The organism is Frankia sp. AvcI1 (genome assembly GCF_001420875.1).
Taxonomy (GTDB): domain Bacteria; phylum Actinomycetota; class Actinomycetes; order Frankiales; family Frankiaceae; genus Frankia; species Frankia alni.
Genome location: NZ_LJFZ01000038.1, coordinates 17,620 through 71,280 on the forward strand (window position 1 = coordinate 17,620; position 53,661 = coordinate 71,280).

A 53,661-nucleotide genomic window follows, 5' to 3' on the forward strand; every position below is an offset into this window, starting at 1 on the left:
CACGGGCACGGCCCGACCATGCGGCCACGGCCGGACCAACGAACCGGCGGTGCCGCGCAACCGCCGGACGGTGGCCGGTCAGTCGCGGCGCAGTGCGGCGATCACCGGGGCGAACGCCTCCAGCGCGGGCTGCAGGACGGTGACGTAGGTGATGCCGAACCGTTCACGCAGGCCGCGCACCTGGTCGGCGATCTCGTCGACGGTGCCGACCAGCAGCGCCGGGACCGTGGGGATCTCCTCGGCACTCAGGTACGGCAGCCGGGACGCCCAGGCGGCCAGTGCCGCCTCCCGGTCGTCGGTGACGGCGACATCCTGGACGAGCAGGTTGCGCTCCACCTCGCCGGCCCGGTCGCCGGCGACCTTCTCGAAGAACGCGATCCGCTCGGCGAACGCGGGGCCGGACAGCAGCCGCAGGTTCGCCGGGTTCGCCGGGTCGGCGGCGCCGCCGGTGAACGCGGCGACGTTCGCCCGACGCGCCGCCAGGGTGAGCATCCGGTCCCCGTTGCAGCCGACGACCAGCGGCACCGGCCGCTGCACCGGCTGCGGCGCATGGGCGGGGTCGCCCAGCGCGCCGTACACCGCGTCGATGACCCGCTCGAGGGTGTCGACGCGGTCCCGCGCGGTGCCGAACGGGATGCCGGCGGCGGCGAACTCCTCGGCGACGTAACCCGTGCCGACGCCGAGCTCCAGGCGCCCCGCCGTCAACACGTCGGTGGTCGCCACCTCGCGGGCCAGCAGCACCGGACTGTAGAAGGCCGCGTTGAGGACGAAGGTGCCCAGCCGCAGGCCGGTGGCGGCCCCGGCCGCAACCAGCGCGGGGAACGGTGCGGGCAACCCGAGGTGGTCGGGGATGAGCAGCACGTCGTAGCCCAGCTCCTCGGCCCGGCGGGCAGCCGTCGACCACTCCCCCGGCGCCGAGACCGCGAGCATGTTCACCCCGAACCGGAACGGCCGCACGGTCGACTCCCCCTCTGGCGAGCCTGCCGTCGTCGCGCCGGTTCCCAGGGCTCCCCGCCTGCGCATCCACACCGATCGGCAGCGTCACGATCATCCTACTGCCACCCTACTGCGCCGACGACCGCAGCATGATCGTCTCCTGTCGTGGCCCGACAGGAGCGCTCACCGCATCACGTCCGAAAAAGACCGAGAGCGGCCAGGCGCGGTGTTCTATGGAGTCGTGACAGCGACCCGGCCCGCCCGCACGCGGCCGTGGGTACGGCGGCTTCGCGCCGTCGCCGCCGTCGCCGGTGTGGCGGCCGCCCCGGTCGCCGTCGCCGAGGCGCTGCACTGGCGGGCGTCGCGCCAGCTCCGCGGCCGTGGGCGCGGTCTGCCCGCGAGACGGGGCGCTCAGGCGGTCGTCGTCCTCGGTTTCCCGTCGACCCGTGCGGGCACTCTGCATCCGCTCCAACGCTGGCGCACCGAGATCGGGGTGCGTTCGCTCGCTCCGGACGCGGGCAGCCGGCTGATCTTCACCGGCGGCGGGCCGCCCGGCGCGGTGACCGAGGCGGAGGCCATGGCCGGGTACGCCCGCGATGCGCTCGGCGTGCCCGCGGAGAAGATCCGGCTGGAGACCTCGGCCCGCAACACCTGGGAGAACATCACGTTCGCACTGCCGTTCGTCGAGTCCGCGGACACGGTCGCGATCGCCTCGGATCCGCTGCACGCGGCGCGCGGACGCCGGTATCTGCGCCGGCTGCGGCCCGAGCTCGCCGCCCGGGTCGTCGCCACCGACGACTACCGGTTCCTCGACCACTGGTGGCTCAAACTGCCCATCGCCGGCTACGAGATCGCCCGGGCCGCGGTGCGCGTGGCCCAGCGCCTCGCACCGGCGCGGGCGGCCTGACGTCACCCGGGTTCGTAGAGTCGCGCCATGACACCGCCGGAGGACTCGGTCCGGGCCGATACGTGGATCTGGTGCGTGCGGCTTGTCAAGACGCGCTCGCAGGCGACGGAGGCCTGCCGGGCCGGGCACGTCCGGCTCAACGGCGAGCGGATCAAACCCGCGCACCTGGTCCGTGCGGGCGATGAGATCCGGTTCCGGCTGGCCGGTCGGGAGCGGATCGTCATCATCACGAAGGTGCTGCGCAAGCGGGTCGGGGCGCCGGTCGCGGCCGAGTGCTTCGTCGACCACAGCCCCCCGGTGCCGCGCGACCCGACTCCAGCGGTGGCCGTGCGCGACCGGGGCGCCGGCCGACCGACCAAGCGCGACCGCCGGGTGCTCGAACGGCTGCGCGACCAGCCCCGCCCGCCGGGGCCGCTCTGACCGTCCGGCGGCCCCGACCGTCCGGACGATCGGCGGCCCCGGACGATCGGCGGCCCTGGCAGGTAGGCGGGCCCGGCAGGTCGAGGTCAGGCGTCCCGGCAGGCGGCGGGCTCGGCCGCGGGGTTCGTCGTGGCGAGCTCGCCGGCCACCGCCTTGATGTTCGCCCGCTGGAGATCCGGCAGCGTGGCGACGGGCGGGTAGCCGGGATGGTTCCGCTCGATCACGGCGATGATCGAGTCCTGTTCGGCCGGGGTGACGGTCGCGCCGCCGGGTGAGGCCGGGGCGATCGCCGCCCGGACCAGCTCACGGAACTGGTGCAGGTAGGACCGCTGCCGGGCGATGAGGTCGGCCGGGCGCCCGGGCCCACCGTGACCGGGGTGAAGGGTCACCGCCTGCGGGAATCGGGCCTGCACCTGGTCGAGTTCGCCGAGCCAGCCGCAGGTGTGGCCCTCGATGAGGGCCGGGGTGGCGCCGTTGGAGACGAGGTCACCGACGAACAGGTCGCCGGTGGCCGGGACGTAGTAGACGGTCGCGTCGCTCGACTCGCCGGCGCCGAACTCGGCGGTGGGCACCTGGGTGCCGCCCACGTCGACCGTCGCACCCGGCGCGACGACGTGGTCGGGCAGGGTCAGCCGAGCCGCATAGTCCGAGTGGGGCAGGGCCCGGGTCTGGTCGTAGAAGCCGAGGGGATCGGTGCGCATGACGGCCACGGTGGCCTGGGAGGCGTAGACCGGCGCCGTCGGGAAGGCCTGGTGCAGCACGCNGATCCCGCCCACGTGGTCGGGGTGCGGATGGGTGATCAGGATCGCGGCCACCGGCTGGCCCGTGCGGCGGATGGCGGCCACGGCCTGCCGCGCGTCGGTGAGGGATCGCCCGGTGTCCACGACGAGCAGGCCGGCCGAGGTCCGCAGCCAGAGCGTGTTGACGGACCCCGGGTTCGGCGAGGCGTACCGCCCGACCTGAGCCGCTCCTGCCGCCGAACCCGCTCCCACCGCACCTGCTCCCGCCGATCTGGCCGGGGCCGCCGGCGTCGCCCGGGCCGGACCGTCCGCGCTCGCGCAGCCCGCGGCCAGCGCGACGGCGCAGCCCAACGCCACCGCACCGGCGGACCAGCGGGACCGGCCGCGGCCGGCACGACGGCGTCCGCGCAGACCGGGCACCCGCCGCCACCAGGAGTGCTCCACCGGCTGCGCGGTAAGCCCCACCAGCCATGCGGTAAGCCCCACCGGCCGCGCGGCGTGCCCCGCGGGGCGCCGGGTGTGTCCCGCGGGGCACTGGGTGTGTCCCGCGGGGCACCGCCCGGTGTCACCAGGGGGCGGCCCGGTGTGCTCCGTCTGCGTCCGCGGCCGGCGCCCTCGTCGTCCTGTGTCGATCGCCATCGTCGTCCCGTCGAGGTCGGGCGGCCGCTCCGACCAGGCCGGAGGGACCGCAGGCGGCTCCGATGCGATAGGGAACGATCCCTAACATCGACGCGATACCCAGATACCGCGGGACGAATCACCTCTCGGCGGGCAGGCCGGCCCGTCCCACCGATGGGATCAGAACGACCGCGGTCATCTATGACTTTTCCGTGACCGGGCATACGGGAAGTGCCAACCTCACCTACGCCGGCCCACCTCCGCCGACCCACCTCCGCCGACCCACCTCCGCGGCCCTGCCACCGCCGCACCCGGTCCAGTCACCTCGGGCCGTCGCGAAACGTCGGAGCAATGCCGCCCGCGGCACAAGGATGTTCCAGGCCTCAAGGAGAACCATGGATCGGAAGTGGTGGACGCTGCTGGTNGTCTGCGGCGCCACGTTCATGCTGCTGCTCGACGTGACGATCGTGATCGTCGCGCTGCCCGAGATCCAGAGCGGTCTGGACGCCGGCTTCGCCGACGTCCAGTGGGTCATCGACGCCTACGCCCTGACCCTGGCGGCGCTGCTGCTGACGGCCGGCTCGCTCGCCGACCTCTACGGGCGGCGCCTGCTGTTCGGCATCGGCTTCACGATCTTCACGGCGGGGTCGCTGCTGTGCGGGCTCTCGCAGTCGGCGCTCATGCTGATCATCTCTCGGGGCGTGCAGGGCGTGGGCGGCGCCGTGCTGTTCGCGACGTCGCTGGCGCTGCTCGCCCACAGCTTCCGCGGCCGCGACCGGGGGATCGCCTTCGGGGTGTGGGGCGCGGTCACCGGCATCGCCACGTCGCTGGGGCCCATCCTCGGCGGCCTGATCACCAGCGGGATCAGTTGGCGGGGCATCTTCCTGGTCAACGTGCCGATCGGGATCGTCGCGGTCGCGCTGACGGTGTGNAAGGTCGAGGAGTCGCGGCCGCCGGCGGCGCACCGGCCCGACTGGCCCGGCTTCGCGGTGCTCACCGCGGGGCTGGTCGGCGTGGTCTACGGCCTGATCCGAGCGGGCGAGACGGCCTGGTCGGACACGGGCGTGGTGGTCAGTCTGGCCCTGGGCATCGCGTTCCTCGTCGCGTTCGTCGCCGTGGAGACCAGGGTCGCAAACCCGATGTTCGACCTGTCGCTGCTGCGCACCCCGACGTTCCTCGGCGGGTNGCTGGCCGCGGTCGCGATGAACGGCTCGCTGTTCGCGATGTTCGTCTATCTGGTCCTCTATCTGCAGAACGACCTGGGCTACTCCGCGCTCGGGTCGGGCGTGCGGCTGCTGATCGTGAGTGCGGGCAGCTTCGTCGCCGNGACGGCGGCCGGACGGCTGAGCAGCGTGGTGCCGGCGCGTTGGCTCATCGGCCCCGGCCTGGCGCTGGTCGGCGTCGGCCTGCTGCTCATGGCGGGCCTGGACGCGGGCAGCTCCTGGACGCATCTGATCCCGGGCTTCGTCCTGGCGGGCATCGGCAGCGGGATGGTGAACCCGCCGCTGGCCTCGACGGCCGTCGGGGTGGTGCCGCCGGCGCGCTCCGGCATGGCCTCGGGCGCGAACACCACGTTCCGCCAGATCGGCATGGCGATCAGCATCGCGGCCCTTGGCTCGATCTTCGCGGCTCGGTTGGAAAGCGGCATCAACGGTGCGCTGCGGGGGGTCCCGGCGCTGCGCGGGCAGGGTGGGCAGATCGCCGACACGCTGCGCCGCGGCGACGCCGACCAGCTCTTCGCCGCCACCCCACCGAGCGCCCGCGGCCCGCTGGCCGGCGCGGTCAAGGCCGGCTTCGCGGGTGCGATCAACGACCTGCTCATCGTCACCGGGGTCGTCGCGCTCGTGGGCGCGGTCTGCGCGCTCCTCCTCATCCGCCGCAAGGACTTCGTCGCCCAGGGCCCCGTCGATCCCACTCCGGCCGGCGGCAGCTCGGCCGGCAGCAGCTCGGCCGGCGGTGCCAGCACGGACTCCCGGGCTCCCTCGGCCGTCGGCTCGCAGCCGCGACCGGGCGACTGACCGCTGCGGCGTTGCCCGTCGTCCGGCCGGATGACGGGCCCGATCAGCGGATGGGGTCGGGGATGACCGCGACCGGGCAGCGCGCATGGTGCACGCACTGGTGGGCGACCGAGCCCAGCAGCAGGCCGGCGAAGCCGCCGTGACCACGGCTGCCGAGCACGAGCAGCCGGGCGTCGACGGCCTCGGCGAGCAGGCTCTGCGCCGGCCCGCCAAGCGCCAGCCGGGTGTCGAGGGTGACGGCCGCCGGCCCCTCGTCCGCCGGTGCCCTGGCGGCCAGAGCCCGGGCCGGCATGGCCCGGGCGGGCAGCCCCCGGTCGGGCAGTCCGCTGGTGACACAGTCGTCGAGGACGGCGTGCGCGGCCTGTTCGAGCGCCGCCCGGTCGCGGGCGGCGCGGTGACCGGGTGGCAGCAGCGGGGTGGGCTGCCAGGCGTGGACGACCCGCAGCGGTGCCGCGTGCAGCGCCGCCTGCCCGGCGGCCCAGCGCAACGCGGCCAGCGACGCCGCCGACCCGTCCACGCCGACGAGCACGGGCCGGTCGTCGTCGTCCTCGGCGGCCCGGCCGTCCGCCCGGACGACGACGACCGGCCTGGTCGCCTGGTGCAGGCAGGCCGCGGCGACCGACCCGACGAGGTAGCGGCGCAGCCGACTGGTCCCCCGGTAGCCGACGACGATCATGTCCGCGCCGGCGCCGGCCGACAGCAACGCCTCGACCGGGTCGGCGTAGACGGCCCGCTCGGTGACGGGCACCGGGCGACGCGGATCCCGAGTCCGCTGGACGCATTCCCGCAGCAGCGCCAGGGCGGTCCCCTCGACCGTGTGGGGACCCGGCGCGTAGGCGCGGTCGAGCACCTCGCGCGGGCAGTCGTCCGCCGTCCAGGCGAGGATCGCCTCGAGACGGTCCCCACGCAGCCACGCCTCCCCGGCGGCCCAGCGCAGAGCCGCGTCGGCGTCCCTGGATCCGTCCACTCCCACCACGACGCACCCTGACACGGAAACTCCAGATCCCCGGTAGCCGGCTCCGGTGTTCTCTCCTCCAGGGTGCCCGCCGCGGCCCGGGTCGGCGAGTGCGCCCCGGCCCCCGCGGGGGATCCGAACGGCCCGCCGTCGTCGGTGCGTTCGGCCGCCGAGTCCTCCCCGTCCGGGGGATACCGCGCCGCCGGCGGACAGCCGCGGCTGGCCCGATCGGGGCAGGCCGTCCACCACCCGCCCCGATCGGGTGGGGCAGCGGTCCGCTCGGGGGCGTGGTTCGGCGACGCGGCCGGTGACGCCGGTGTTCACGACGGACGCCCTGGCAGCAGGGGGTGGCGCGCCGCCGGGGACCGATCCGCGGCCGGCACGGTGCGGATCGCACGGGAGGAAGTGCTCCACGATGCGCGCCCAAGGTCCCTGTGCGCCGGGGCGCGGCGAGGCCGACCATGGCAGGTGACGTGACGACCCAGGAGGCTGCCCGATGAGGGTGCGCGAAGTGAGGACGACGCGGGTGCACGTCGTCGAGGCTGTGGGTCGAACCGGGCAGGCCGGGCGGGCGCGAGCCGCCGCGGAACCGTCCGCGCCGACTCCGCAATCCCGATGACGTGGCGCCCACCACGGACGGATGGCCCCCGCCGGGACCCGCGACCCGTCCTCACCGGGAACGCCTCGGCCGCGATCCGGATGTTGACCGCCGCCCGTCGCGGATCGGTTATCGTCCTGGAAGCATGGAGTCCGAACGGGACCTCGCGCCGGCCGGCGCAGGGACCTCCGGGGCGGCCTGCGGGCAGAGCTCCCCGCCCGGGTCGTCGGGAGACCTGATCTTCCCCGCTGTCGCTCGGCTCGAACTGGACGAGCTTCTCTCCCAGCTGGTGGAGCGGGCCCAGGATGTGCTGGCCACCCAGGGCCGGCTGCGCGGTCTGCTGCGGGCCAACCGCATGGTCACCGCCGACCTCAGCCTCNACGTGGTGCTGCGCCGCATCGTCGAGTCCGCCTGCGAGCTGGTCGACGCCCGCTACGGCGCGCTCGGCGTCATCGCCCGCGACGGTCACCTCGAACAGTTCATCCATGTCGGGATGGATCCGGGCCGCGTCGAGGCGATCGGCCGGACCCCTCGCGGCGACGGGGTGCTCGGCCTGCTCGTCGCCGAGCCGGGGCCGGTGCGCCTCGACGACATCGCCGATCATCCTCGCGCCGTCGGCTTCCCCGCCGGGCACCCGCCGATGCGGGCCTTCCTCGGCGTGCCGATCAGGGTCCGCAACGAGGTCTTCGGCAACCTCTACCTGACCGAGAAGCGCGGCGGGCGGATCTTCACGGCCGAGGACGAGGAGCTCGTGCTGGCGCTGGCCGCCAACGCCGGCGTGGCGATCGACAACGCCCGCCTGTTCGGCGAGGCCCAGCACCGTCAGCAGTGGTCGCAGGCCTCGGCGGACATCACCCGCCACCTGCTGGCCGACGGCGACGACCCGTTGGAGCTGATCGTCCAGCGAGCCCGCGACGTCGCCCGGGCGGACACGACGGCGCTGGCCCTGTGCGACCCGACGGCGCGGGAGCTGTCCTTCGACGTCGCCGAGGGCAACGACGCCGACCTGCTGCGCGGCCTGCGGGTCCCGCTGGAGACGTCGCTGGCCGGCCGGGCGGTGCACGACCGGGCCCCGCTCGTCGTCGCCGATGTGCGCACGCTGGGCGGCTCCGAGATCGACAAGCTCGACGTCGGCCCCATCATGATCGTGCCGCTGATCGCCTCGCAGGTCACCTCCGGGGCGTTGATCCTCGGCCGGCGCCGCGGCGGCGTCCTGTTCAGCGACGAGGACCTCGAACTCGCCGCCGCGTTCGCCGCCCACGTCGCCCTTGCCCTGGAACTGGCCCGCTCACGGGCGGCCCGGGGCCGGCTGTCCCTGTTGGAGGACCGCGACCGGATCGCCCGCGACCTGCACGACCACGTGATGCAGCGCCTGTTCGCGGTGGCGATGGGCCTGCAGGGGCTGGCCGCCAGCGAGGAGNGGGCGGCGCGCGCGGAGCGGATGAGCACCTACGTCGAGGACCTCGACGAGACGGTGCGGGAGATCCGCCAGACGATCTTCGAGCTGCGCGGGCGGGCCACCCCGGCCACGGGCAGCGGGCTGCGGGCGCAGATCCTGGGGATCATCGACGACATGGCCGGGGCCTTCGGCTTCACCCCGCGGCTGCACCTCGACGGCCCCGTCGACACGGCGATCGACGCCGCCGTCGGCGACCATCTCATCGCCGTGGTGCGCGAGACCCTGTCGAACGCCGCCCGCCACGCCCACGCCCGCGCCGTCGAGGTGACGGTGGCCGTCGCGGACGGCCGGGTGAGCGTGGACGTGGTGGACGACGGGGTCGGCATGGGACCGACGACGCGGCGCAGCGGACTGGCGAACCTGCGCGGGCGGGCCGAGACCCTCGGCGGAACCTTCGCCGTGGAGCCCGGCCCGGCCGGCGGCACCCGGGTGCGCTGGTCGGCGCCCCTCGGCTGAACCGGCGCCACTCGGCTGAACCGGCGCCACTCGGCTGAACCGGCGCGCCGCGTCCGGTCAGGCGCTGCCGCTGCCCGCCGCCGCGCCGGAGACGGCGGCCGCGTCGGACTCGACCTCCTCGTCGGCGAACTCGTTGTCACGGAACTCGCCGTCCCGCCGCAGGCCCGCGTCCGTGGTGGCGCCGCGGGCGGGGGCGTCGCTCGTGGTGGTGTGGTGCGGGCGGGTGCCGGCGGCGGCCTCGGCCTGCTCGGCCTGGCGGGCCGCCATCGCCGCGCCCTGCGCGGCCAGCATCATCGACACCGGCTTGCCGCGCTCGGCCCGCAGCCGGTTGCGGCGGTTGAAGAACGGCCGACCGACCGCGGTGAGCACGATGCCGACCGCCGCGTAGACGCCGATCACCGTCGCGCCGTGGCCGATCCCCGGCCCGGCGTCGTAGACGACACCGCGCAGCACGTCGAGCACACCGGTGCCGAACACGTACGGGTGCAGCCACTTGAAGGGCTCCGGCACGAACGCGGCCGGGAACGCCCCGCCCGACGACGGGATGTTGAGGAACACGAACAGGATGAGCGCCGCGCCGGTGACGAACCGGCCGATGAAGTAGGACAGGCCGTTGACGACCAGGCCGACCGCGATCGCCGTCGTCCAGCCGAGCAGCCACAGCGACAGGAAGTGGCCGTGCACGGCGCCCACCACCGGACCGGCGAACAGCGTGCCGAGCAGCGAGAACACGAACCCGGAGCCGACGATCAGGCCGAGGCGGACGTGGTGCTTGAGCGTCTGGCCCATCATCCCGATGAACATGCCGACCATGTAGCCGGCGATGGTCCAGACCAGCGCGAGGTAGAAGCCCGAGGTGCCGTAGGAGTCGTGCTTGGGCAGCGGGGCGAGGTCGTCGACGGCGAGGGTGGTGCCCTCGGCCGCCGCCACCGGGGCGAACGTCTGCTGGACGACCTCGGCGAGCTGGAACTGGGCGCCGCTGGCGATGAGCAGCCGGGCCGGCTGGTTCGCCGCGCCGGGGGTGAAGGCCGCCGCCAGGTCGCCGTCGCGCACGTCACCGCGGGCGGCGTCGACCGAGCCCACCGTCGACACCGACAGCATGCCGTCGCTGGTGCCCGCCAGCCGCTCGGCGAGGGTCGCCGCCGCCGGGCCGGTCCCAACCACCGCGACCTTGACGTCCTTCGGCGCCGGCTGGTGGAAGGCGTTGATGTAGCACAGGCAGAAGGCGATGACGAAGACCAGCGGCAGCCACAGCTGCAGGCCGATCATCTGCACCGGCGGCGAGAGCCGGGAGTACTGGCGCCGGAAGCGCATCCACGGGCCGAGCCCGGTCGAGGGCGCCCCGCTGGACGCCGATGTCTCCGCTGTCATTGGTCACTTTCCCGCGCGTGAAAGTCCGATGGGGGTGCAGGACCAGCAGGCCGGCCGCTGTGCCCGGGAGGACGCCGGGGGTCGGTTCGCTGGGGGAGGTTCGACTGGTGGTCGCGGTGAAACTTTAGCCCAAATATGAGACTGAGTCCAACATCTGAGTCGAGATGCCAGATCTGGTATCCTCGACCCGTGGTGAAGAACCCCGCGGCAGTCCCCGCCGACGCCGCAACCCCCTCGCGGGGCACCGATCTGCGCAGCAGGACGAGGCGGGCGTTGCAGGCGGAGATCACGGCCGTCGCCTTCGACCTGTTCGACCGGCAGGGCTTCGAAGCGACGACGATCAACCAGATCGCCGCCGAGGCAGGCCTGTCGCGCAGCAGCTTCTTCCGCTACTTCGCCACCAAGGAGGACGTCGTCCTGCTCGGGGTGGAGGAACGCGGCCTGGTCCTGCGCGACGCGCTCGCCGGCCGCCCCGCGGACGAGACGCCGTGGCAGGCGCTGCGCCAGGCGCTCAACGCGATCATCGGCGTCAACGCCGAGAACCCCGAACGGGCCCTGCGGCTGTCCCGGATGATGGTCGATACGCCGTCGCTCCAGGGCCGCCAGCTGCAGCGGCAGAACAGCTGGCAGCGGCTGCTGGCCCCCGAGCTCGCCCGGCGCCTCGCCATCGCGCCGACGGACACGGCCGACCCGCGCCCCCGCGCGCTGGCCTCGGCCGCGCTCGGCTGCTACGACGCCGCCCTGACGGTCTGGCGCGACTCCGACGGGACGGCCGATCTCGCCGCCCTGCTCGACCGGGCGATGTCCGTCCTGACCGGCTGACCCCGCCCGCCGAGCCGACGGGGCTCAGGCAGGAAGCGCGCCGGGGTCGTAGTCGTGGAGCCAGGACGTCGCACTCTCGTAGACGCGGGGAAAGACGACGGGCATGATCACGTTACGCATCCGTCGGGCGATCGGTCCGGCGGTCTTGACGTCTCGGTTGCGGGTCGCCTCCTTCGCCATCCTGTCGACCCTGGCCCGCCGCTGACGCTCGTAGCCGTCGAGCGCCCGTCCGCCGGCGCCCTCGGCGTGCAGGTGCTGGGCCAGGGCGACGGCGTCCTCGAGCGCCATCGACGCCCCCTGCCCGGCGCCGACCGGGTGAGCGGCGTCACCGACGAGCACGAGTCGGTCGCCATGGTGGCGCGGCACCCGCGCGAGCACGTGGTGCAGCGTGGCGCCGTGGATCTGCCGGGTGGCGCGCAGGATCTCCACCGCCCGCGGCTCGGTGCGGTAGGTGTCGAGGAGGTCGCCGAGGCCGATGGCGTGCACGTCCGCCGGGCGCGGGCCGCTGACCTGCGCCGACCACCAGACCGACCCGTCCGGAGCGCCCAGATGGAGGAAGACGCCACGGCGAGCGAAGATCATGTTGAAGGTGNCGGTGTCGACACGCAGGTCGTCCGCGCGGGAGACGCCGCTGACGCTGAACATCGCACCGTAGACCGGCCGCGGGGCGTGCGGGTCGAGCACTTCCCNCACGCCGGACCAGATCCCGTCCGCGCCGACGACCAGGTCGACGCCGCCGTCGAGGCAGGCCCGCACGCGGGCGGCGTCGAACGGGCTGCCGGTCACGATCCGGGCGCCGAGCCGCGCCGCCTCGGCCCGCAGCGCGGCGACCAGGTCGGCCCGCATCAGCGTGACGCTGACCAGGTCGTCCCCGCGGGCCCGGCCCCGCGCCACCTCGCCGAGCGACCTGCCGGCCGACGACCACATCCGCTGCCACGGCACCGCGAACCCGGCCGCGCGCACCTGGGGCAGGCAGCCCAGCACGGCCACGGCGCGCAGGCCGTTCGCCGCCAGGCTCACGAACGACCCGACCGGCCCGGCCGGCTCCTCGTGGGCCTCGTGGACTGTCACCTCAGCGCCGATCCGCCGCAGCGCGATCGCGCTCGCCGCCCCGGCCACTCCCCCGCCGACCACCACGACCCTCATGCCGCCCCTCCCACTGAATCGAGTTTCACCGAATAGAAATTCGGTGAACTGGCGCTCAGTATGATCAGGCGCGAACGGGAACGTCAAACGAGGAGGTCGCGGTGGGCGTGCGCAGGGCGAGGGCGGCCGAGACCGAGCTCGCGCTCAAGGAGGCGGCGCGTCGGCTGTTCGTGGAGCGCGGCTACCTCAACACGAAGATCAGCGACATCACGGCCGCGGCCGGGCGCGCCACCGGCTCGTTCTACGACCACTTCGCCGGCAAGGAAGAGCTGCTCGCGGCGCTGCTGGCGGACCTGCGCGGAGCGGCGTCCGCGGAGATGCGGCGCTCGGAACACCCCCGCGACCATGACCTGACCGACCGGGACCAGCTCCACGACCATCTCGCCGTGGCCTGGCGGGTCATGCGGGAGAACCTGCCGGTCGTCGTCGCGCTGCACGAGGCGTCGTTGACCGGCGGGCACGCCCCGGACCAGGCCTGGCGCAGCCTCGTCACCGAGACGGACATGCTGCGCGACCATCTGGAGTACCTGCGCGAGAGCGGGCACGAGCTACCCGGCGATCCCATCCTGCTCGCCGCGGCGATGGGCGGCCTGCTGTCCACGCTGGCGCTCGCCCTGCTGCGCTCGCCGACCCCGGCTTACTCCGACGCCGAGGTGCTGGACACCCTGACGACCCTGCTGCTCAACGGCCTACGCGGCGCGCCGACCGATCCGCCGTCGGACGCCTGACCGACGCCGGCCCGCCTGCGCGGGAGGCGGTTGCGGTGCGTTGTGCACCGTCCGCAGGCTCAGACCGCGCACAACGCACCGCACGGCGCGGTCCGCCCCGCGCGGAGCTGGTCAGGGGTGCGTGGGCACGCCGTCGACGGACACCGTCACGCGCTCGTCGTAGAAGCAGACCAGGCCGGTGATCCGGGCGCTCTCCGGCAGCGGGGTGNGGTAGGTCCACACGACGTCGTCATGGCGCCGGCCGTCGACCTCCACCGAGAAGTACTCGGCGCTGCCCTTGTACGGGCAGTGCGTGCGGGTGTCCGAGGGANGCAGCAGCTCCTGGCGGACGTCGACCAGGGGCAGGTAGTAGCGCGGCACCAGGCCGGTCTCGAACAGGACGACCGGACGGTGGGACTCGGCGACGACCACCCCGTCGATCTCGACCCGGACGTGCCGGGAGCTGGGCAGCGCGTCGATGCGGGTGTAGGGGCTGCGCNGATGGACGTAGACGGGCTCGTCCTCCTCCAACCAGCGGTCCATCGCCTCCCAGTCGAGGCGGACCAGGTCCCGCAGTCCCTCCAGTGGGGACTGCGGGTACGCCCAGGCCGCCGCCGGCGCGGTCCGCCCCTCGACGACCACGTCGTAGTAGACGGCCTCGCCGCGGCTCGGGGAGTGCTCCGTGCGGGCGGTGGGGACCAGCTCGGCGACGACGTCGGCCCGCGGCAGGTAGTAGGCGGGATAGTGCGGGTTCTCCCAGACCAGCGCCGGGCTGGTGGTGTCGACGACCAGCCGCCCGGCGAGGTAGGCCCGGACCCGCTTGCGCCCCTGCTCCAGCCGGACCCGGCCCCGCGCCTGCTGCGTCGTCATCGGACAGCCTCCCGTCTGTTCGGCGCTCCCGCGCCGGCCCCCGGCGAGCCCGTCGCCGCCGCGGCTCCGGGCGTCATCGGCGCCGTTGAGGAGCAACCGGCGACGGGTCGGGAGCCTTCCCGCGCCCCGGTCGGCGCCCGCCAGGGCGCGCCGGCGCCGTGAACGGCGGCCTCCCGGGCGGGCTGGTCCGCGGCCGGGGTCGTGGCCCGTGTGGGCGGGGCGAACTCGGCGGCCAGCAGGGCGACGTCGTCGCTCAGCGTCGCCTCGGTCCAGCGCCCCAGGGCCGCGACGAGGTCGGCCAGTCCCGCGTCGAGCCGGCGCGCCGGCCCGAGGGCGGCCTGGGCGGCGGGCAGCACCGGGAAGAACTCCCGGGTGTGGGGACGGCGGGCCTCGGCCAGGCCGTCGGTGTAGAACAGGATCCGGTCGCCCGCGACGAGGTGGCTGCGCACGACGGTGGTGCCGGTCGCGCCGAGGCCGAGCGGGGTGCGTCGGCCGGTGGCGGCGAGCAGCCGGGGCGCGCCCCGGCGCAGCAGCACCGGGTCGGGATGGCCCGCGTTGACCAGCTCCAGGCGGACGCCGTCGATCTGCGCGAACACGGCGGTGACGAAGTCCTCCGGCCCGCCCGAGCGGACCACCTCGGCGTCGAGGGCGGCCACGATCTCCTCCGGGTCGGCCAGGTGACGGGCGAGGACCCGGAAGGTGGCCGTCACCCGGCTGGCGAGCCGGACGGCGTCGAGGCCCTTGCCCCGGGCGTCACCGACGAGGATCCGCACCCCCCAGCGGGTCTGCGTCACCTCGTAGAGGTCCCCGCCCACTCGGGCCTGCGCGGCGGCGCTGTCGTAGTTCACGGCCAGGCGCAGATCGCCCAGGCGGGCGGGGACGACGCCGAGGATGGCCCGCTGCGCCACGTCGGCGACCCGGGTGACGTCGCGCAGCCGCACCTCGCGCCGCTGCCGGTCCCGGCTGGCGGCGACCGCGATGGCGCCGCCCGTCGCGATCACCGCCAGCCGGATGATCTGGGCGACGAGGCTGTCGTGGCCGACCCCGGTGTAGTAGCCCAGCGGAATGGCCTGCAGCGCGCCGAACACCAGCGCCGCGGCGAGCAGCGGGCTGATCACCAGACTGGTGATGATCACATAGCGCCGGTCGCCGGTGAGGTCCATGACGACCACGGCGAGCAGGACGACCAGGGGGATGAGCGACCGCCCCCAGCTCGCCTCGGACGCGGGCAGCGGCCGCCGCACGGCGCCACGACGGTTCACTGACTTTCGGTCACGAATCACTACGACGAGTATGCGCGCCTGCGCCGCGGCGAGCACGCCCGAACAAGGGCGAGGTTGCGCCAAGTGACACGTCGACGGACGAAAATCCGCAATGGTCATCGGCCCCCGGATGCGCGAGTCTGGCGGGACGGTAGCCGGCGTGGCGCCGGGCTGTCGGCGTCACCGCACGTCGGGGCCCAGCGACTTCCGCCCGAGCGATCAGCGCCTCGACCGTCCCCTGGAGGGCACCACCATGCAGATCACCGCCGCCGTCGCGCACGCCAGTGGTGGCCCGCTGGGGATCGAGACGCTGGAGCTGGACGACCCCCGCCCGGACGAGATCCTGGTCCGGCTGGACGCGACCGGGTTGTGCCACACCGACCTCGCGATCCTGGACCAGGTGCCGCTGCGCTGGCCGGCCGTGCTGGGCCATGAGGGGGCCGGCGTCGTGGTGCGGGTAGGCGCGTCCGTGCGGGCTCTGGNGCCCGGCGACCACGTCGTTCTGGTCGCCGCCTCCTGCGGGGACTGCGCGAGCTGCCGAGGCGGCCAGCCGTCCTACTGCCTGTGCTACCAGAGCCTCAACCTGGGCGGCGGGCGTCGACCGGACGGATCCTGGACCCATCGCCAGCACGGCAGGCCCGCCTTCGGCANCTTCTTCGGCCAGTCCTCGTTCGCGACGTACGCGCTGGCCACCGAGCGCAACGCGGTCCGCGTCGACGCCGACCTTCCCCTTCAGCTGATGGCCACGCTCGGCTGCGGGGTCCTCACCGGAGCGGGCGCGGTCCTGAACACGCTGCGGGTCCGGCCGGCGTCGAGCGTGGCGGTGTTCGGGGCCGGGGCCGTGGGGCTGGCGGCCGTCATGGCGGCGCGCATCGCGGGCTGCGCGTCGATCACGGCCGTCGACACCCGGCCGCAGCGGCTGCGCCTGGCCGCCGAGCTCGGCGCGGACCGGACCATCGACGCCGGCGACACCGACGCCGTCGCCGTCCTCGAGAAGTCCGGCGGTGTGGACTACGCCGTCGAGGCCGCCGGCCACGTCGCCGTCATGCAGCAGGCCGTCGCCGCACTGGCCCCGGGCGGTGAGGCGGCGCTCGTCGGCGTGACCCTCGNCCAGTCGGTCCGCCTCGATCCGACCCTGCTGCAAAGCCGCGGGCTGACGGTCCGTGGCACGCTGGCGGCCGGCCGGGGGTCGCCCGCGGACCTCGTCGGGCGGCTCGCCGGCCACTGGCGCGAGGGCCGGCTGCCGATCGAACGGCTCGTGACGGTCTTCGACTTCGCCGATATCGGCACCGTCGTCGAGCGGGCGCGGGTGGGCAGCGTCCTCAAGGCGGTGCTGNGCATGCCGCACCTCGAGTGACGGTCCCTCGTACCGGTTCCGGAGCAGAGAGCCCCCGATGAGGAGAGCCATGACCACTGAGACCGAGAAGACGCCTGACATCACCGACCGCACCGACCGCACCGACCGCACCGACCTCAGCGACCTCAGCGACCTCAGCGACCTCAGCGGGATTTTCGAGGCGCAGCGCCGGCATCGCTGGGTCACGAAGACGTCGACCGTCGAGGAACGCACCGGGCATCTCACCCGCCTGCGGGCGGCGATCACCGAACATCTCGACGAGATCCGGGCCGCGCTGCACGCCGACCTGCTGNGCCCCCCGCNCCCCCGGGTCCCGACCGAGGTGGCGGCGGTGCTCGCCGACATCGACGACGCCGTCGCCCACCTCGCCTCGTGGACGGCACCGACCCCGCTGACCCCGCCGCCGTACCTCGGCGAAGGGGCCGCGGAGTTCGTGCAGTACGAGGCCCGCGGGGTCTGCCTGCTGTTCGCGCCGTGGAACTTTCCGTTCGGCCTGCTGTTCCAGCCCCTGGTGCCGATCATCGCCGCCGGCAACACCGCCATCGTCAAGCCGAACGAGCTCGCCCCGGCCACCTCCGCCATCAGCGCGCGGATCATCCGGGAGGTCTTCTCCCCCGAGCACGTCGCCGTGTTCACCGGCGGGGTCGAGCTGGCGAACGCACTGCTGGAGCTGCCCGTCGACCACATCTTCTTCACCGGCAGCCCCGCGGTCGGGCGGGTGGTGATGGCCGGCGCCGCCCGCCATCTCGCCTCGGTCACCCTCGAACTTGGCGGGAAGTGCCCGGCGATCGTCGACGGAACCACCGACGTCGCGACGGCCGCCGTCCAGATCGCCCAGGCCAAGCACAGCAACGCCGGGCAGATCTGCCTGTCGCCGGACCACCTGTGGGTGCGCCCGGAGGTCCGCGACGAGTTCCTGGAGCACTACCAGCGGTGGGTCGAGAAGAACCTCTACCGCGAGGGCGGCCTCGTGCCCGAGGCCCTGGGTCGGATCGTGAACCAGCGCAACGTGGACCGGCTGACCGGCTACCTCGACGACGCGGTCACCCGGGGCGCAACGCTGGTCGGCGGCGGGACGCCCGATCCCGCCGGGACCGTCCTGCCGCCCGCGGTCCTGCTCGACGTGACCCCCGACATGAAGATCATGGGCGAGGAGATCTTCGGGCCGATCCTGCCCGTGCTGACCTTCACCGACCCGGCCCAGGTCGTCGAGCACGTCCGCGCCGGCGGCAAGCCGCTGGCGATGTACGTCTACAGCAATGACCGAGCCCTGGTCGACGCGGTGCTCGCCGGCACGTCCTCCGGCGGGGTCACCGTCAACGGNTGGGCGCTGCACTTCGTCGACAGCCAGCTCCCCTTCGGCGGCGTCGGCACCAGCGGGATGGGCCGCTACCACGGCGTACACGGCTTCCGGGAGCTGTCCCATGCCCGCTCGGTCTTCGTCGCCGTCGGCGAGCCCGCGCCGCCGCCGACGGCATGAGGGCATGGCGCGACCATTCGCCATCCCGTTCCGAATCGACGCGAAGTGACACTCACTGTGCAAGCAGGACGTCAGGAGCGGCCGTGCGAGTCCTGGTCACCGGATCCCGAGGCAAGATCGGCTCCCGCGTGGTGGCGCGGCTGGGGGCCGACGGCCACCAGGTCACCGGGACGGACATCGTCGCCGCCCACTACGGCCCGCCGTTCGACCCCTACCTGCGCGCCGACCTCACCGACTACGGGCAGGCCGTCGCCGTCGTCCTGCGCACCCGCCCCGACGTCGTCATCCACACCGCCGGCATCCCCGAACCCTCGCACGACCCCGGGCACGTCATCTTCGCCACCAACACGCAGTCGACGTACAACATCGCCGAGGCGGTCGCCCGGACCCGCGTGCCCCGCCTGATCTACACCTCCAGCGAGACCGCGCCCGGTTTCGTCACCGCCGAACGGCCGTTCCTGCCCGACTACCTGCCCGTCGACGAGGACCACCCGCTGCGCCCCCAGGACGCCTACGGCCTGTCCAAGGCCCTCGGGGAGAACATCTGCGACGCGCTCGTGCGCCGCAGCGACGCCACCGCCGTCTCCGTGCGTCCCAGCCTCGTGCTCATCCCCGACGCCTACGAGACCGTCCACGCCGGCGTGGCCGCCGATCCGCGCCGGGGCGCGTTCAACCAGTGGTCCTACGTCGACGCCGACGACCTCGCCGACCTGATCGCCCTCGCCGCGACCGCCGACACCCCCGGCCACGAGGTCGTCTACGCCGCCCAGCCCGACAACATCGCCGGCCGCCCACTCGCCGAGCTCACCGCCGAGGTCTTCGGCGCGGACGCCCCACCGCTGCGGGAGCTCGACCGCCCCGACGCCGGCGGGATCTCCATCGCCAGGGCCCGCGCCCTGTTCGGCTGGAAGCCCGAGCGTTCCTGGCGCGACCACGTCAGCGGCAACGGCTGAGCCACCAGTCCTACGCCGCGGCGACGCCGGCATCTGACCGCCGCCGGCGCCCGACGCACCGGCGACGATCGCGGTGGGTGGTCGGCTTTGACAGTGGACGCCCGTCATGGTCAGTTGGACCTGACATGGAGATCGGACAGCTCAGGGCCTTCGTCGCCGTCGCCGAGGAGGGCCACGTCGGCCGCGCGGCGACGCGGCTGCACCTGACGCCGTCGCCGGTCAGCCGCAGCATCCGCGCGCTGGAGCACGAACTGGGCGTGGAGCTGTTCGCCCGCGGCCATCACTCGCTGGAACTCACCGAGGCCGGCCGGGCCGCCCTGCCACCGATCGAGGCGGCGCTGCGCAGTCTGGAGGAGGCGCGCTTCGCCGCCCGCCAGGCCGCCGGCCAGCTCCCGCCCCTGCGCCTGGGATCCACCCACTTCGCGCCGCCGCACATCGTCGACCGCGTCGCCGCGACCCTCACCTCGTTCCTGACCGGCGCGCCGGGCCAGACCCCCACCCCGGGCTCGGACGTCCCGGACGGGGCGCGCAGCGGTCTGGCGGAGCTGGTCCACAGCCCGTCCAGCGAGCTGCTGGCGACCCTGGCCCTCGGCGAGCTGGACCTCGCCCTGGTGCACCTGCCCGTCGACGATCCGTCGCTGGCGGTGCTACCGCTGGTCACCTACCGGTTCCGGGTCGCGATGCGCGCCGACGACGAGCTGGCGACCCGCACCTGCCTGTACCTGGCCGACCTGCGCGACCGGGAGATCCTGCTGACCCCCACCCGGCTACAGCCGACCGCCATGCGCCGGCTTCGGGACCGGTTGGAGCAGGACGGTCATGCCCACGTCGTCACGATGCGCGAGCAGGACCTGCTCGCGCTCGCGAACACCATCCGCCGCTCCCGCCAGCTCACCCTCACCGGCTCGGCGAACTCCGGGCCCGCCGGACGGGTGTTCACCGACCCGGCGTTCGCCCTGGTGCCGCTGGCCCCCGGCGAGATCGACTTCCAGCTCGGCCTCGCCTGGTCGCGCGCCACGGCCTCCCGCGATTCTCGGATCTCCGCCGCGGTCGACCACCTGCGCGCCACGATCCCGCCTCGGTGAGGTCGCGCACCGCGACGGTCCGCAGGGCGTGCGGTCCGACCCGCCGGGCGCATCGTGCGGGCGGGCCCCCGGGCGCGTGGTCGGACGTCACGGAACGCCGTCGTCCTCGACGGTGATCGACGGAGACGACGTCGATCGAGGGACGAATCCCGACAGGGTGCCGCCCCCATCGCGCCACGTATACGGGGAATCCCGTCGACACCCCTCACGGTAAGCCAATAACCCATACGTGTTACTTTCCGCACTACGTCGGACCCTGCCCGCAGGGCCCCTCGAGGAAAGGCGGGATGTGACCGCACCGCACCTGCAGTACGACGCCGTGGACAGCATGCGAGTCCTCCCCTCTCGGCTGGATCCGCGGGGTTCGGGACCCGGCCGGTCGGGACGCGGCTCGGGGCCCGGCGGCCCTCCCCCGCGGCGTCGGCGCGGGATGCTGGCCTTCCTCTCCTTCGTGTCCTGCTGCGTGCTGCTGGTCACGGTCGGCGGCTGGGCCGCCTACTCGTTCATCAACGGCAAGGTCAACCGCATCGACCTCGGGCTCTCCGACGGCAGCTCCAGCGGAGTGGGCGTGGCGAACTACCTGCTGGTCGGCACGGACAGCCGGGCCGGCACCGGCGGGGAGTACGGCGACGTCGAGGGGCAGCGTTCCGACACGACGATCCTCGCCCACCTGAGCAAGGACGGGACCACGACGATGATCTCGTTNCNCCGGGACATGTACGTGACGATCCCCGAGTACACCGACACGAACGGCAAGCGCCACGCGTCGACGAAGGACAAGTTCAACGCGNCCATCTCGTCGGGCGGCCCGTCACTGCTGGTCAAGACCATCGAGAGCCTCACCGGCATGCAGGTGGACCACTACATCTCGATGGACCTGCAGGGCTTCAAGAAGATCACCGACGCCATCGGGGGCGTCGAGGTGTGCATCAAGCCCTCGAACGCGCCGCCCCAGCGCTTCCAGGACGACAACGGCCGGTGGCGGGTCAGCACGAACACCAACGACCCGATGAGCGGCTTCCACGGCGGCCCGGGCACCATCCAGGTCGACGGGGACCAGGCGCTGGCCTTCGTCCGCCAACGCCACGGCCTGCCCGCCGGCGACACCGACCNGATCAGCCGCCAGCAGCAGTTCATCGGCGCCATGTTCCACAAGATCATGAATGGTGACACGCTGACGAACCCGATCAAGGCCGAGCGGCTGGTGTCCACCGCGGCGGGGGCGCTCACCCTCGACGAGCACACGACCATCGCCGACCTGCGCGGCCTGGCGACCCGCATCAAGGGCCTGACCAGCGGCGGGATCCGGATGCAGACCGTGCCCACCCACGCCCCGACCCGCGCCGAGGGCGCCGTCGACGACATGGGCGACATCCGCCTGCACNGCACCCGCGCGTCGGTGCAGTTCTACCGGCCCGACGACCTGCTGCGGATCGTCAATCCGCTCGGTGGCCGCGTCGAGGGCGCCACCACGTCGGGCGACGCGGGCGCGGGCGCTGGCCCGTCGCTCGCCCCGGGCGCCACCGCGGCCCCGTCGCAGGTCCGCGTCACCGTCTACAACGGCTCCTCCCGCTCCGGCCTCGCCTCCCAGGTCACCGCCGCGCTGACCCGCAAGGGCTTCCACGCACGCAACGCCGGCAACGCCTCGGCACTCACCCATGTGACCTCCCGGGTCATCTACGGGCCGGGGCAGGAGGCCGAGGCGCGCACCGTCGCCGCGGCCGTGCCGGGATCGAGCGTGCTGGCCGACTCCAGCGTCACCGGCGTCCAGCTCGTCCTCGGTTCCGGATTCACCGAGGTCGTCACGCCGGCAGTCTCCTCGGGCACCGGGACGTCCAGCGCCAACCCGGCCCCGGCGGCCGGCGGCACGACGGCCGGCGACGCGACGGCCGGCGCCACCCCCGCCGTCCAGGGCCCGACCGCCCCTCCCGAGGCCCCCACCTGCACCTACTGACCGAATCCCTCCCCGGCGAGCCGATCGCCGGCTCGACACCGAGCCCCCGGTCGGCGGGATCATCGACCGAAGGAATTGCTGAACCGCTCCGGAACCTCAGGCGGGAAAGCCTCTCCCACACCCGCGGCAACTTAGCCGGGCCGGCCCGCCGACGGCGCATCGTCGTCGGCGGGTCGGCGCGCCGGGCATTCCTCGAACAATGGGAATGCCGCGTCCAGGCCACCTTGACGATCGACCAAAAACAAACCAGGCACCACCCGACAAGGTAATGACGACCGCCTTACCGGTAGTTCTTCCGCGCCGGGAATCGCACGCTGCACGGAGCCCGGTAGCGGGAGTGCCCCGACGGCGGGGGCACCCGGCGCGTCCCGCAGTGCCGGCGTCAGCAGCCGCCCACCGGGGACGGGTGGGGCACCTCGGAGGGCGTGAACACCCGGCCGCGCTCGGCGGCGGCGACGAGGGTGAGCACGCCGTCGCGCCAGACGGGCCGCACGTGGTTGCGGGTGCGCAGGAGGTCGGACCGGCGGGGCTCCGCCTGCCCGGTGGGCACGACGACCCGGCCCACCGCGGTCTGCCCGAGCACGGTCTCCACCAGCACGGTGCCGCGCAGCCGGCCGACCCCCGGGTAGACGACGGCTCGCCCGCCCTGCCGGCCGGCGTGGTCCGCGACGGCCTGCGCGGCGCCGTCCGCGAGCTCGGGCGGGCCGATCCGTTCAGCCCCGCAGGCCAGCCCCACCGGCCCCGTTACCAGCGCCCCGACAGCGAGAAACTCGACCATCGATCCGGTCGACGCACCGGGCGCTGCCGCGCCGTCAAGCCCTCCGGCCCGGTATCCCCCGACCAGGTATCCCCCGAGCAGGTGTCCCCCGACCGGGCTCGCCCCGACCAGGCCTGTCTCGGCCGGTCCCGCCCCGGCCGGTCCCGCCCCGACCGGTCCTGGCCCGACCGGTCCTGGCCCGGCCAGGCCTGCCCCGACCAGCTCTGCCCCGACTGGGCCTGCCCCGACCAACGTGGCCGCGGCGGCGCGCCGGGCCGCCGCCAGCTCCACGATCGCCAGCTCGCCGGCGAGATGCGCCACGCGCCGCCAGCTACCCGGATCGCGCCAGGTCGGCGGCAGCGCGAACGACAGGGCCACGTGTGCGTTGTCCGCGCCGACGAGGTGGGTGCAGGCGACGGTGTCCCCCGGCAGGTCCAGCGCCTCGACCAGCCGGTGGATCAGCAGGTCGGCGTCGCGCAGCGAGGTGCAGCCGGCGTCGACCCCGACGATGAGCGACCCGGTCATCGCACGGGCGCCAGCACGGCGGGCCCCAGCACGGCGGACGCCAGCACGGCCGGCACCGCGGTGTCGGGTCGCGTCAGCCCGTCGACCGCGACCGCCGAGCAGGACGGGCCGGCCGGGCAGACCGGGCCCGGACGCCGACGCCCACCGCGACGATCCGCACGGTGCTCGTGATCCCCCATGTCGATCCCTTCGATGACCGCCGCGCCGCACGTGAGCATCCGGCGCGCCGAGCAGAGGGTGGCAGCGCCGGATGAACGTCCGGCCAACAGGAGAGGGCCACATCGTTGTGACCACATCCTTNCTAGTCAGAAAACGGCAGTCCGACTCGCTCCGTAGCCCATCTCGGCTATGACAATGAGGCCGTTTCTAGTCNCCTGACCTTTTGGTCAGTAGTTCCACCGGATTTCGCGGGCCGATGGGGGACCACGTTCGTGGGGTCCGGACCGGACACGCGCCACCGTGCGTCCGTTGGCACGTCCGATTGGCACGCAACGCAATGGCGTCGCCGCGACACCGGGTGTTCGCTGGAGCCGGTGGCGACGATCGAGCGGCGGCTCAGCCCGCACGGCAGGGCGCGATCCCGCCCAGCTCCCCTGCCCGGCCGGGCAGCCGCGCCGCGACTCTCGCCGTCGCCGCGCGGGCAGACCCGTGGACGTCCTCCCGCACCTGCATCCATCCGATCGACGAGAGGGAAGAGCCGATGACCGGCCGAGCTGGGCCCCCCGGTGTGGACCTACCGCTGGCGGGGGTGCGGGTGCTGGACCTGGCGGACGGCCGTTGCGAGTCGACCGGCCGCTACCTGGCCGACCTCGGCGCCGAGGTGCTGCGGATCGAACCGCCGGGCGGCGCGGCGTCGCGGCGGGTGGGCCCCTTCACCGAGGACGGGACGAGCCTGTCGTTCGCGGTCCATGCGATCAACAAGCGTGCCGCGGTGGTGGACCTGACCACGGCGGCGGGCCGGGAGCTCCTGGGCGCGCTGGCGGCGACCGCGGACATCCTGCTGCACACCGCCCGTCCGGACCAGCAGGCGGCGCTCGGCCTCGACCCCGAGGGCCTGCTGGCCGCCCACCCGGGCCTCGTCGTCNTCTCCATCACCGACTTCGGACTGACGGGTCCGTACCGGGACTGGACGGGCAGCAGTGACGTGCACGTGGCGATCGGCGGCCTGCTGTCCCNCTCGGGCCTGCCCGGCCTGCCGCCCCTGCTTCCGCCGGCGTTCCTGGCCGACGAGTGCGCCGCCGCGCAGGCCGCCTGGGCCACACTGGTCGCGTACGCCAACCGGCTGGACACGGGACGCGGCGACGCCGTCGACTTCTCGCTGCTCGAGGCCGTGGCCCAGGTCCTCGACCCGGGCTACGGCATCTCGGGCAGCGCCCGCGCGGGGGCGACGGTGCGCGACCTCCCGCGGGGGCGGCCTGACGCCCGCCACCTGTACCCGATCTTCCCCGCGGCCGACGGCTGGGTGCGGATCTGCCTGCTCGCGGCGCGGCAGTGGCGAGGGATGTTCCGCTGGCTCGGCGAACCGGCCCAGTTTGCCGAGCCGAAATACGACAACATCGGCGTCCGCTTCGCCGCCGCCGGCGAGCTCTACCCGCTGATCGGGAAGCTGTTCGCCGAGCGCACCATGGAGACGATCGTCGCCGAGTCGATCGGTTTCGGCGTGCCCGCCGCCGCCCTGCTCGACGCCGCCGCGACGGTGGCCGGCGAGCATGTCCGCGCGCGGGGGACGTTCGTGCCCGTCGAGGTCGCCCCGGGCGTGACGGTGCCGGTGGCCGACGGGCTGGTGGAGATCGACGGTGTCCGGGCCGGCCGGCGGTTCGGCCCGCCGCCTCTCGGCGAGTGCGACCCCGCGGTCCTCGTGACCACCGCAGCCGCCTCGCGACCCGGTCCGGAGCGGGCAGGCGACCTGATCGGTGCGGCGGGGGCGCCGCGCCATCCGTTCGCCGGGCTGCGGGTACTCGACCTCGGGGTGATCGTCGTCGGGGCGGAGCTGGGCCGGCTGTTCGCCGATCACGGCGCCGAGGTCATCAAGGTCGAGAACAGGGCTTTCCCGGACGGCTCGCGGCAGAACCGCAGCGGCGGGCAGATGAGCGAGAGCTTCGCCTGGGGCCACCGCAACAAGTCCAGTCTCGGGCTGAACCTGCGCGACCCGCGCGGCCAGGCGATCTTCCTGCGGCTGGCCGCGTCCGCCGACGTCGTGCTGTCGAACTTCAAGCCGGGCGCCATGGAGTCGCTCGGACTCGGTTATGACGAGCTCGCCCGGGTGAACCCGGGGATCATCGTCGCCGACAGCAGCGCGTTCGGCTCGACCGGGCCGTGGAGCCGCCGCCTCGGCTACGGGCCGCTGGTGCGGGCCACCGCCGGCCTCAGCGAGCTGTGGCGCTACCCGGACCTGCCGGACGGGTTCTGCGACGCGATCACGATCTACCCCGATCACGTCGCCGCCCGGGTGAGCGCGGTGGCGGTGCTGGCGCTGCTGCTGCNCCGGCGGCGCACCGGCCGCGGCGGCACGGTGAGCGCCGCCCAGATCGAGACGATCTTCTACCAGATGGGGGCGGGTCTCGCCGAGGAGTACCTGCGCCCCGGGTCGGTCCGCGCCGAGGGCAACGACCGGCGCGGCGACGCCCCACGCGGGCTGTTCGCCTGCGCCGGGGACGACGAGTGGTGCGTCGTCGACGTGAACGCCGGCGGCGACGGCGACACGACGTTCGGCCGGCTCGCCGACGTCGTGGGCGAGCCGCGCTGGCGGGACGACCCCCGGTTCGCCACCGCGGCCGGCCGCGACGCCCACCGAGCGGAGATCAACGCCGCGGTGGGCCGCTGGACCGCGACCCACACCCCGGCGCAGGCCGCCCGCCACCTGCAGGAACACGGCGTGCCCGCCGGGCAGATGCTGCGGGTGCACGAGCTGCCGGCCGATCCGCAGCTCGCCGCCCGGCGCCTGCTCGTCGAGCAGGACCAGCCCCAGCTGCCGCCGCCGCTGCTGACGCTGGGTGGTGAGGCCCACTACCGGGGCGTCGCCGACCCGCTCACCGGCCCGGCGCCGCTGGTCGCCGAGCACACCCGCGAGCTGGCCGAACGCCTGCTCGGCCTGACCCCCGCCGAGGTGGACGCACTGGTCGCCGCGGGCGTGCTCGAAGCACCGTCCCCTGCCCTGCCCGTGCCGTGACCGGGACCGGTCCGCAGCCGTCCGTCTCCGCCGGCGGCCGTCGACCCAGGCAGAGTGACCAGTACGTTCGGCACGATCAGGAGATGTGATGAGCACCCGCGACGACCTCGACCTGGACCTCGACCCCGCGACGCCGGTGCTGGTCGGGGTCGGCCAGCACGCCGAGCAGCCCGGCCGGCCCGGGTACGCGCGGCTGTCCGCGGTGGAGCTGGCGGCGGCGGCGGCCCGACGGGCGGTCGAGGACGCCGGCATCGATCCGGCCGCGATCGACACGGTGGCGGGGGTCCGCCAGTTCGAGATCTCCGGCGCCCGGGCGAAGGCCCCGCTGGGCCGGTCGGACAACTACCCACGCTCGGTCGCCGCCCGCCTCGGCGCGAACCCCGCGCGCGCCGTACTCGAAGTCGTCGGCGGCCAGTCGCCGCAGCACCTCGTCAACGAGTTCGCCGCGGCGATCGCGACCGGCGCAGGGCCCGAGGTCGTGCTGCTGTTCGGCTCGGAGGCGATCTCCACCACGCGGGCGCTCGCCGACGCCCCCGACCGGCCCGACTTCACCGAACACGTCGGCGGCCAACTCGACGACCGCGGCTACGGCCTGACCGGACTGTCGTCGCGCTATCACGCCACCCACGGCCTGCTCGGCNCACCCAGCCAGTACGCCCTGTTCGAGAACGCCCGCCGGGCGAGGCTGAAACTGTCCCGCGCCGAGTACGCCCAGGCCATGGGCGAACTGTTCGCCCCCTTCACCACGGTCGCCGCCNCCAACCCCTACGCCGCAGCTCCCGTCGAACGCGACGCGACCGAGATCGCCACCGTCACCGAACGCAACCGGATGATCGCCGACCCCTACCCGCGGTTCGTCGTCGCCCGCGACCAGGTCAACCAGGGCGCCGCCGTCCTGCTCACCTCGGTCGCCGCCGCCCGCCGCCTCGGCGTGCCACCCGAAAAGTGGATCTTCCTGGCCGGCCACGCCGACCTACGCGAACGCGACCTGCTCGCCCGCGCCGACCTCTCGACCAGCCCCGCCGCGATCATGGCCGTCCGCCACGCCCTCGACGTCGCCGGCCGCACCCTCGACGAGATCAGCACCTTCGACCTGTACAGCTGCTTCCCGATCGCCGTGTTCAACGTCTGCGACGGCCTCGGCCTCGCCCCCGACGACCCCCGCGGGCTGACCCTCACCGGCGGCCTGCCGTTCTTCGGCGGCGCCGGCAACAACTACTCCATGCACGCCATCGCCGAGACCGTCGCCCGGCTGCGCGCCACCCCCGGCTCCCACGGCCTCGTCGGCGCCAACGGCGGCTCCCTGTCCAAATACTCCGTCGGCATCTACACCACCACCCCCACACCGTGGCGGCCCGACCACAGCGCCACCCTCCAGGCCGAGATCGACTCTTGGGAACCCGTCGCGGTCGCGACCCGCGCCGACGGCCCGGCGACGATCGAGACGTTCACCATCACCCACGGCCGTGACGGCCAGCGCACCGGCATCATCGTCGGCCGCCTCGACCGCGACGGCCGGCGCTTCCTCGCCACCACCACCCGCGGCGACACCGACCTGCTCGACCTGCTGGCCGGCGAATCCCCGTTCGGCGAACAGATCTTCGTGCGCGCCACCGCGGACGGCAACCGGGCCGCCGTCAGCCGCGCCGCCCTGACCGCCCTGCTCCCCACCCGCAGCCCTGGTTTCCGCGACGGCTACGAGCACATCCTCGTCCGCCGAGACGGCCACCTCCTCNAGGTCACCATCAACCGGCCCCAGGTCCGCAACGCGCTGCATCCGCCGGCGAACACCGAGCTGGCCGAGGTCTTCGACGCCTACTTCGCCGACCCCGACCTGTGGGTCNCGATCATCACCGGTGCCGGGGACACCGCGTTCAGCGCCGGCAACGACCTGACCTGGACAGCCAGCGGCAAACGCGGCTCGGTGCCGCTGACCGGCTTCGCCGGGCTCACCAGCCGCCGGGACCTGACCAAACCCGTCATCGCCGCCGTCAACGGCCACGCCCTCGGCGGCGGCTGCGAAATCGCCCTCGCCTGCCACCTCGTCGTCGCCGACACCACCGCCCGGTTCGCCCTCACCGAAGTCCGCGTCGGCCTCGCCGCCGGCGCCGGCGGCCTGGTCCGCCTCCCCCGCGCCCTGCCGCCGAAGCTCGCCACCGAGATGATCCTCACCGGCCGCCGCCTCGACGCCACCGAAGCCCACGCGCACGGCCTGGTCAACCGGATCGTCCCCGCCGGCACCGCCCTCGACGGCGCCCGCGCGCTCGCCGCCGACATCCTCGCCGGCTCACCCACCTCGGTACGCGTCTCCCTGCAGATCATGAACGAGACCGCCGGGATCACCGACCCCCACGACGCCGTCACCCACGACTCCCCTGCCCTCGACGACCTCCTCCTCAGCGAGGACATGCTCGAAGGCCTCACCGCCTTCGCCGAGAAACGCACCCCCCACTGGCGCAACCGCTGACCGCACTCAGCCGTTGGTGTAGGTCGGCGGGCGCTTCTCGCGGAACGCCGAGATCTGCTCGGTGTGGTCGCGGGTGAAGGCGGTCATGATCTGGGTGCGGTTCTCCAGGTCGATGCCCGCCTGCAGGCTGCCGACCTCGAGCTGGCTCCAGGCCACCTCCTTGGTCATCCACACGCCCATCGGGCTGTTCGCCGTGATCTGCGCGGCGATCTCCAGGGCGGCGTCGAGCGTCTCGCCGTCGGGGACGACCCGGCTGACCATGCCGAGCCGCTCCGCCTCGGCGGCGTCGACGAGCCGGCCGGTGAGCAGCAGCTCGTGCGACCGCCCGGCGCCGATCAGCCGGGGCAGCAGCCAGCTCACCCCGATGTCGCAGCCGGACAGGCCGATGCNGACGAACGCGGCGTTGAACCGGGCGGAGGTGGCGGCGACCCGGATGTCGGCGGCCAGCGCCAGGCCGAATCCGCCGCCCGCCGCCGGCCCGTTCACCGCGGCGATCACCGGCTGTGCGAGGTTGCGCAGCCGGGGGACGAGGGCCGCGATCGCCTGTTGGGTGTGCAGGCGGGCCTGCGGGGAGGCATCGGCCTCGCCCGCCCGCTTGCCCGGCATGCTGAACAGGTCCAGCCCGGCGCAGAATCCGCGACCGGCGCCGGTCAGCACCACGACCCGGCACGCCTCGTCGGCGGTCACCTCGTCGAGGGCGTGGTGCAGGTCGCGGATCATTTCCGCGGACAGTGCGTTGAGCCGCTCCGGCCGGTTCATCGTCAGCACGCGCACACCCGGCGCGGGCTGCGTCACCAGCACCGTGCGGCCCTCGGCCGCGGTGTCCCGCAGATACAGATCGCCGTTGAGGTACACGGGCCCGCCCTTCGCTCGGATCGGCCGTCTCGGACAGGCCGTCTCGGATCGGCCCTCTCGGATCGCCGGCGCTGGCGTCGCGCCTTCGGGGGCCGTGGGCGACGCCGGCCCGGTCGGGTCAGCTCGTCGTCGGGGGCATCGGCCTCGGCCGGCTGGTATCACGGTGGACCCGGAAGAGCGCCTCCTGGCTCAGNCTCGCGCCGAGGATGCCGTCGGCGGTGTGGATCGTGCCGGAGTACAGCCCGCGTCCCCCCGCCGCCGAGTGCGGGACCAGGTCGAGCAGCACCCAGTCGTCCATCCGGATCGGCCGGTGGAACCAGACGGCGTGGTCGAGGCTCGCGCCCGAGAGGGCCGCGCCGCCGGGAAACGCCGCGAGGCCGGTGAAGGTGTCCGACAGGTAGGTCAGGACGCAGGCGTGCAGCAGCCGGTCGTCGGGCAGCGCGACGGTGCTGCGCGCCCACACGCGGGTGGGCCACCCGGAGTTCTCGTAGGGCTGTTTCGGCAGCCGGCCCTCGATCGAGAACAGCCGACCGAAGCGCAGCTGGTCGGCCGTGTCCGGGTCGCCGGCGTCGGGCATCGGGTCGACCTGGTGGTCGGCGCCGTCCTCCGGGACCTGGAACGANACCGACATGTTGAAGATGACCTTGCCGCCCTGGACGGCGACGACCCGGCGGGCGGAGAACGACCGGCCGTCCCGGTCCCGCTCCACCCGGAAGATCGTCGGCCGGGAGGCGTCCCCGCTGCGCAGGTAGTAGCCGTGCAACGAGTGCGGGACGCGCCCGGTGGGCACCGTGCGTCCGGCGGCGAGCAACGCCTGGGCGGCGACCTGCCCGCCGTAGAGGGAGTACCGGTCCTCGAACACCGTCAGGGCCCGGTAGAGGTCCTGGTCCAGCTCCTCCAGCTCCAGCAGATCGAGAATCGAGGCCCCCGGCTCGGCCGGCGGCGGCACGCTGCTCACATTCGCCCCCTTGCGTCAGCTGGCGGTGGTCAGGCCCCAGGCCTGTCTCACCTGGGCGAGGGTGGAGCTGCCCACGGCCGGTCCCATCTCGGCGACCCGCCCCGGGGTGCGCGAGAAGCGCGGCGCCGGGGCCGGAGCCACCTCGTCGCCCAGGTCGACGAACACCTCCCGGGCGGCCAGATGCGGGTGCGCGCGCGCCTCCGACCAGCTCAGCACCGGCGCCGCGCAGGCGTCGGTGCCGTTGAACACCTGCTCCCACTCCGCCCGGGTGCGGCTGGCGAACACGGTGGCGAACGCCGCGCGCATCTGCGGCCAGCGGCTGGCGTCGTTCTGGGCGTCCGCCCACTCCGGCAGGCCCAGCAGCTCGACGAGCCTGGCGTAGAACTGCGCCTCGATGGCGCCGACGGAGAACCAGCCGCCGTCGGCGGTCTCGTAGACGTCGTACCAGGGTCGGCCGGTGTCCAGCATGTTCGTGCCCCGCGGCTCGCCCCACTCCTTGCGGGAGATCATCGACCACATCATCGCCGACAGCGACGCCACCCCGTCGACGATGGCGCAGTCGACGACCTGCCCCCGGCCGGAGCCGCGGGCCTCGTGCAGCGCGGCGAGGATGCCGACGACGAGGTACAGCGCGCCGCCGCCGAAGTCGCCGACCAGGTTCAGCGGCACCTGTGGCGGCCCGCCCGCCCGGCCGATGGCGCCCAGCGCCCCGGTGATCGCCACGTAGTTGATGTCGTGGCCGGCGGAGCGCGACCAGGGACCCTCCTGGCCCCATCCGGTCATCCGGCCGTAGACCAGTGCGGGGTTGCGGGCGAGCAACGCGTCGGGGCCGAGGCCGAGTCGCTCGGTGACCCCCGGCCGGTAGCCCTCGATGAACACGTGGGCGGCGTCGATCAGGTCCAGCAGACCGGCGTGCTCGTCGGGGTTCTTCAGGTCGAGCGCGACGGACGGTCGACCACGGGTCAGCCAGTCGGGCTGCGTGCCCACGGTGGCCGGCTTGTCCACCCGGATGACGTCCGCGCCGAGCTCGGTGAGCAGCGTGGCCGCGAACGGCGCCGGCCCGATGCCGGCCAGCTCGATGACCCGCACGCCGTGCAGCGGGCCGTACGCGGCCGCGGGAGAGGGGGTCGAGGGGTCGGGCATCATCGCTCCTTCGGGGTGGATCACGGCTTCCNGGCGGGTCAGTACTTCCGGGTGGATCGCGGCTTCGGGGTAAAACAGGTCCCTGGCTCGGATCATGCCGTTCCCGGCCGCGTGGTGCCTGGTCAGCCGGGGGTGGGGATGCCGGAGGCCGCCGGCGCCGGGACGGCCGGGGTGGTGGTCCGCGCCCGCAGCAGGCGCCGGGCGACGGCGTGCTTGTGCACCTCGGTCGGGCCGTCGTAGAGGCGGAACGCCCGAATGTCCCGGAAGATCATCTCGACGACGGTCTCGTCGGTCACCCCGATGCCGCCGAGGACCTGCACGCAGCGGTCGGCGACGCGGAACAGCTCCTCGGACACGTAGCACTTGACCTTCGACGCCTCGTGCCTGCCCTGCTCCCCCCGGTCGAGCAGCCAGCAGGCGTGCCAGATCGCCAGCCGGCAGTTGTCCAGTGCGATCTCGTTGTCGGCGAGCTGGAAGCCGACGCCCTGGTGCTCCCCGATCGGGCGACCGAACGCCGTGCGGGTGCGGGCGTGCTCGACGGCGATGCTGTGCGCCCGGTCGGCCGCGCCCAGCCAGCGCATGCAGTGGGTCAGCCGGGCCGGGGTGAGCCGCAGCTGGGCGTAGCGGAAGGCGTCGCCGGGCGTGCCGAGCACCGCCGAGGCGGGCAGGCGCAGGTCGCGGAAGTTCACCACGCCGTGACCCTCGACGTAGTTGCGGTCCATGGTGTTCATGACCCGCTCCACCTCGATGCCGGGTGTGTCGCCCCGGGTGAGGAACAGCGTCGGGCCGCCCAGCCCGTCGGCGCCGGGGGCCAGCCGGGCCATGATGATCCAGGTCAGCGCGCCGTTCGCCCCGGTGATCAGCCACTTGCGCCCGTTGACCACGAAGTCGTCGCCGTCGCGGACGGCCTCGGTGAGCAGCTGGTTCGGGTCGGAGCCGGCGCCGCCCGGCTCGGTCATCGCGAACACCGAGCGCGCCCCGCCATCAATGACCGGCCGCAGGAACTCCTCCTGCTGCTCCGGGTCGGCGATCTTCGCCAGCAGCCCCATGTTCGCCTCGTCCGGCGCGGCGCAGTTCATCGCCACCGGCCCGAGCGTCGACCAGCCGGCCGCCTCGTAGACCACCGCCTGCTCGATGTGGGTGAGCTCCCGGCCGCCGAACCTCCTCGGCGCCTGGATGGTCAGCAGGCCGGCCTTGCGCGCCAGGCCGACGAGGTCCTGGCGCAGCTCGTCGGTGGGGCCGTGCGCGGTCAGCCGCGGGTCGCGCTCGAACGGGACGATCTCGTTCTCGACGAACGACCGCACCCGCTCCCGAAGATCCACCAGCTCCTGCGGAAGACTGAAATCGATCATGATTTTCCCTGCAGTCTCGTCGGAATGCGGTCAGGGGCGGGCGGCGGTGAGGTCCGCCGTCCAGCCGAGCACGGCGTCGGCGATCCGCGCGAACCCGGCGTAGCGGGGGCCGGCCACCGGATCGCCGGCGAAGCGCCGGTACAGCTGCATCCAGGCGATCGCCAGCCGTAACCGGGCCAGCGCCAGATGGAAGCCCAGCTCGGCCGGCGGGCGGCCCGCCGCGGCGAAGTAGCCCGCGGCGACCTGCTCGCGCCGCGGGAAGCCGGATTCGAGCGAGGGCACCTGGCGCAGCTCGTGCAGCGCCGGCGGGTCGTCCGGCTCGATCCAGTAGGACAGCAGCACCGCCAGGTCGAACAGGGGGTCGCCGCGGGTCGTCATGTCCCAGTCGAGGACGGCGACCGGGGCGAGGGTCCCCGGGGCGACGAGCATGTTGTCGAACTTGAGGTCGCCGTGGATCAGGCGCGCCTCGCCCGCCGGCACGTCGACGACGGCGGCGCGCAGCCAGCCGATCACCGCCCTGGCGGCGGCCGGCGGCCCGTCGGGGTACACCGCGGCGGCCCGGCGAGCCCAGCCCTCCACCTGCCGGCCGAGGAACCCCTCGGGCCGGCCGAGATCCCCGAGCCCGACCGACGCCGGGTCCAGGGCGTGCAGGGCTGCCATCGCCGCCAGCAGGGTCGCGGTCAGCCGCCCGGGAACCGAGTCGGCACCGGCGGGCTCGGCCGCGGCGAGCGCGGGCGGCACGGTGGCGCCGACGGTGACGCCGTCGCGGTACTCCAGCACCTGGAACTGGGCGCCGAGAACGTCGGTGTCGGTGCAGAAGTGCACCCCGCGCGGGGCGAGCGGGTAGCCCGCGCCGAGCTGGCGCAGCACCCGCCACTCGCGCGCCATGTCGTTGGCGCCCTCCGCCGACGGCCCGGGCGGCGGGCGGCGCAGCACGGCGGGGCTGCCGTTCACGGACACCAGATAGTTGAGGTTCGCCAGGCCACCGGCGAACTGGCGGGGAGCGACGTCGGTGTCCAGGTGCAGCCCGTGACGGGCCAGCTCGGCGGCGACCCGGTCCCAGGGCTGGGCGATCGTCGTCTCGGGCGGTCGGAACCGCGGGTCGACGCCGGTCACCCCGCGTCCCCCGAGCCGGAGGCGGCGGGCGCGGCGGGCGCGGCGGGCGCGGCGGTGAGCTGGCCTCGGTTCCCGGCGACGATGCCCGCGCGGCGGCCGGCGACGCCGCCGGCGTCGAAGCCGCGTTCCAGCCAGGCGGCGGCGGCGCGCGACTCGGCGGCCAGCGCGTCGGCGGTGCCCTGCGCCGCGATCGCCCGCGCGGAGGCGAGGAACGCCACCCGCGTCGCCGGGTCCGACGCGCGGATGCGCTGGGCGAGGCGGTGGGCGGCGGGCAGCAGGTCGTCGTGCGGGACGACCTCGCTGACCAGACCCGCGTCCCGGGCGGCCACCGGGTCGAGGAACTCACCGGACAGGCTCATCCGCAGCGCCCGGCGCTCGCCGACCGCCCGCGGAAGCAGGACACTCATTCCCCAGCTCGGCAGGACGCCGACCCGGGTGTGGGTGTCGGCGAACGCCGCCCGCTGCGAGGCGATGAGGATGTCGCAGTGCAGCGCCAGCTCGAAGCCGCCGGTGATCGCCGGACCGTTGATCGCGCCGATCAGCGGCTTGCCGGTCGGCTCCCAGGGCAGACCGGGCGGCGGGCCGGCGTCGCCCGGACGGGTCTGGGCCAGGCGCAGGTTCTCGCCGCTGCCGGCCACCTCGCCGAGGTCGAGGCCGGCGCAGAACGCCGGGTCGGCGCCGGTGAGGACGACGACGTCGACGGCGTCGTCGGCGTCCGCCGCGGCGAGCGCCGCCCGCAGGGTCCGGATCAGCCGGGCGGTCAGGGCGTTGCGTGCCTTCGGCCGGTGCAGGGTGAGGACGGCGACCCCGTCCACCCGCTCGACCAGGAGTTCACCGGTGCCGGGATCGGCGTCGACCATGACGGCTCCTCGTTCGGAAGGGTTCGGCTGTCGGGCGGCGGGCGCCGGTCAGAGCGGTGGGCGCCGGTCGTCAGAGCGGTGGGGCGCCGGTCAGAGCGGTGGGACCGCCGGCAGGTCCGGGTAGTCGGGGGCGTGCCCGCCCGCGCGCCCGCGCATCGCCTCGGCGACCTCCTCGGCCTGGAAGGCTCCCGTCTGCCAGGTCGCGATCTGGTCGAGCCCGGCGGCGACGTCGTGGTCGCGGGCGTAGAGCAGGCTCTCCTTGCTGCCCCAGACCGCCAGCGGGCTGCGCGCGGCGATCTCGGCGGCGATCTCGCGGACCCCCGCGAGCAGCGCGTCGTGGTCGTCGAACACCTCGTTGACGAGGCCGAGCTCGCGGGCCCGCGCGGCCGGCAGGCGCCGTCCGGTGTAGGCCAGCTCCCGGGCCACCCCGGCCGGGATGAGCGTCGGCAGGCGCTGCAGGGTGCCCAGGTCCGCGGTGATCCCGATGTTGGTCTCCTGGACGACGAAGAAGGCGTCGGCGGTGGCGTACCGCAGGTCGCAGGCGGTGATCAGATCGAGGCCGCCGCCGAGGCAGNCGCCCTGCACGGCCGCGAGCACCGGCATCCGGGCCCGCTCCAGCGCGGTGAAGGCGTCCTGCATGCGGGCGATGAGCCGCTTGCGGNCGGCGTTGGCACGCGCCGGGTCGCCGCCGGACAGCAGGTCGCTGTGCTCGAACGCGGACAGGTCCATCCCGGCGCAGAAGTGTCGGCCGGTCGAGGAGATGATCAGCGCCCGCACGTCACCGGCGTCGCTGAGCCGGCCGACGGCGTCGGGAAACTCCCGCCAGAACTCCGGCAGCAGCGTGTTGAGCGCGGCCGGCCGGTTGAGCACCAGCTGCGCGACCCGGCCGATGACGTCGACCTCGAAGCAGCGGTGGNCCACGGCGGACTCCTCATCTGTGCGGCACNGCTCTTCGGCGCTCCGACGACGGCCTGCCCTCGGGTCCCCGAACCCTGATCTCGATAAGAGTAAACTAAGTATACTAACTTCGCGAGCAACACCGAGGGCCACACGGCCCCATCGACCGTGGTGGCCGGCCCGAACGGGGCCACGGTCGACCGACTCCGGGGGCGCGGCGCGCGGGCACCACGACCNCCTGCCGTGAGGTGGCCGACGCCGGCGGCCGCGTCCCCGGGCCACCCGCCCCCGCGGCGCAGAGGTGCCGTGGGGGCGGATGGGGTCGAGGCCCGGTGGGGCCCCGGCGGGTCAGGACAGGACGTAGCCGCCGTCGACGACGATCTGCTCGCCGGTCTGGTACCGGGACGCCGCCGAGGCCAGGTAGACGGCGATGCCGCCCAGGTCCGCGGGGGTGCCCCAGCGCCGGCCCAGCAGCCGCGGCAGCGAGCGGGCGGCGAACTTCTCGTCGTCGAGCAGGTCGTCGGCCAGCGCGGTGCGGATGTANCCGGGCAGGATCGCGTTGACCCGGATGCCGTCGCGGCTCAGCTCCACCGCGCAGCTGCGGACCAGGCCGGACAGCGCCGCCTTCGCGGTGCCGTACGCCTGGGTCCGGGCGAAGCCACGGTTGGTCCCGATGATGCTCGACACCGCGACGAGGCTGCCTCCCGCGCCGGCGGCGACCATGTGCCGGGCCGCGGTGCGGAAGGTGAGGAACACCCCGTCCAGGTTGATCCGCAGCACCTGGTGCCACTGGTCGAGAGTCAGGTCGGTGAAGCGCATCGGCTCCCCGCCGATGCCGGCGTTCGCGAAGCAGGAGTCGATCCGTCCGAACACACCGACCGCCTGCTCGAACGCGTCGATGACCTGCGCCTCGTTCCCGACGTCGCAGCGCAGCGCGAGCACCTTGCCGCCGTGCGCGGCGAGGGTCTGCTCCGCGGCGGCGTTCTTACGCTCGTTCGTGCCGAGGATGACGACGTCCGCCCCGGCGGCGGCCAGCGCCTCGGCGATGCCCAGGCCGATCCCGCCGTTGCCCCCGGTGACGAGCGAGACCTGGCCCCGCAGGTCGAACGAGGCGACGTCCGCCGGCTCGGGGCTCGGGCCCGCCGCCGCGGGACGGTCCGTCGGAACGGGACCGGCGGTCGCGGTGGGACGAGCGGTCGCGGTGGGACGGGTCATCGCGTCGCGTCGAGCAGCAGGGGCCACACCGCCGGGTCGGCCTTCCAGGTGTCGTAGAAGGCCGTCCGGGTGTAGATGCCGCTGATCTTCGCGATGAGGCCCTTGCCGACCTCCTCCGGCGTCCCGACGACCGAGAACGTGTGCAGGATTTCGTCGCTGATGAGGTCGGCCATGCCGTCCCACTCGCCGCGCTTGGACAGGTTGGTGAGCTCCGGCTGCAGGTCGCCCCAGCCGTGCACGTCGAGGACGGCCTTGTAGGCCGGGGTGGAGGCGTAGAAGGCGATCTGCTTCTTGGTCCCGAAGACCGCCGCCGCCAACTCCTCCTCGGTGCGCCCGACCGTCACGAACGACGGCCCGGCGATCGCGAAGCCGTCCAGATCGGCCCTGCCGGCCTTCGCCCGCCCGCGCAGCAGGGCCGGGAGGGTGACCTCCTCGAGGTACTTCTTCGTGCTGAACGGGTGGACGAAGAAGCCGTCGGCCACCTCGCCGGCGACCTCGGTCATCCCCTCGCCGACGCCGGCGAGGTACACCGGCGGTGGGCCGTAGGAGTGCGGCGACGGCGCGAAGAACGGCGTCATGAGGGTGTGGGTGTAGAAGTCGCCGCGGAAGGCGAGCTTGGTGCCGTTCTGCCAGGAGTCCCAGATCGCCCGGGTGGCCAGGACCAGCTCGCNCATCCGGGCGGCCGGGTGCGACCAGGTCATCGAGAACCGCTTCTCGATGTGCGGCTTGATCTGCGAGCCCAGGCCCAGGATGAACCGGCCCTCGCTGTACTGGGCCAGGTCGTAGCCGAGGTAGGCCAGCGTCATCGGGGTCCGCGCGAAGGCGATCGCGATCGACGTGCCGACGCTCGCGGTCGAGGTCGCGTTGGTCGCCTGCAGCGTCTGCAGGAACGGGTCGTGGCGGGTCTCCCCCACCCAGATGCCCGCGTAGCCCTCCTTCTCGATACGCGCCGCGCCCGCCGGCGTCGCCGCGAGGTCGTCCGACAGGTTTGCGTCGATCTTCATCCGCTCTCCTCCTGATGGCGGGGCCTGTCGACGACCGCCGCGCCCGTCTCATCATGCCGCCAGGGGCCGCCAGATGACCTGCCGACGTAGTTCACCAAGTGCTCTTTGACGACGCCGATCCGCCGTGCGACGCGCGCACCCACGGCCAACCACGCCGATCGATACCGACAGCACCCGGACGATTCCAGGCGGTGCCTCCAACCGGGAGCCGCGCGGCGCCACCGGTGGACCGGCCACAGCCGCCACACCCGGAGAACTCACACCCCTACCCCGCCGACATAGTTTACTAGGTATTCGATGACGGCTGCCACCGCCTGGAGGCGGGTCGTCATCCCCGCCCGACGGCACGACTCCACCGAACGTCATGATCGCCAGAGTTGGAGCTCGGGCCGGGGCAGTCCGCACGCCCCCCTGGTCGGAGGTGGATACGCCCTCCGGCCAGGACGGACCACCCGACCGGGGCAGGCCGGACCACCCGACCGGGGCAGGCCATACCGCTCAGCCAGGGCAGGCCGGGCCGCCTCCCGGCGGGGGGCCGGCTGGCCCTCCGCGACGCCCGCGACCACACCGCTTTACCTGATTCGCGGGTAGGACGAAGGTGCCGTCGCGGGCGACCTTCGACACGCGCGGTGTCCATCTGGTTCTGTGTCGGCACGGCCGCGCGCCGCCCGCCGAACGCCGGCGCGCCGTCCGCGGATGGCGACATAACCGCCTGAGCAGGGTATATGCCAGGCTTGAAGAGCGGCCCTCGGTGAATCGACCGGCGAAGCGCGCCGATGCTAGCTCGCACCTGGATTACCGCGGGTAGCTGCCCCCGGTCGGACTTTCGCCCCTATTACTGGCCGGCCCNCCACAAATGTAGGATGTTCATGTCGATCAGTCATCGACACTCGGGCCGGGGTGATTACCGGCCGCAATCCCCTCCGCAAAGTGGCCGCGAGACGTCTGCGCGGCCGCAGATCCCATGATTCCGCGTTTCCGACAATCGGAGGACGACGGCGTGACCGACAACGCCGCGGCAGCTCAGCCGCTGCACGTGCAGGGTCGAGATGCGGTGATCGCCGCATCACAGGGCGTGACCTGGCGTGACGGAGAGCCCCCGGATTACCACCTGTCCCACCAGACCATGCCGGCGGAACGCTCCGTGCACCACGAGCCCGGTTCACTCGCCGACATCGTGGAGCGGGTCGTCCAGGTCTTCGAGATGGAGNTGTCCCACAAGAAGAACCCGTCCGAGTGGGTCAGCATGGTCGCCGACAAGGTCAGGGTCAGCGTCAACGGCGGACCCGGGGTGGGCAGCGCCGAGCTGGCCGAGCGGGGCAGCTACAACGTCCTGATCGGGGAGAACCCGTACTACTCGGCCACCGAGGAATCCTTCGAGTCGTCGCACGACGTGTTCCACGAGGCATTCCCCGGGGGCTTCTTCTGGGAGGTCCTGGAGGTCTACTCGCCGCCGCCCGTGATCACTTTCAAGTGGCGGCACTGGGGCACCTTCAGCGGTCCCTACAAGGGAGTCGAGCCCACCGGCGAGCGCATCGAGATGTACGGCGTGACGGTCGCCCACGTGACCGACGACCTGCGCCTCACCGATACCCAGCACTTCTACGACAACACTGATTTCCTGGGCCGGCTCGCCCGCGGTCAGCTCGCACCCAACCCGCACGCCCACCAGTAGGAACCGCACCGCGGCGCCCGGCCGGGGGCGCCGCGGTCCACCCTCGACGGTCCACGCTCAGACGGTCCGCCCTCAAGCGGGCGGGCGGGCGGTACCGGCAGGCCTGGCGGTGTCGATCACGGCGGTGAACCGGTCCTGGGCCTCCTGCGGATCGACCCGCCAGTGCCGGGCCGTGCCCGCCTCGCGGGCCAGCGCGTCGGCCAGCGACCTGCCCTCGCCCTCGGCGTACAGCTCCCAGGCGGCGGCCAGCGCGCGCCGGCTCGTCCGCGCGGTTGCCGCCGCGAGCTCCACCGCCCGCGTCACCACCGCCTTGTGCGCCACCACCTCGGTAACCAGGCCGATGCGCAGCGCCGTGGCGGCGTCGATCTGCTCGCCGGTCGCGGTGAGCCGGCGCGCCCAGCGCGTTCCGACCGCCCGCGGCAGCAGGGCGCTGAGCCCCCAGCCGGGCACCAGGCCGACCCGGGCATGCGTGTCGGCGAAACGGGCCCGCTCGGAGGCCACCGCGAACGAGCAGCTCAGCAGCACCTCCAAGCCGCCGGTAACGCACGTGCCGTTCACCGCGGCGACCACCGGCTTCGTCATCGCCCGCAGGGTCGCNGCCGGGTTGAGCGAACGCACCCCGCGCGGCTTCGGGCCGGGGCCGAGCGCCTCGGTCAGGTCGACCCCCCCGGTGAACGCGGGATCGGTGCCGGTCAGCACCACCGCGACCACCGCGTCGTCCCCCTCGGCCTCGGTCAGTGCCGCCATCAACGCCTGCCGGGTCGCGACGTTCAGCGCGTTGCGCACGGCCGGGCGGTGCAGCGTCAGCAGCAGCACCGGACCACGCCGCTCCACCAGCAGCGGCCCGGACCGGTCCACCAGCAAAGGCTCGGGCCGGTCCACCAGCGGCGGCTCGGGCCGGTCCGCGGCCGGGCCACTCACCGGCTCCCACCTACCACCGGGCCGCCGCCCCCGGCCCTGGCCTGGGCGGGGGCGGAGCTCGCGGCGCCGATCGCGGCCACCTCGTCGTCGGTGAGCGCGACCCAGGCGGCGTCGACGTTGGCGTCGAGATGACGGACCTTCGACGTGCCGGGAATGGGCAGCAGCACCGGGGAGCGCCGCAGCAGCCAGGCGAGCGCGACCTGCGCGGCGTCCGCCTCACGGGCGGCGGCGATGGCGTCGAGTACCGCGCCGAGGCGCTCGCCGACCAGCACCGGTGCCCACGGCAGGAAGGCGAGCCCGTCGCGCTCGCAGACGGCCAGCACCGCCTCCGCCGTCCGGTCTCCGGCGTTGTACCGGTTCTGCACGCTGACCACCTCGCCGAGCGAGCGGGCGAGCGCGAGCTGCTCGGGTGTCACGTTCGACACGCCGATGTGGCGGACCTTGCCCTCCCGCTGAAGGTCGAGGAAGGCACCGACGGTGTCCTCGTAGGGCACCTGGGGGTCGGGCACGTGCACCTGATAAAGATCGATGGCCTCGACCCGCAGCCGGCGCAGGCTCTTCTCGCACTCGGCCCGGATGTGCTCGGGGCGGCCCAGCGGCGGCAGGCTCGTCGCTCCCGGGGCGATCTTTCCCGGCCGGAAGCCCGCCTTCGTGGTGATGAGCAGGTCGTCGGGGTACGGGTACAGCGCCTCGGCGATGATCTCCTCGGACTCGCCGTACCCGTAGATGTTCGCGGTGTCGATCAGGTTGACGCCGCGCTCGTACACCCGGCGGGTGAGNGCGACGGCCTGCGCGCGGTCGCGGACCCCCTCGGCGTTGCGGGCGCCGGAGATCCGCATGGCGCCGAAGCCGAGGCGGCGCACGGTGTGGCCGGCCAGGCGGAACGTGCCGGTCGTGGTGTCGTCGAGGGTGCGGTGGGCCATGTCTCGATCACGAGCCTCTCGCTGGCGGGATGGCTGCGGGTCCCGGGGCCGTTCGCCCGACAGCGGCACCAAACGGGGCGATGTGGGACCGTACGTCAGGTGGTCGACGGTTCGTTCGCCAGCCCGCGCGGCCCGTCCGGGACGGCGTGCCGGCGGGTGCCGCCGCGGCCGGGGGACGATCCGTCGCGGCGCGCCGCGACGGATCGGCAACCAGGTGCACACCCCGCTATTAGAGCACTAAGTTAACTACCAGAACGCGGATTCCGGCCTGTCAACCCGCACGACCCCGCACCGCACCGCACCGCTCCGCCCCGCCGTCCCGGGGCGACGACAGGCACGGCAATACATTTTACTGTTTACACTATTAATCGGTCCCTTCGTCGCGGGCCCCGCCTGCCGACGGCCGGGCCGACGCACCCGTGGCCCGGCCGGCGCCGAGCCACCGTCCTTCCGAGAGGAACTCACGTGCAGATCGCGGATTCAGTCGCAGTGGTGACCGGCGGGGCGTCCGGCCTCGGCCTCGCCACCGCCACCCGGCTCGTCGACGCCGGCGCGAGCGTCGTCCTGCTCGATCTCCCGAGCTCCAACGGTGCCGCGGTCGCGGAGAAGCTCGGCAGCGCCGTGCGCTTCAGCCCCGGTGACGTCACCTCGCCCGAGGACGTCACCGCCGCGTTGGACGCGGCCGCCGAGCTCGGCCCGCTGCGGATCGCCGTCAACTGCGCGGGCATCGGCAACGCCGCGAAGACGCTGGGCAAGCAGGGGCCGTTCCCGCTCGACCTCTTCGAGCGGGTGGTGCGGGTCAACCTGATCGGCTCGTTCAACGTCATCCGGCTCGCGGCGGAGCGGATCAGCCAGGTCGAGGAGATCGAGGGCGAGCGCGGCGTCATCATCAACACCGCGTCGGTGGCGGCGTTCGAGGGTCAGATCGGCCAGGCGGCCTACTCCGCCTCCAAGGGCGGCATCGTCGGCATGACCCTGCCGATCGCCCGCGACCTGGCCAACCTGAAGATCCGCGTGGTCACGATCGCCCCCGGCCTGTTCGACACCCCGCTGCTCGCCTCCCTGCCGGAGCCGGCCCGCATCTCCCTCGGCCAGCAGGTGCCGCACCCCTCCCGGCTGGGCTCCCCCGACGAGTACGGCCTGCTCGCCACCCAGATCATCGCCAACCCGATGCTCAACGGCGAGACGATCCGCCTCGACGGCGCGATCCGGATGGCGCCGAAGTAGATCGCCCTACCGCCCGCCGGGGCGGGTGGCTAGGCCACCGGCCCGGCGGCGGGGACGGCCTGGTCGGGGCGACGCTGGGCGGGGACCACGGGGCTCGCCGCCCAGCGCGGCCGCCGCCGCTGCGCCGGCCGTTCGACCAGATAGTGGGAGCCGGCGGCGAGCGCGGTGCTCAGCGCGATGGCGATCAGCACCTGGGCCGGCGTGTCGACGCGGTCGCCGAGGCGGTCGCGGACGGTGCCGGCGACCGGGAAGTGCCAGAGGTAGAACCCGTAGGAGATGCGGCCGAACCAGGCCATCGGCGCACTGCCGAGCACGACCGCGAGCGGGGCCTGCCGGCACCGGTCGAGGGACACCACGACCACCCCGGCGAGCAGCGCGACACCGGTGAAGCCGCCCAGGTCCAACGCGGTGATCCCGTGCCCCGGCTCGGGAGCGACGAAGGCGAGCCCCACCAGCGCCGCCAGCGCCACCGGCCCGGCGACCGGCAGAATCACCCCGGAGGCGCCGCGCAGGCGCGCCGCGANATCGGCCAGCCGCACCGCGCCGGCGAAACCGTGCAGCCGGGCCCCGCCCGGGTCCGCCGGCCCCGGCAACCGCGGCCCGACCCACCCCCAGGCGGCGAGGGCGGCCCCGACGAGCAACGCGTCGGCGCGGGTGTCCAGGCCGAAGTAGATCCGGGCGTCGCTCACCCCGGCGGCGATGAGGATCTCCCGCCAGACGAACACGGCGACCGCCGCGGCGGTGAGGATCGCCGGCAGCCGCCGCCGGGCCGCCGGGCGCCGGCACAGCAGGACCAGCACCGCCGGCCAGATCAGGTAGAACTGCTCCTCCAGCGACAGCGACCAGGTGTGGCCGAACCAGGCGCCGCCGGAGTCCGGCCGGAACACCCGGTAGTAGTTGTTGACGTAGAGCAGCGAGCTGACCGCGTTGTCCAGGAAGTCCCACTGGTCGGCCCGGTTCTTCACCGCGACGACGAGCACCGCGCCGACCGCGACGAAGACGCCGAACGCCGGCAGCAGCCGGAAGGCACGCCGCACGTAGAACCGGGCCAGGGAGACGCTGNCCGTGCGGTCCCGCTCGGCCAGCAGCAGCCCCGTGATCAGGAAGCCGCTGAGCACGAGGAACACGTCGACGCCGAGAAACCCGCCGGACAGGACGTTCATGTGGAAGCCGAGCACCGCGAGGACGGCGAGCGCCCGCAGGCCGTCGAGGGCCGGGTTGTACCCCGCGGCCCGCGGAACTCCCGGTGAACCACCGGATTCAGGCATCATTCCAGCCACCCCCAGGACAGAACGATCTGACGTGCGCGGATCCCGCCGACGCGGGCCGCGGCGCCCGCACCCCGCGGCCCGACGGCACCGCCGGTCGTGTGCGACGCGACACAAGCGGCACTCTAACGTTCGTTCGCCCGAAACGGGCTCGACCCAGGCGGAATGCGCCCGAAGGGCCCGGCCGGTCTTCCGTGGCCGTGCTGTGCCGGACATCTCGCCCCGAGTGCGCGCATCGGGCGTCCTGGCAGGCAAAGGTGGAACAGACGGTCGTGCTGCGGGGTGCGCGGCCCGACGACGGGAGGAACACGGTGGCGGACGGGAGAGATGCCGGCAGCGCGGTGAAGTCGGCCGCGGAGCACCGCGAGTTCGTCGACCTCGTCGAGGCGCTGCGCGCGGCCCAGGACACGATCACCGGCGCCANCCCGCCCGAGGACGTCGCCCGCAAGGCCCGGGAGGGGCTGGAGGAGGTGACCCGGTTGCTCGCGCCGTTCACGGTGAGCGAGGCCGAGCAGCTCGCCGGCTACCTGATCACCGAGCCCGGCCACGCCCAGGCGCTCGCGCCGGTTCTCCACGTCGACGAGAGCAGCACCGAGCACGTGCGGGGCCGGCTGGTACTCGGGCGTTACTACCTGGGCGGCAACGGCGCCGCGCACGGCGGCAGCATCCCGCTGTTCTTCGACGACGTGCTGGGCCGGCTGGCGAACGACGGCGGGCGAGGCACCTCCCGCACCGCCTACCTGCAGGTCAACTACCGCAAGATCACCCCGGTCGGGCAGGAGCTGCGTGTCGAGGCCCACGTCGACCGGGTGGAGGGCCGCAAGCGCTTCGTGGTCGGGACGATCCACGACCCCGAGGGCGACCTCACCGTCGATGCCGAGGGACTGTTCGTCGCGTTGCGCCCCGGCCAGCCCTGATCGCCCTCGCGGCCGGGCAGGCCGGACGGGACACCGACACCGACAGTGAGCGAGCCTTCGCGGGCGGCTCGAGGAGTGGAGGAAACGGTGGCAAGGGCGAGACACGCGTGGGGCCATGACGTGCCGCCCGCGGAGCACCCCGAGTTCGTCGGCCTGATCGAGGCACTGCGCGCGGCGCAGGAGACGATCACCGGCGCCCGGCCGCCGGAGGACGTCGCCCGCAAGGCCCGGGAGAACCTCGAGGAGATCACCCGGTTGCTCAGCCCGTTCACCGTGGGCGAGTCCGAGCAGCTCACCGGCCAGATGAGAGGCCTTCCGGGCCGGGCGCAGGCGCTGGCACCGGCCTTCCACGTCGACGTCGAGGGCAACGACCGGGTTTCGGGCCGGGTCGTGTTCGGACGCTTCTACCTGGGCGGCAACGGCGCAGCGCACGGCGGNAGCCTTCCGCTGCTGTTCGACGAGGTGCTGGGCCGGCTGGCGAACACCGGCGGCCGTAGCCCCTCCCGGACGGCCTACCTGCACGTGAACTACCGCAAGATCACCCCCGTCGGCCCGGAGTTGCGGGTGGAGGCCCACTTCGACCGGGAGGAAGGCCGCAAGCGCTACCTCGTCGGGACGATCCGCGATCCCGAGGGCGACGTCACCGCGGACGCCGAGGGGCTGTTCGTGGCGCTGCGCCCCGNCCANCCCTGACCGCCCCCGCTCGCCGCGTTCACCCCGGCTGAGCTGGGATTCTGCTTCAGCCCCACGGCGAGGGGGTAGTTGAGGCAGCATGAGGCTCGACCGCGGCACGTGGCCCCCTCACCGGCTCGGCCCAGGTTGGCTGCGGCCCGNCCCCCGGTCCGGCGGTGCCCCCCGTTGACGGCGCTGTCCTCCAGGGCGGGGCGCTGGTTCGCCGCGCTGCTGCCACTGCTCATGCTGGCCGGGGTCGCCGCGTTGGAACTGAGCAACCGGGAGTGGACAGTCCTGGAGCTGGCGGTGCTGAGCCCGATGCTTNCCGCCACGTTCGGTGGCCCTCGGCTGACCGCGCTGTACGGGGTGCTGGCCATCGGCGTGGGAGTCATGCTCGGCATTTACGATCATCTGTTCGGTCAGAACGATGGCGGCCCGACCGCCCAGATGGTGCGCCTCGGCGGGGTCGCCGTGGGCGGCGTGCTGGCGGTGCTGGTCAGCCGGTACAACACCCGACGGGAGACGAAGCTGCAGAACGTCACCCGGGTGGCGGAGGTGGCCCAGCAGTCGATCCTCGCCGCGGTGCCGCGCTCGTCGGGGGACCTGCGCTTCGCGGTGCGCTACGAGAGCGCCGCGGCCGAGGCGCGCATCGGCGGGGATCTGTACGAGGTCGTCGACACCGCGTGGGGCACCCGGCTGCTCGTCGGCGACGTGCGCGGCAAGGGCCTCGACGCGGTGCGCATCGCCAGCCGGGTGCTGGGCTGCTTCCGGATCGTCAGCCGATCCGCGGACGACCTGCCCGCGGTGCTGGCCGGTCTGAACGACGAGGTCGCCGAGGTCTGCGGGCTCGACGACTTCGTCACCGCGGTGGTCGGGCAGATCGACGGCCAGCGGCTGTGGCTGGCCAACGCGGGCCATCCCGACCCGGTGCTGGTGCGTGCCGGGCGGGCGAGCCTGCTCTGCGTCCCGATCCGGCTGCCGCCGTTGGGCCTGCTCAGCGGCCCTACGGGCGCCGACGGGGGCGGCGGGGGCATCGCCGAGAACACGATCGAGGTCATGCTGCTGCCCGGGGATCGCCTGCTGCTCTACACCGACGGCGTCACCGAGGCCCGCGACCCCACGACCGGCCGGTTCTTCCCGCTGCTGCCCGCGGTACAGGCCGCGCTGTCCCGCGGCACACTGGAGGAGTCCGTCGCCGACCTGGTCGACCATGTGCGGGCGTGGACCCGCTCGACCCTGAACGACGACGTGGCCCTGCTGGCCGCCGAGCTGCCCCGCCCGGCGGGCCGGCTGCGCCGAGGCCCACCGGGCGGCTGATCCCCCGTCGACGGCCGCCTCCCCGTCGACGGCCGCCTCCCCGTCGACGGCCGCCTCCCCGTCGACGGCCGCCTCCCCGTCGGGTGGCCCGTGACGGCGCGGCCAGGGCGCGGTCAGGACGAGCGGGCGACGGCGCCGTCGCGGAACCGGTTCATCCGTTCGAGCCGCTCGTCGATCTCGTCACGGAAGGCCGCCAGCCGGCTGATCTTCTCGTCGATCTCCGCGCGGAGCTTGACATACGCGGTCTCACCCTCGGACAACAGCCGCAGCCGGTCGCCGTCGTCGGAGGCGGCGTGGAACTCCACCCGTACCTGGGCGAGCCGGTCCTCGTAGGCGAGGATGGTCCCGATCTCGTCCAGGTTGAAACCAAGCAGGGTCTGCAGCTCCCGGATCCGGCGGACGCGGGCCAGGTCGGAGTCGGCGTAGAGCCGGTTGCCGCCGGAGGTCCGCCCCGACGGGGTGAGCAGCCCCACCTCCTGGTAGTACCGCAGCGCCCGCACCGAGACTCCGAGCTCCTGCGCGGCCTGCCCGATGCCGCACAGCTCGCGCGCCGCCTTCTTCATCTGGTCCTTGTCACGCACCCCACGATTGTTTCTCACGTCCGCGCCGCGGCCGGGTGGCGCCTCCTCGCCGTCGACGGTGTCGCCCATCGCCTGTCAGGACCTCTCTGGGCTGGGATGTGNCGAGTCAGGGCCGTCCTTGTTCCGCGGCCCTACCGTTCGGCGGCCAGCGTGCCGCCGTCCGCAGGCAGTGCGCTGCCCGCGCCGTCCTCCATCGCCGCGACGTCGCCGACGCCGGCCAGGCCCTCGCCGGCGTCCTCGATCAGCGAGTGGCGCACGTGCGGGGCGCCCTTGCCGCGCAGCCAGGACAGCACCGCGCCGAGCGCGCAGGCGATGGCGGCGAAGTAGAAGGCGAGGTGCAGGCCGTCGCCGAACGGACCGGCGATGAGGTTCGGGAAGAACGTGTGCCCGGTGAGGAAGTGGGCCTTGCTCGGGTCGAGGGAGTTCAACGTGTCCGGGCCGAGGAGCTGCTCGGTCGGGTTGATGCCGAGGAAGGCGGAGAACAGGCTGCCGATCGGTGGCAGGTTCGCCAGCTCGTGGGCCTTCGACGGGTCGACGCCCTGGGCGGTGAGGCCGGAGAACATCGCGTCCGGCAGGCTGGAGGCCAGGCCCAGGACGATGACGGTGAAGAACACGCCGATGGACAGCACGCTCGCCGAGTTCTGGAACGTGTTGAGCATTCCGGCACCGGCGCCGCGCTGGTTCGGTGGCAACGTGTTCATCACGGCCGTGGTGTTCGGCGCGGCGAACAGGCCCATGGACAGGCCCATCAGCAACAGGATGNCCGCGAACGCCACGTAGTTGAAGTCGATCGGGATCACGTTGAACAGCAGGAACGCGACGGCCGTGGTTACCAGGCCGATGGTGGCGAACGGGCGCGCGCCGTAGCGGTCGGCGAGCCGACCGGCCACCGGCCCGGAGAGCAGGAAGCCGACGGTGAGCGGGATCATGTAGATGCCGGCCCACAGCGGCGTCCGCTCGAAGCTGTAGCCGTGCAGCGGCAGCCAGATCCCCTGCAGCCAGATGATGATCATGAACTGCAGGCCGCCGCGAGCGAGCGCGGCGAGCAGCGCGGCCAGNCTGCCCATGGTGAACGCCCGGTTGCTGAACAGCTCCAGCTTGAACATCGGGTCCGGCGAGCGCAGCTCGATCACGACGAACCCGATCAGCACGGCGAGCCCGCCGAACATGCAGATCAGCACGAACGGCTTGGTCCAGCCCATCGTGTGGCCGCCGTAGGGCTGCAGGCCGTAGATGATGCCGGTCAGGATCGCGATGAGTCCGATGGCGAAGGTGATGTTGCCGGCCCAGTCGATCCGGGCCCGGGTCCGCACGCCGTTGTCGCGCAGCTTCAGGTAGGCCCAGACCGTCCCGAAGATCCCGAACGNCACCGACACCAGGAACACCAGGTGCCACTCGACCGGGGCGAGCAGGCCGCCCACCAGCAGGCCGAGGAACGACCCGGCGATGGCGGNGACACCGTTGATGCCCAGCGCCAGTCCACGCTCGTTCTCCGGGAACGCGTCGGNGATGATCGCGCTGGAGTTGGCGAACAGGAACGCGCCGCCGATGCCCTGCCCGACCCGCATGATGATGATCCACAATGCGGCGGTCGTGCCGTGCATCCAGGTGACGGNCAGCAGGATCGAGAACACGGTGAAGACCNCGAAGCCGAGGTTGTACATCCGCACCCGGCCGAACATGTCGCCGACCCGGCCGAGGCTCACCACGAGCACCGACGTGACCAGCATGAACCCCATCAGGGTCCACAGGAAGTACGACGTGTTCCCCGGGGCGAGCGGGTCGACCTTGATCCCCCGGAAGATGTCCGGGAGCGCGATGATCAGGATCGAGCTGTTGATCGTCGCCATCAGGACACCGATGGTCGTGTTCGACAGGGCGATCCACTTGTAGTTGTCCGAACCGGACACGGTCGGGACGTCATCGGCCCCGGGCGGCGAGGTGCCGGCGGTGGTGTCGGAAGTCGTCACGGCAGGAAGGCTAGTGCCTCCATCTCACGTCAGCGGTAGATGTGATGCGGCTCATAGTGGCTGCACGCACAAACGGGAACCTTCCGCGCACCNCCACCTCCGTTCCACCACCTCTGACGTGCACACGACACTCATGGGCGGCAAATTTCGCGGTACGGTTCATACCGTGAACATGGAGCCGAGCCGGGCGTACCGGCAGCGCAGCCGGGCCGAGACCACCGAGGCGAACACCGGTCGNATCCTGCGCGCGGCCACCGAACTCTTCGTCGAACGCCCGTTCGAGCACGTCACCCTGCCGGCGGTCGCCGAGCGGGCCGGCGTCGGCCTGCAGACCGTCATCCGCCGCGTCGGGACCAAGGACGGTCTCGTACGGGCCGTCAACCGCTGGATCGTGCCGCAGATCGCCGCCACCCGCGGCGACCCAAACGACGCCCGCCCGGTCGGCGACGACCTGGCCGGGGTGAGCGACCGGCTGGCCCGGCACTACGAGCAGTGGGGGCGGATCACCGAACGCACCCTGCACCAGCAGGACGCCTCCNCGGCGCTGAAGGAGAGCGCCGACGCCGGCCGGCGGGCCCACCGGGAGTGGATCGAGGCGGTCTTCGCCGCCGACCTCGATCCCCTTCCCCCGGCTGCCCGGGACGACCTCGCCGGCCGCCTCGCCGCCGTCTGCGGCGTCGAGTTCTGGCTCGTCCTGCGCCGCGACCAGGACCTGTCGGTGGCCGCCGCGCGTGCGGCCGTCGCCGACCTCGCCGCAGCCTGCCGCCACCTCGCCCGCCGCCCTCCCGCCTATCCAGAGGGATAAATCGGGCAACGAAGGCCTCCGGATAACCGGGGGCCCGCCCGCGGCCACGGCGCAGGCCGGAGTCGGCGGCGCAGGCCGCGCGCCCTCATCCGCTCCCCACCCCGCCAGATCGCCGCCCCGCCACATCCTCGCCCCGTCAGGAGATCGCCATGACGCGTTACCTCGTCCACTGTTCGACCGCCGCCGGACATCTGTTCCCGCTCATCCCCGGCCTGCTCGCCCTGCAGGAACGCGGCCACGACGTCCGGCTGCGCGTCGGCGCCGCGCTCGTCGACACCGCCCGGCGCGCCGGCCTGCGCGCCGAACCCTTCGATCCGCGCATCGACGAGATCGTCGTGCGTGACGACGCCGCCGGGAGTGGCGCCGACCAGCTCCGGCTGGCGCTGGCCGGGCTGATGGCCCGCGGGCCGTTCGAACGGGCCGACCTGACCGCGGCGATCGACGCCGTCGACCCCGACGTCGTCCTCGTCGACACCAACGCCTACGGCGCCGCGGTGGCCGCGCAGGCGTCCGGCCGGCCGTGGGCGATCACGCTGCCGTCCCTGGTCGCACTGCCCGGACGCGGCATCCCGCCCTACGGGCTGGGCCTCGCCCCGGCCCGCGGGCCCCTTGGGTGGGCGCGGGACCGGGCGCTGTGGCCGCTGGTGATCCGCCAGTACGGCAGGGCGATGCTGCCGCCGCTCAACGCGCTGCGCGCCGGGGCTGGCCTGCCCGCGCTGACGAACCCGCTGGAGCACTTCCTCAGCGCCGACCGGCTGCTGGTCCTCGCCGGCGACCCGCTGGAGTACCCGCGGGTGGATGCGCCGGCGAACGTCAGCTTCGTCGGCGCGCAGATCTGGGACCCGCCGGCCGCGGTGCCCGACTGGCTGACCGAGCCGGGCGACCCCTGGGTGCTCGTCACGATGTCCACCGATTACCAGGGCGACGAGCGGCTCGCCGAGGTGGCCGTCGAGGCGCTGCGCGACGAACCGGTGCGAGTGCTCGTCACCCTCGCCGACGCCCACGGCCGCGTCGATCTGCCGGCGGCGGCCAACGTTCGGACCGAGCGGTTCGTCCCGCACGGCCCGGTGCTCGCGCGGGCCGCGGCGGTCGTCTGCCACGGGGGGATGGGCATCGTCCACAAGGCGCTGGCGGCGGGCGTGNCGATCGTCGCGGTGCCCTTCGGCCGCGACCAGCCGGAGGTCGCCCGCCGGGTGGTCCAGGCCGGCGCCGGGATCAGCCTGTCGGCGAAGCGGCTGACCCCCGACGGGCTGCGCACCGCCCTGCACGCGGCGATGGCCGGCCGGGCGGCCAGCGCCGAGGCGTCCCGGCGGCTGCGGGCCTTCGTCGAGGATCAGTCCGCCCCGACCGGCGGACTCGACGGCGCCCACGCCGTCCCGACCGGCGCGTTCGCCGGCGACACCGAGGGTGCCGGTGAGTTCGATCCGGCCCGTGGACCGGCCGGGCTCGGCGGGGCGCGCTTCGCCGACGCCGCGCAGGAACTCGCCCCACCCACCGCGGCGGCCGACAACTCCCCGGTAATGATCACGTCGAGATAGTTGGTCGACGCCCGGGGACCGACAGGCGGGCTCTCCCGCTGCTGNCCTCCAGCACGATCATCCGCCTGCGGAAGAGGCGGTCTGGAGAAAATCCACCCACTTTTCGTCNAGGTATCCCCGCGCCGGCTCGTCACGAGTGCGACGGGAGGTCCCAGGTGCAGAGTTGCCGACAGATGCCCAGTTTGTCGGGGAGGCCGAGAATCTCCGCGAGGTTCTGAACTGCTTCGACCTACCAGCTGGCACTTGCCAGGAAAACCATGCGCTCCGACACAGGTGGCACCGTTTCCCCGCCCCCGACCGAGATAGCAGGCGTTTCCGCTAACGTCGCCTTCCAATTTGCTATTCACGGGACCGGAAAGGCGTGTCGCCACGGTGATTTTGATCGCATGTGCGAGGCTGAGTTCTCCTATGGAGCACCTTCTGCGCCATGGATAACCTTCATCGAAAGGTAGGAGGGTATGGCCTCAAAAAAACGCCTCGTGCTATTGCCGGCACTCGGCGCTTTTGGAACGCTAATGCTCTGCGGAACCGCCAACGCCGAACCNCCGAATCTCATCAACGGGTGCGTCAACCAATTCACGCAGATCGCACGGATCGTAACCGATCCGACCGTATGCCACGCGTACGAATACCGCGTGGTGTGGAACCGAGAAGGCGTCCCAGGCCCGGCAGGCACTGCCGGCGCCCCAGGACCAGCAGGACCAACAGGACCGGCAGGACCCGCTGGCACCAATGGCGCACCAGGACCGACGGGACCAGCAGGACCAGCAGGCGCTAACGGAGCCAACGGCGCACAAGGACCGACGGGACCCGCAGGACCGGCAGGCGCAAACGGAGCCAACGGCGCACAAGGGCCGGCAGGACCACAAGGCGCTAACGGCGTCGCGGGCCCGGCAGGTCCGGCAGGTCCGGCAGGCACTGACGGCGCCCCAGGACCAGCAGGCCCAACAGGACCGGCAGGACCGGCAGGACCCGCTGGCACCAACGGCGCACCAGGGCCAGCGGGACCAGCAGGCGCCAACGGAGCCAACGGAGCCAACGGCGCACCAGGGCCAGCGGGACCGGCAGGACCAGCAGGCGCCAACGGTGCGAACGGAGCCAACGGCGCACCAGGGCCGGCAGGACCAGCAGGCGCTAACGGAGCCAATGGCGCCAACGGCGCCAATGGCGCCAACGGCGCACCAGGGCCGGCAGGACCCGCAGGCGCTAGCGGCGCAGCAGGACCAGCAGGACCTAGCGGCGAGACTGGACCGACAGGACCGGCCGGCGCCGACGGCATCGCAGGCCCCGCAGGACCCGCAGGCCCCGAAGGTCCGGCAGGACCAGCCGGCACCGACGGCGCCNCCGGCCCAGCAGGACCAGCCGGCGCTGACGGCATCGCAGGCCCACCAGGACCAGCCGGCACTGACGGCGCC

General features: G+C 73.5%; 33 protein-coding genes and 53 pseudogenes. 43 read left to right on the forward strand and 43 right to left on the reverse strand.

The window, feature by feature from the left end; genetic code table 11:
• Positions 1–78: 78 nt before the first annotated feature.
• Entirely contained in the window at positions 79–957 is an 879-nt protein-coding gene (locus tag UK94_RS27855) for a TIGR03621 family F420-dependent LLM class oxidoreductase (protein WP_197537219.1), read from the reverse strand.
• A gap of 220 nt (positions 958–1,177) precedes the next feature.
• Between UK94_RS27855 and UK94_RS27860 the strand changes: the two genes are divergently transcribed.
• Both UK94_RS27860 and UK94_RS27865 read left to right on the forward strand, forming a co-directional pair.
• Positions 1,178–1,843, forward strand: coding sequence for a YdcF family protein (locus UK94_RS27860; protein WP_157734472.1), 666 nt, complete (start codon positions 1,178–1,180; stop codon positions 1,841–1,843).
• 27 nt (positions 1,844–1,870) lie between these two features.
• Positions 1,871–2,263, forward strand: coding sequence for an RNA-binding S4 domain-containing protein (locus UK94_RS27865; protein ID WP_011605859.1), 393 nt, complete (start codon positions 1,871–1,873; stop codon positions 2,261–2,263).
• 86 nt (positions 2,264–2,349) lie between these two features.
• Here the strand turns inward: UK94_RS27865 and UK94_RS27870 are convergent.
• Together UK94_RS27870 and UK94_RS67845 are read right to left on the reverse strand one after the other, a co-directional pair.
• Positions 2,350–3,026: MBL fold metallo-hydrolase (locus UK94_RS27870; RefSeq protein ID WP_235490267.1), on the reverse strand; the 677-nt coding region annotated here is incomplete at its 5' end.
• A gap of 1 nt (position 3,027) precedes the next feature.
• Positions 3,028–3,642 (reverse strand): annotated as a pseudogene (locus UK94_RS67845) (MBL fold metallo-hydrolase); the annotation flags it as partial.
• Positions 3,643–4,046: 404 nt separating this feature from the next.
• On the opposite strand from UK94_RS67845, the pseudogene UK94_RS67850 reads away from it, so the two are divergent.
• The 4 pseudogenes from UK94_RS67850 to UK94_RS67865 all read left to right on the forward strand — a co-directional run.
• Positions 4,047–4,552, forward strand: a pseudogene (locus UK94_RS67850) (MFS transporter); the annotation flags it as partial.
• A gap of 1 nt (position 4,553) precedes the next feature.
• Positions 4,554–4,806 (forward strand): annotated as a pseudogene (locus UK94_RS67855) (MFS transporter); the annotation flags it as partial.
• 1 nt (position 4,807) lies between these two features.
• Positions 4,808–4,947 (forward strand): annotated as a pseudogene (locus UK94_RS67860) (hypothetical protein); the annotation flags it as partial.
• A 1-nt stretch (position 4,948) separates the two neighbouring features.
• A pseudogene (locus tag UK94_RS67865) lies at positions 4,949–5,639 on the forward strand (MFS transporter); the annotation flags it as partial.
• Positions 5,640–5,682: 43 nt separating this feature from the next.
• On the opposite strand, the gene UK94_RS27880 reads toward UK94_RS67865, so the two are convergent.
• On the reverse strand, positions 5,683–6,612 hold the full coding sequence (locus UK94_RS27880) for a universal stress protein (protein ID WP_231861142.1): 930 nt from the start codon (positions 6,610–6,612) through the stop codon (positions 5,683–5,685).
• 725 nt (positions 6,613–7,337) lie between these two features.
• Here UK94_RS27880 and UK94_RS67870 point away from each other — a divergent pair.
• From UK94_RS67870 to UK94_RS67880, 3 pseudogenes are all read left to right on the forward strand, one after another.
• Positions 7,338–7,571 (forward strand): annotated as a pseudogene (locus tag UK94_RS67870) (histidine kinase); the annotation flags it as partial.
• Position 7,572: 1 nt separating this feature from the next.
• A pseudogene (locus tag UK94_RS67875) lies at positions 7,573–8,612 on the forward strand (GAF domain-containing protein); the annotation flags it as partial.
• 1 nt (position 8,613) lies between these two features.
• Positions 8,614–9,107, forward strand: a pseudogene (locus UK94_RS67880) (ATP-binding protein); the annotation flags it as partial.
• A 57-nt stretch (positions 9,108–9,164) separates the two neighbouring features.
• On the opposite strand, the gene UK94_RS27890 reads toward UK94_RS67880, so the two are convergent.
• A complete protein-coding gene (locus tag UK94_RS27890; protein WP_055752171.1) occupies positions 9,165–10,478 on the reverse strand; it encodes an ABC transporter permease in 1,314 nt (437 codons plus the stop codon).
• A 192-nt stretch (positions 10,479–10,670) separates the two neighbouring features.
• Here UK94_RS27890 and UK94_RS27895 point away from each other — a divergent pair, with 192 nt between their 5' ends.
• The gene (locus UK94_RS27895; protein ID WP_235490269.1) at positions 10,671–11,300 is read left to right on the forward strand and encodes a TetR/AcrR family transcriptional regulator; all 630 of its coding nucleotides are present in this window, start codon (positions 10,671–10,673) and stop codon (positions 11,298–11,300) included.
• A gap of 24 nt (positions 11,301–11,324) precedes the next feature.
• On the opposite strand, the gene UK94_RS67885 is transcribed toward UK94_RS27895, so the two are convergent.
• From UK94_RS67885 to UK94_RS67895, 3 genes and pseudogenes are all read right to left on the reverse strand, one after another.
• Positions 11,325–11,892: FAD-dependent monooxygenase (locus tag UK94_RS67885; protein WP_235490271.1), on the reverse strand; the 568-nt coding region annotated here is incomplete at its 5' end.
• Between the two features lies 1 nt (position 11,893).
• Positions 11,894–11,989: pseudogene (locus UK94_RS67890) on the reverse strand (hypothetical protein); the annotation flags it as partial.
• Between the two features lies 1 nt (position 11,990).
• A pseudogene (locus tag UK94_RS67895) lies at positions 11,991–12,533 on the reverse strand (NAD(P)-binding protein); the annotation flags it as partial.
• A 14-nt stretch (positions 12,534–12,547) separates the two neighbouring features.
• Between UK94_RS67895 and UK94_RS27905 the strand changes: the two are divergent.
• On the forward strand, positions 12,548–13,174 hold the full coding sequence (locus tag UK94_RS27905) for a TetR/AcrR family transcriptional regulator (protein ID WP_011605868.1): 627 nt from the start codon (positions 12,548–12,550) through the stop codon (positions 13,172–13,174).
• Between the two features lie 209 nt (positions 13,175–13,383).
• Here the strand turns inward: UK94_RS27905 and UK94_RS67900 are convergent.
• From UK94_RS67900 to UK94_RS27915, 4 genes and pseudogenes are all read right to left on the reverse strand, one after another.
• Positions 13,384–13,484 (reverse strand): annotated as a pseudogene (locus UK94_RS67900) (DUF427 domain-containing protein); the annotation flags it as partial.
• Position 13,485: 1 nt separating this feature from the next.
• Positions 13,486–13,652 (reverse strand): annotated as a pseudogene (locus tag UK94_RS76585) (DUF427 domain-containing protein); the annotation flags it as partial.
• A 1-nt stretch (position 13,653) separates the two neighbouring features.
• A pseudogene (locus UK94_RS67910) lies at positions 13,654–14,023 on the reverse strand (DUF427 domain-containing protein); the annotation flags it as partial.
• Positions 14,020–15,285, reverse strand: coding sequence for a PP2C family protein-serine/threonine phosphatase (locus tag UK94_RS27915; RefSeq protein WP_235490274.1), 1,266 nt, complete (start codon positions 15,283–15,285; stop codon positions 14,020–14,022). The gene UK94_RS27915 and the pseudogene UK94_RS67910, both read right to left, overlap by 4 nt.
• A 253-nt stretch (positions 15,286–15,538) precedes the next feature.
• Between UK94_RS27915 and UK94_RS67915 the strand changes: the two genes are divergently transcribed.
• From UK94_RS67915 to UK94_RS67955, 14 genes and pseudogenes are all read left to right on the forward strand, one after another.
• Positions 15,539–15,767 (forward strand): alcohol dehydrogenase catalytic domain-containing protein (locus UK94_RS67915; RefSeq protein WP_235490276.1); only part of this gene is annotated, 229 nt, incomplete at its 3' end.
• A gap of 1 nt (position 15,768) precedes the next feature.
• A pseudogene (locus tag UK94_RS67920) lies at positions 15,769–15,935 on the forward strand (alcohol dehydrogenase catalytic domain-containing protein); the annotation flags it as partial.
• 89 nt (positions 15,936–16,024) lie between these two features.
• Positions 16,025–16,394: zinc-binding dehydrogenase (locus UK94_RS67925; protein ID WP_268761687.1), on the forward strand; the 370-nt coding region annotated here is incomplete at its 3' end.
• Between the two features lies 1 nt (position 16,395).
• Positions 16,396–16,621 (forward strand): annotated as a pseudogene (locus UK94_RS67930) (NAD(P)-dependent alcohol dehydrogenase); the annotation flags it as partial.
• Positions 16,622–16,691: 70 nt separating this feature from the next.
• Positions 16,692–16,934 (forward strand): annotated as a pseudogene (locus UK94_RS67935) (aldehyde dehydrogenase); the annotation flags it as partial.
• Between the two features lie 11 nt (positions 16,935–16,945).
• Positions 16,946–17,965 (forward strand): annotated as a pseudogene (locus UK94_RS27925) (aldehyde dehydrogenase family protein); the annotation flags it as partial.
• 1 nt (position 17,966) lies between these two features.
• Positions 17,967–18,122, forward strand: a pseudogene (locus UK94_RS67940) (aldehyde dehydrogenase); the annotation flags it as partial.
• Between the two features lie 83 nt (positions 18,123–18,205).
• A complete protein-coding gene (locus tag UK94_RS27930; protein ID WP_055752175.1) occupies positions 18,206–19,075 on the forward strand; it encodes an NAD(P)-dependent oxidoreductase in 870 nt (289 codons plus the stop codon).
• A gap of 125 nt (positions 19,076–19,200) precedes the next feature.
• Positions 19,201–20,160, forward strand: a complete 960-nt coding sequence (locus tag UK94_RS27935) for a LysR family transcriptional regulator (protein ID WP_041939567.1) — start codon at positions 19,201–19,203, stop codon at positions 20,158–20,160.
• A gap of 430 nt (positions 20,161–20,590) precedes the next feature.
• Positions 20,591–20,865 (forward strand): annotated as a pseudogene (locus UK94_RS75255) (LytR family transcriptional regulator); the annotation flags it as partial.
• 3 nt (positions 20,866–20,868) lie between these two features.
• Positions 20,869–20,950: pseudogene (locus tag UK94_RS67945) on the forward strand (hypothetical protein); the annotation flags it as partial.
• A 1-nt stretch (position 20,951) separates the two neighbouring features.
• A pseudogene (locus UK94_RS67950) lies at positions 20,952–21,272 on the forward strand (LCP family protein); the annotation flags it as partial.
• Position 21,273: 1 nt separating this feature from the next.
• Positions 21,274–21,544, forward strand: a pseudogene (locus UK94_RS75260) (LytR family transcriptional regulator); the annotation flags it as partial.
• 15 nt (positions 21,545–21,559) lie between these two features.
• Positions 21,560–22,114 carry a LytR C-terminal domain-containing protein gene (locus UK94_RS67955; protein ID WP_235490307.1) on the forward strand — a complete coding sequence of 185 codons (555 nt, stop codon included), beginning with the start codon at positions 21,560–21,562 and terminating at the stop codon, positions 22,112–22,114.
• Between the two features lie 382 nt (positions 22,115–22,496).
• Here UK94_RS67955 and UK94_RS27945 read toward each other — a convergent pair whose 3' ends face one another.
• Positions 22,497–23,396, reverse strand: coding sequence for a hypothetical protein (locus UK94_RS27945; protein ID WP_055752177.1), 900 nt, complete (start codon positions 23,394–23,396; stop codon positions 22,497–22,499).
• Positions 23,397–24,096: 700 nt separating this feature from the next.
• Here UK94_RS27945 and UK94_RS67960 point away from each other — a divergent pair.
• The 9 genes and pseudogenes from UK94_RS67960 to UK94_RS68000 all read left to right on the forward strand — a co-directional run.
• Positions 24,097–24,480: CoA transferase (locus UK94_RS67960; RefSeq protein ID WP_235490279.1), on the forward strand; the 384-nt coding region annotated here is incomplete at its 3' end.
• A 1-nt stretch (position 24,481) separates the two neighbouring features.
• Positions 24,482–24,571 (forward strand): annotated as a pseudogene (locus UK94_RS67965) (hypothetical protein); the annotation flags it as partial.
• 1 nt (position 24,572) lies between these two features.
• Positions 24,573–25,879 (forward strand): annotated as a pseudogene (locus tag UK94_RS67970) (CoA transferase); the annotation flags it as partial.
• Position 25,880: 1 nt separating this feature from the next.
• Positions 25,881–26,565, forward strand: a pseudogene (locus UK94_RS67975) (CoA transferase); the annotation flags it as partial.
• Positions 26,566–26,653: 88 nt separating this feature from the next.
• Positions 26,654–27,205 (forward strand): annotated as a pseudogene (locus UK94_RS67980) (acetyl-CoA acetyltransferase); the annotation flags it as partial.
• Between the two features lies 1 nt (position 27,206).
• Positions 27,207–27,322 (forward strand): annotated as a pseudogene (locus UK94_RS67985) (hypothetical protein); the annotation flags it as partial.
• A 1-nt stretch (position 27,323) separates the two neighbouring features.
• Positions 27,324–28,300, forward strand: a pseudogene (locus UK94_RS67990) (acetyl-CoA acetyltransferase); the annotation flags it as partial.
• A 1-nt stretch (position 28,301) separates the two neighbouring features.
• Positions 28,302–28,408, forward strand: a pseudogene (locus tag UK94_RS67995) (enoyl-CoA hydratase); the annotation flags it as partial.
• Between the two features lies 1 nt (position 28,409).
• Positions 28,410–29,032: pseudogene (locus tag UK94_RS68000) on the forward strand (enoyl-CoA hydratase-related protein); the annotation flags it as partial.
• Between the two features lie 6 nt (positions 29,033–29,038).
• Here the strand turns inward: UK94_RS68000 and UK94_RS68005 are convergent.
• The 15 genes and pseudogenes from UK94_RS68005 to UK94_RS68045 all read right to left on the reverse strand — a co-directional run.
• On the reverse strand, positions 29,039–29,421 hold a 383-nt coding region (locus UK94_RS68005; protein WP_235490281.1), incomplete at its 5' end, for an enoyl-CoA hydratase-related protein.
• Position 29,422: 1 nt separating this feature from the next.
• Positions 29,423–29,887, reverse strand: a pseudogene (locus UK94_RS68010) (enoyl-CoA hydratase/isomerase family protein); the annotation flags it as partial.
• Positions 29,888–30,081: 194 nt separating this feature from the next.
• Positions 30,082–30,509: pseudogene (locus tag UK94_RS68015) on the reverse strand (thioesterase family protein); the annotation flags it as partial.
• A gap of 1 nt (position 30,510) precedes the next feature.
• Positions 30,511–30,845 (reverse strand): annotated as a pseudogene (locus UK94_RS68020) (thioesterase family protein); the annotation flags it as partial.
• Positions 30,846–30,860: 15 nt separating this feature from the next.
• Positions 30,861–31,991: a CaiB/BaiF CoA-transferase family protein gene (locus tag UK94_RS27975; RefSeq protein ID WP_231861146.1), complete on the reverse strand. Its 1,131-nt coding sequence runs from the start codon at positions 31,989–31,991 to the stop codon at positions 30,861–30,863.
• Positions 31,992–32,110: 119 nt separating this feature from the next.
• A complete protein-coding gene (locus UK94_RS27980) occupies positions 32,111–33,340 on the reverse strand; it encodes an acyl-CoA dehydrogenase (RefSeq protein WP_055752182.1) in 1,230 nt (409 codons plus the stop codon).
• 30 nt (positions 33,341–33,370) lie between these two features.
• Positions 33,371–34,456, reverse strand: coding sequence for a phosphotransferase family protein (locus tag UK94_RS27985; RefSeq protein WP_055752183.1), 1,086 nt, complete (start codon positions 34,454–34,456; stop codon positions 33,371–33,373).
• On the reverse strand, positions 34,453–35,316 hold the full coding sequence (locus tag UK94_RS27990) for an enoyl-CoA hydratase (RefSeq protein ID WP_011605886.1): 864 nt from the start codon (positions 35,314–35,316) through the stop codon (positions 34,453–34,455). Before UK94_RS27990 ends, UK94_RS27985 begins: the two co-directional genes overlap by 4 nt.
• A 90-nt stretch (positions 35,317–35,406) precedes the next feature.
• Positions 35,407–35,890: enoyl-CoA hydratase-related protein (locus tag UK94_RS68025; RefSeq protein WP_235490283.1), on the reverse strand; the 484-nt coding region annotated here is incomplete at its 5' end.
• 1 nt (position 35,891) lies between these two features.
• Positions 35,892–35,977 (reverse strand): annotated as a pseudogene (locus UK94_RS68030) (enoyl-CoA hydratase); the annotation flags it as partial.
• A gap of 1 nt (position 35,978) precedes the next feature.
• A pseudogene (locus tag UK94_RS68035) lies at positions 35,979–36,186 on the reverse strand (enoyl-CoA hydratase-related protein); the annotation flags it as partial.
• 375 nt (positions 36,187–36,561) lie between these two features.
• The coding region (locus UK94_RS68040; RefSeq protein ID WP_235490285.1) for an SDR family oxidoreductase at positions 36,562–36,756 on the reverse strand (195 nt) is incomplete at its 5' end.
• A gap of 1 nt (position 36,757) precedes the next feature.
• A pseudogene (locus UK94_RS28000) lies at positions 36,758–37,428 on the reverse strand (SDR family NAD(P)-dependent oxidoreductase); the annotation flags it as partial.
• The coding region (locus UK94_RS28005; protein ID WP_235490287.1) for a TIGR03617 family F420-dependent LLM class oxidoreductase at positions 37,425–38,098 on the reverse strand (674 nt) is incomplete at its 5' end. The gene UK94_RS28005 and the pseudogene UK94_RS28000, both read right to left, overlap by 4 nt.
• Before the next feature lies 1 nt (position 38,099).
• Positions 38,100–38,432, reverse strand: a pseudogene (locus UK94_RS68045) (LLM class flavin-dependent oxidoreductase); the annotation flags it as partial.
• Between the two features lie 1,000 nt (positions 38,433–39,432).
• Between UK94_RS68045 and UK94_RS68050 the strand changes: the two are divergent.
• Positions 39,433–39,642, forward strand: a pseudogene (locus UK94_RS68050) (SnoaL-like polyketide cyclase); the annotation flags it as partial.
• 1 nt (position 39,643) lies between these two features.
• Positions 39,644–40,107, forward strand: a pseudogene (locus tag UK94_RS28010) (SnoaL-like polyketide cyclase); the annotation flags it as partial.
• A 72-nt stretch (positions 40,108–40,179) separates the two neighbouring features.
• On the opposite strand, the gene UK94_RS28015 reads toward UK94_RS28010, so the two are convergent.
• From UK94_RS28015 to UK94_RS68060, 4 genes and pseudogenes are all read right to left on the reverse strand, one after another.
• Positions 40,180–40,704, reverse strand: a 525-nt coding sequence (locus UK94_RS28015; RefSeq protein ID WP_235490289.1) for an enoyl-CoA hydratase-related protein, incomplete at its 5' end; no start/stop codon positions are given.
• A 1-nt stretch (position 40,705) separates the two neighbouring features.
• A pseudogene (locus UK94_RS68055) lies at positions 40,706–41,028 on the reverse strand (enoyl-CoA hydratase-related protein); the annotation flags it as partial.
• The coding region (locus UK94_RS28020; RefSeq protein ID WP_235490291.1) for an aldo/keto reductase at positions 41,025–41,807 on the reverse strand (783 nt) is incomplete at its 5' end. The pseudogene UK94_RS68055 and the gene UK94_RS28020, both read right to left, overlap by 4 nt.
• A gap of 1 nt (position 41,808) precedes the next feature.
• Positions 41,809–41,951: pseudogene (locus tag UK94_RS68060) on the reverse strand (oxidoreductase); the annotation flags it as partial.
• Positions 41,952–42,416: 465 nt separating this feature from the next.
• On the opposite strand from UK94_RS68060, the gene UK94_RS28025 reads away from it, so the two are divergent.
• Positions 42,417–43,178 carry a 3-hydroxyacyl-CoA dehydrogenase gene (locus UK94_RS28025; protein ID WP_011605894.1) on the forward strand — a complete coding sequence of 254 codons (762 nt, stop codon included), beginning with the start codon at positions 42,417–42,419 and terminating at the stop codon, positions 43,176–43,178.
• A 29-nt stretch (positions 43,179–43,207) separates the two neighbouring features.
• Here the strand turns inward: UK94_RS28025 and UK94_RS68065 are convergent.
• The 3 genes and pseudogenes from UK94_RS68065 to UK94_RS76590 all read right to left on the reverse strand — a co-directional run.
• Positions 43,208–43,701, reverse strand: a 494-nt coding sequence (locus UK94_RS68065; protein ID WP_235490293.1) for an acyltransferase family protein, incomplete at its 5' end; no start/stop codon positions are given.
• Position 43,702: 1 nt separating this feature from the next.
• Positions 43,703–44,240: pseudogene (locus tag UK94_RS68070) on the reverse strand (acyltransferase); the annotation flags it as partial.
• 1 nt (position 44,241) lies between these two features.
• Positions 44,242–44,662: pseudogene (locus UK94_RS76590) on the reverse strand (hypothetical protein); the annotation flags it as partial.
• Between the two features lie 383 nt (positions 44,663–45,045).
• Here UK94_RS76590 and UK94_RS68080 point away from each other — a divergent pair.
• The 3 genes and pseudogenes from UK94_RS68080 to UK94_RS28045 form a co-directional block, all read left to right on the forward strand.
• Positions 45,046–45,363: a PaaI family thioesterase gene (locus UK94_RS68080; protein ID WP_268761688.1), complete on the forward strand. Its 318-nt coding sequence runs from the start codon at positions 45,046–45,048 to the stop codon at positions 45,361–45,363.
• Positions 45,364–45,801: 438 nt separating this feature from the next.
• A pseudogene (locus UK94_RS68085) lies at positions 45,802–46,045 on the forward strand (hotdog fold domain-containing protein); the annotation flags it as partial.
• A gap of 315 nt (positions 46,046–46,360) precedes the next feature.
• A pseudogene (locus UK94_RS28045) lies at positions 46,361–47,352 on the forward strand (PP2C family protein-serine/threonine phosphatase); the annotation flags it as partial.
• A 113-nt stretch (positions 47,353–47,465) separates the two neighbouring features.
• Here the strand turns inward: UK94_RS28045 and UK94_RS28050 are convergent.
• The 8 genes and pseudogenes from UK94_RS28050 to UK94_RS68130 all read right to left on the reverse strand — a co-directional run.
• Positions 47,466–48,002, reverse strand: a complete 537-nt coding sequence (locus tag UK94_RS28050) for a MerR family transcriptional regulator (RefSeq protein ID WP_011605899.1) — start codon at positions 48,000–48,002, stop codon at positions 47,466–47,468.
• Between the two features lie 62 nt (positions 48,003–48,064).
• A pseudogene (locus UK94_RS68095) lies at positions 48,065–48,695 on the reverse strand (MFS transporter); the annotation flags it as partial.
• A 1-nt stretch (position 48,696) separates the two neighbouring features.
• Positions 48,697–48,991: pseudogene (locus tag UK94_RS68100) on the reverse strand (MFS transporter); the annotation flags it as partial.
• Between the two features lies 1 nt (position 48,992).
• A pseudogene (locus UK94_RS68105) lies at positions 48,993–49,299 on the reverse strand (MFS transporter); the annotation flags it as partial.
• Between the two features lies 1 nt (position 49,300).
• Positions 49,301–49,386: pseudogene (locus UK94_RS68110) on the reverse strand (hypothetical protein); the annotation flags it as partial.
• Between the two features lies 1 nt (position 49,387).
• A pseudogene (locus UK94_RS68115) lies at positions 49,388–49,440 on the reverse strand (hypothetical protein); the annotation flags it as partial.
• Between the two features lies 1 nt (position 49,441).
• Positions 49,442–49,548, reverse strand: a pseudogene (locus UK94_RS68120) (hypothetical protein); the annotation flags it as partial.
• Positions 49,549–49,578: 30 nt separating this feature from the next.
• Positions 49,579–49,903 (reverse strand): annotated as a pseudogene (locus tag UK94_RS68130) (MFS transporter); the annotation flags it as partial.
• A 241-nt stretch (positions 49,904–50,144) separates the two neighbouring features.
• On the opposite strand from UK94_RS68130, the gene UK94_RS68135 reads away from it, so the two are divergent.
• The 3 genes and pseudogenes from UK94_RS68135 to UK94_RS68140 form a co-directional block, all read left to right on the forward strand.
• Positions 50,145–50,441: helix-turn-helix domain-containing protein (locus tag UK94_RS68135; RefSeq protein ID WP_268761689.1), on the forward strand; the 297-nt coding region annotated here is incomplete at its 3' end.
• A 416-nt stretch (positions 50,442–50,857) separates the two neighbouring features.
• A partial coding sequence (locus tag UK94_RS28065) for a glycosyltransferase (RefSeq protein ID WP_235490295.1) occupies positions 50,858–51,850 on the forward strand: 993 nt, incomplete at its 3' end.
• Between the two features lies 1 nt (position 51,851).
• Positions 51,852–52,246: pseudogene (locus UK94_RS68140) on the forward strand (glycosyltransferase); the annotation flags it as partial.
• Positions 52,247–53,661 lie beyond the last annotated feature (1,415 nt).

Excerpts from the sequence above, each read along its gene's own strand:
- UK94_RS27865 (WP_011605859.1), top strand. The coding sequence starts at position 1,871 with ATGACACCGCCGGAGGACTCGGTCCGGGCCGATACGTGGATCTGGTGC.
- UK94_RS27890 (WP_055752171.1), bottom strand. The coding sequence starts at position 10,478 with ATGACAGCGGAGACATCGGCGTCCAGCGGGGCGCCCTCGACCGGGCTC.
- UK94_RS27935 (WP_041939567.1), top strand. The coding sequence starts at position 19,201 with ATGGAGATCGGACAGCTCAGGGCCTTCGTCGCCGTCGCCGAGGAGGGC.
- UK94_RS27945 (WP_055752177.1), bottom strand. The coding sequence starts at position 23,396 with ATGACCGGGTCGCTCATCGTCGGGGTCGACGCCGGCTGCACCTCGCTG.
- UK94_RS27975 (WP_231861146.1), bottom strand. The coding sequence starts at position 31,991 with ATGATGCCCGACCCCTCGACCCCCTCTCCCGCGGCCGCGTACGGCCCG.
- UK94_RS27980 (WP_055752182.1), bottom strand. The coding sequence starts at position 33,340 with ATGATCGATTTCAGTCTTCCGCAGGAGCTGGTGGATCTTCGGGAGCGG.
- UK94_RS27990 (WP_011605886.1), bottom strand. The coding sequence starts at position 35,316 with ATGGTCGACGCCGATCCCGGCACCGGTGAACTCCTGGTCGAGCGGGTG.
- UK94_RS28050 (WP_011605899.1), bottom strand. The coding sequence starts at position 48,002 with ATGGGCGACACCGTCGACGGCGAGGAGGCGCCACCCGGCCGCGGCGCG.